This window comes from Marinobacter sp. (genome assembly GCF_052091845.1).
Classification (GTDB): Bacteria; Pseudomonadota; Gammaproteobacteria; order Pseudomonadales; family Oleiphilaceae; genus Marinobacter.
Window position 1 is genome coordinate 1 of the sequence record NZ_JBQDCO010000026.1, and the last position, 49632, is coordinate 49632.

The following is a 49632-nucleotide window of genomic DNA, read 5'->3' on the forward strand; positions in this document are numbered from 1 at the left end:
ACGTGCCCTTCCCACTCGGGTTCCAGCGGGGTGACGTTTACGATGATGCCACAGCGTGCGTAGGTGGATTTACCCAGGCAAATGGTAAGTACGCTGCGAGGTATCCGAAAGTATTCCACGGTGCGTGCAAGGGCAAAGGAGTTTGGCGGGATAATGCAGACATCGCCGGTGTAATCTACAAAGCTGTTTTCGTCGAAGTTTTTGGGATCGACGGTGGCCGAATGTACGTTGGTGAAGATTTTGAATTCGTTGCTGCAACGTACGTCGTAGCCGTAGCTGGATGTGCCGTAGGAAATTACGCGGCCTTTTTCGCTTTCTCGGACCTGTCCGCTTTCGAAGGGTTCGATCATGCCGTGCTGCTCGGACATGCGGCGAATCCACTTGTCGGATTTGATACTCATGGGTGAAGTCTCGTAGCCACTGGGGAAATTGGGGCGTAGTTTACCTGTTCGCCTGGGTTCTGTCGAAGCTGTTAATTGCCTGCCTGCAACGACATTAGCCGCTGACATTCGGGGCTGCGCCCACAGGTTCAACCGTCCAAAAACCGCTACGAGTACATCCATGTGCGCTTGTCTTCGGCCGTCCTTGGCCTTCGACATTTTTGGACGGTTGAACCTATGGCCGCGAACGAACTTAGGTGCAATCCGCTGCGGGAACCCCATGAATACCTAGTGGGACTTTACAGACATGCTTGAGATAGAACCGCTGAGATTGCGCTCCCGTGTTGAAAGCTCTGCACCCACCCGGCGGGCGATGTCGCAGTATCGGCGGGCTACTTCAGAATCGGGCTCTGTCACAACCGTTGGTTGACCGCCATCGGTCTGTTCGCGGATGGTCATGTGCAGCGGCAGTTGGCCCAACAGGGTGGTCTCGTATTCGTCGGCAATGCGCCCGCCGCCGCCTTCGCCGAACAGATGCTCTTCGTGGCCGCAGTTGCTGCAGATGTGCACGCTCATGTTTTCCACAACGCCGAGTACGGGAATGTCGACTTTACGAAACATTTCAATGCCGCGCTTGCCGTCAAGCAAGGCGATATCCTGGGGGGTGGTAACAATCACTGCGCCTGTTACCGGCACTTTCTGGGCCAGGGTCAGCTGGATATCGCCGGTACCTGGTGGCATGTCGATCACGAGGTAATCGAGTTCGTTCCACAGGGTTTGCTGCAGGAGCTGCATTACCGCGCCACTCACCATGGGGCCGCGCCATACCATGGGGGTTTTGTCGGTGGTTACGAAAGCCATGGACATGGTTTGAAGACCGTGAGCCTCCATGGGCAGAAAGTATTTTTCTTCCCGTGTGCCCGGGCGTTTGCCTTCGGGCACGCCCAGCATCATGCCGATGCTGGGCCCGTAGATATCGGCATCCAGAACGCCTACGCGGGCGCCTTCGGCCTGTAGTGCCAGGGCCAGGTTGACGGCGGTGGTGGATTTGCCAACCCCGCCTTTGCCGGAGGCAACGGCGATAATGTTTTTAATGCCGGGAACAGACGGCAGGTCTTTCTGGACTTTGTAGGAGTGAATCTTTTGGGCCACATGAACATCGGCCGTTTCAACTCCAGCAACGTTTTCCAGTGCATTGGTAACCAGCTGCCTTAAGCCTCCGGCAATGCCTTTTGAAGGGTATGGCAGTTCAACCATCAGGGTGACCTTCCCGGCCTCATCAGCAGCCAGAGACTTCACGGCGCCCAGGTCGTAAAGATCTTTTCCCAGGTACGGGTCTCGGTATTCACGCACCGCCGTCTGCAGGGCCTGCTCTGAAATCTGTGTCATCTCGCTCTCCGGACTTGGCTCACGCTGTCTTTTCAGCATGAAACAGGTGTTTCGGGTGAAAAAATTCTGTTCAAAAGGTATCATTTGGGACCGTTTCTGACCATACAACCCTTTACTGATCAAAGGTTCGGACACTCCATGACGCAAACGAGCTCCAAGCAACAGCGCGATATTCTTGTTACCAGCGCCCTGCCCTACGCCAACGGCCCCATTCATCTGGGCCACATGCTGGAATACATTCAGACAGACATCTGGGTGCGTTATCAGAATATGCGGGGCCATAACTGCTACTACGTTTGCGCAGACGATGCCCACGGAACCGCAATTATGCTCCGTGCAGAGCGCGAGGGCATTACTCCGGAACAACTGATCGATCGGATTTGCAAGGAACACCAAGAGGATTTCGGCGGTTTCCATATCCGCTTTGACAACTACTACACTACTCACTCTGAAGAAAACCAGTATTTTTCCGAGTACATTTACCGACAGTTACAGCAGAACGATAAAATTGCGACACGCAATATCACCCAGTTCTTCGATCCCGAGAAAGAAATGTTTCTCGCCGATCGCTTCATCAAAGGCACCTGCCCCAAGTGTAAAAAAGACGACCAGTATGGTGATAACTGCGAGGCCTGCGGGGCTACTTACACCCCGGCTGAACTGATTAATCCGCGCTCTGCCGTGTCCGGTGCCACTCCGATAGAAAAAGAGTCTCAGCATTACTTCTTCAAACTGCCAGAGTTTGCTGACTTTCTGAACATATGGACACGCAGTGGCGCTCTGCAGCCACAGGTGGCCAACAAACTGGCTGAGTGGCTGGACGCAGGGCTTCAGGAATGGGACATCAGCCGTGATGCGCCCTATTTCGGTTTTGAGATCCCCGATGCTCCCGGCAAGTTTTTCTATGTCTGGCTGGATGCACCTATTGGCTACCTGGCGAGTTTCAAAAACCTGTGTAACCGGGAAAACATCGATTTTGAGCATTTCTGGAAAACAGATTCCTCCGCTGAGGTTTATCACTTCATTGGCAAGGACATCATCAACTTCCATGCTCTGTTCTGGCCAGCAATGCTTCATGACGCTGGCTTTCGCACGCCAACCGCGGTCTGGGCCCATGGTTTTGTCACAGTTAACGGCAAGAAGATGTCCAAGTCCCGGGGTACGTTTATTATGGCCCGCACGTATTTGGACCACCTGAATCCGGAATACCTCCGCTACTACTTCGCCGCTAAACTGACCAGTGGCGTGGACGACATGGATCTTAACCTGGAGGACTTCGCCGCCAGAGTGAACTCGGACCTGGTCGGTAAAGTGGTCAACATTGCCAGCCGCAGCGCCGGGTTCATTACCAAGCGTTTCGAGGGGAAGCTTGGGAAAGTAACCGAGCACGACAAGCTGAGCGAATTCATCGACGCCGGTAAAGAGCTGGAAGAGCTCTATGAAGCCCGTGAATTTGGCCGTGCCATGCGTCGCATTATGGAGCTGGCCGACATCGCCAACCAGTATGTGAACGATGAACAGCCCTGGGTGATTGCCAAGCAGGAGGGCCAGGACGACAACCTGCAAGCTATCTGCACCAATGCCCTTAACATGTTCCATCTGTTAATGACGTACCTTGCTCCGGTACTGCCCGAAACCGCAAAGGCTGCCGAAGCTTTCTTGAATGCAGGGCTTGACTGGAACAACCGCAGCGAGCGGCTGGAAAACCATAATATCAGCAAGTTCAAGCCGTTGATGAAACGAGTAGAAATGACCCAGATAGAAAAACTGCTGGACGACTCGAAGAAAGAGGCGTCGGCAGACGCAGGTGGACCGGCCAAGCCCGAAAAAAGTGAAACCATTGCCGATGAAATAGAATTTGATGACTTCGCAAAAGTGGATCTTCGTGTCGTGGAGATCGTTAAAGCCGAGCATGTTGAGGGGGCTGACAAACTTCTTCGCCTTACCCTTGATGTGGGACATGGCGAACGCAATGTGTTTGCTGGTATCAAGTCTGCCTACAACCCTGAGGATCTTGAAGGACGTCTTACGGTAATGGTAGCCAACCTCAAACCCCGTAAGATGAAATTTGGTATGTCTGAAGGCATGGTTCTGGCGGCAGGCCCGGGGGGTAAGGATATCTTCCTGCTATCGCCAGATTCAGGCTCAGTGCCCGGCATGCGAGTGATGTAAACAGACGTCGAGACAGAGCATTCCGATGACAGAATATTTACTGATATTGGTCAGCACCATTTTGGTGAACAACTTTGTGCTGGTTCAGTTTCTGGGCTTGTGCCCCTTTATGGGGGTCTCTGGCAAGCTGGAAACAGCCATGGGCATGTCCTTGGCCACCACCTTTGTACTTACCCTGTCATCGGTATGTAGCTACCTCGCTTACACCTATCTGTTGGCCCCGCTGGATTTGGTCTTCCTGAAAACCATTACCTTCATTTTGGTGATCGCAGTGGTGGTTCAGTTCACCGAAATGGTGGTACGTAAAACCAGCCCTTTGCTTTACAGAGTGCTGGGTATCTTTCTGCCATTGATTACCACCAACTGCGCGGTGCTTGGCGTGGCGTTGCTCAATCTGAACAAAAACAACAACTTCATTGAATCAGTGCTTTACGGTTTTGGCGCCGCTGCCGGCTTTTCACTGGTACTGGTACTGTTTGCCGCTATGCGCGAACGCATTGCCGTGGCCGATGTACCCCCTGCTTTTCAGGGTGCAGCTATCGGCATGGTGACCGCGGGCTTGATGTCATTGGCGTTTCTGGGCTTTACCGGCCTGGTGAGCGTTTAACGGAGGCGCGCTGTTATGTGGACAGGCATTATTATTGCTGTTCTGGCTTTGCTCGGCCTCGCCTTGGTGTTTGGTGCCTTGCTGGGTTTTGCTTCCGAACGATTCCGGGTTGAAGGCAACCCACTGGTGGAACAAATTGACGCACTGCTTCCACAGACCCAGTGCGGCCAGTGCGGGTACCCAGGCTGCCGCCCCTATGCCGAATCGATAGCGAACGGCGGCCCGATTAACAAGTGCCCTCCTGGCGGCGAAGCCACCATCAAATCTCTGGCAGACCTGCTTGATGTCGAGCCCCAGCCACTGGATGCCGAGCATGGCGTGGAACAGGCCACACGCGTTGCGGTTATTCGCGAGGATGAATGCATCGGCTGCACCAAATGCATTCAGGCCTGCCCGGTGGATGCTATTTTGGGCGCAGCCAAACACATGCACACGGTTATCGAAAGTGAATGCACAGGCTGCGATTTGTGCGTGGAGCCCTGCCCTGTGGACTGTATCGACATGATTACCATTGAGCGTGATATCCGGGGCTGGACCTGGTCGCAGCCTGAGCCGGGAATTATCACCACCGACCGCCAGAGGGGTAATGCGTGATGACCAGGCTTTGGGATTTCAGTGGTGGCATTCACCCCGCCGAGCACAAGCAGATTTCTACCCGCAGGCCCATTCAGCATGCCGGCATTCCCGGGCAATTGATTTTACCGCTGCAACAACATATTGGTGAGCCAGCCGAACCCACGGCCAGGATTGGTGACCGCGTACTGAAAGGGCAAAAAATAGCCGATACAAGCCATGGTATGGGTGTTCCCCTGCATGCGCCGACATCCGGCGTGATTGAACATGTCGGCGACTATCCTGTGCCACATCCCTCTGGCATGACAGACACATGTATCGTGTTAACGCCTGACGGCAAGGATGAGTGGTGTGAGCGCCAGCCGGTCAGCGATTACCGGAAACTCGGCCGGGATCAGGTTTTGGGTATCATCAGATCGGCCGGTATCTCCGGCATGGGTGGTGCCGGCTTCCCCACTAACGTCAAACTGAAGCCGCCGCAGGACCGCAAGGTCGACACCCTGATCCTTAACGGCGCAGAGTGCGAGCCCTACATTACTGCCGACGATATGACCATGCGCGAGCGGGCCGCAGACGTGGTTGCCGGCCTCAGGGTTATGGCCTGGATTCTGCGCCCGGAGCGCTGTGTGATTGGTATTGAAGACAATAAACCTGAAGCCGCCACCGCTCTGCGAGAAGCCATTCAGGGTACTAAAATTGAAATCGCTGTCATTCCCACCAAATACCCTTCAGGGGGTGAAAAGCAGCTGATCGAAATTCTCACTGGCATGGAAGTACCCAGTGATGGCATTCCGGCTGATACAGGTGTTATGTGTCAGAACGTTGGTACTGCCCTGGCCGTTGGAAAAGCCTTGTTTAAGGGCACGCCACTGATCAGCCGCACGGTCACTGTGACCGGAGACGCCGTAACAAAGCCCGGTAATTTTGAGGTTCTGCTTGGAACGCCAGTGAGCTATCTACTCGACCAGGCGGGTTTGCAGCCGGCCCTGGCCAGCCGCCTGGTTCTTGGCGGCCCCATGATGGGCTATACGCTGTCCACCACAGCGGTTCCGGTTATCAAGACCAGCAACTGTATCATCGCTGCAACCGCTGACGAATTACCTGCACCGCCTCCGGAGCAGGCCTGTATTCGTTGTGGCCATTGTGCGGAAGTTTGCCCGATGGAACTGCTACCGCAACAATTGTTCTGGCACGCCAAAGCAACAGAATTTGAAAAAGCAGAGCACCTGAACCTGTTTGACTGTATTGAATGCGGTGCCTGCTCCTATGTGTGCCCCAGCTCAATTCCACTGGTGCAGTATTACCGATACGCCAAGGGTGAAATTCGCGTTCAGCACGCTGAACAACTCAAGGCAGACCGTGCCAGAGAGCGCTTTGAAGCGCGCCAGGAACGGCTCGATCGCGAACAGCAAGAAAAAGAGTTGCGTCGCAAAGAGCGAGCCAATGCTGCCGCCGAAGCCCAGGCGAAAAAGAAAGCGGAAGCTGAGAGCACCTCCAGCAATGCCGAGGCGCTAAATGAGCGCGCAGCAAGATCTGCACTGGTGGAGCAGGCTTTAGCCCGCAAAAAGGCCAGCGCAAACGCTATAAAAGCTCAGTCGCCTGCATCGGCCAAGCCGGCTCAGGAGAAACCAGACATTGATGCCCTGGAAAAACAACTGGCGCAAACGCACGCCAAGCTTGAATCCATGCAAACCATGCTAGAAGAGGCGAAAGCCCAGCAAGCAGATAACGTGGAAAAACTCGAACGCGCGGTTACAAAGAATCATGACCGCGTGAAACGGGCAGAAAAAGCCCTGGCAGATGCTCGTAAAACGCTTGCGACTGAATCCCAGTCGACCGAATAACCCGAATCAGGCCCCCAACTTTCATGGCGTTTGTTCAACAGTCTTCACCCCATGCCCATAAAGCACGCCCCACATCCAAAGTAATGCTTTGGGTCATACTCGCGGCACTGCCCGGTTTATTGGCTCAAACACTGTTCTTTGGCTGGGGCAACCTGATCAACGTTGTCTGGTGCATCGCTATTGCCCTGGCTTCGGAAGCGGCCGTCCTCAAGCTGCGCAGCAAGCCCGTTACCTTCTTCCTTAAAGACAATACTGCGGCGGTTACCGGGCTTTTACTGGGGCTGTCACTGCCACAGTTCGCGCCTTATTGGGTATCAGCAGTCGCGGTCGTTTCGGCCATCGTGATTGCCAAGCAGTTGTATGGCGGGCTGGGCTCCAACCCGTTCAATCCTGCTATGGTGGGCTATGCGTTGGTGCTGATTTCATTCCCGGTGGCCATGACCACCAACTGGGCGGAACCCACGGTACTCTGGAACGGTGCTCCCGGCTTTGGCGACACTCTGGCGGCTATCGTTTCAGGCCAGCAAACAGTGATTGATGGCTGGACCATGGCCACACCGCTGGATGAATACAAACACAAGATTGCCACCCACACCGCCGCTGAGGTATTGGTTCATCCCACATTCGGCAACGGCGTTGCCAAAGGATGGGAGTGGGTAAACGCTGCCTTCCTGGCAGGAGGGCTGCTATTGATTGGCCTGCGAATTATCACCTGGCATATTCCGGCAGCCGTTTTGGGCGCACTGATGATCATGAGCCTGGCTTTCGGCAGCAACGCAGATCAATACACTCCACTGACACTGCACCTTCTGGCCGGAGGTACCATGCTTGGCGCGTTCTTCATCGCGACAGACCCGGTGTCGGCCGCAACCAGCCACCAGGGCAAGCTGATTTATGGTGCGGGCATTGGCGTTCTTTTGTATCTGATCCGAAGCTGGGGCAACTACCCCGATGCCGTCGCATTCAGCGTTTTGCTCATGAACTTTGCAGCACCGTTTATCGATCACTACACGCCGCCAAGAACCTATGGTCACCACAAAGCCCGCCGCGGGTTACCCGGCCGGGGCAGGAGCTGAATCATGGCAACGATGACTCAATCCATCCGTCGCAGCACCATAGGGCTTGGTATGTTTGCGGTGATTACCGGTGGCACGATTGCTGTGACCCAAGCCCTGACGGAGGAACGAATCACAGAGCAGGCCGCCAGAGCGGAAGCCAGGGCGCTTTTTGAAATTATCCCTGAAAGCGACCACAACAATGATTTACTCAAGGATACGCTGGCCCTGCCCGCCAGTGATCTGCTAGCAACAGACGGGCCGGTGACGGCCTGGGTAGCACGCAAAGACGGACAACCTGTCGGTATGATCATGCCCGCCATGGCACCAGATGGTTATTCTGGCGCTATAAAGCTGCTTGTGGGCATTGATCTTGAAGGCACCATACTGGGCGTTCGTGTTATTAGCCACAAGGAAACTCCAGGGCTGGGTGACCGAATTGAAACCCGGAAATCCAACTGGGTTAATAATTTTAAGGGGCTTTCGCTCGGGAAGCCTGCGCCACAACAATGGAACGTAAAAAAGAACGGCGGTGTATTTGATCAGTTTACCGGTGCCACCATCACCCCCCGGGCGGTGGTGAAAGCAGTGAAGAGGTCACTGCTTTACTTCCGGAAAAACCAACATATTATTCAGGATCAGCTACGCAAAACGCCGCAGGAATCTGGCCCTGCCGTTACGCCCGGAGATCTGACAGACGAATCACTGAATGTGGAGACACCCTGATCATGGCTACCAAGACTTCCGGTGACATCATCCGTGACGGGCTATGGGACAATAACCCGGCGCTGGTTCAGGTTCTGGGGCTATGCCCTCTCCTGGCAGTGACCAGTACCGTGGTCAACGCCATCGGCCTGGGGCTGGCAACCCTGCTGGTATTGATGGGCTCTAACCTGGCGGTCTCTCTGATCCGCAACTTTGTCAGCGAATCCGTACGCCTGCCCGCGTTCGTGATGATTATTGCTTCATTTGTCACCTGCGCTGAACTGCTTATGCAGGCGTATACCTACGAGTTGTACCAGATACTCGGCATTTTTATCCCTCTGATCGTCACCAACTGCGCCATTCTTGGCCGTGCCGATGCGTTTGCTTCTCGCAACGCACCGGGCCCGGCCCTGCTGGATGGCACTATGATGGGCATCGGTTTTTTTGTGGTTCTCGTTATTCTCGGGGGGATGCGCGAGCTAATTGGCCAAGGCACACTTTTAGCAGACATGCACCTTTTACTGGGCCCAACGGCTGTGAATTGGAAGCTTGAGCCGTTTGCCAACTATCCAGACATGCTATTTATGGTTTTACCGCCAGGCGCTTTTGTCGGCCTTGGCTTGCTGATTGCTCTCAAGAACAGTATCGACAACCATCTGAAAGCGCGTCAGCAAGCAGCCCAACCAGCCGCAACACCTGGTAGCAAGCGCGTGCGTGTTACCGGAAACGTCTCATAATTCGCAAACAGAGTCGCTACAAAACACAATGAATAAAGCCAAACGTGTTGAAATTTTCACCCGACTGCGGGAAGCCAACCCTAACCCGACAACAGAGTTGAAATACAGTAATCCTTTTGAGTTGCTGGTTGCAGTAATTCTCTCAGCGCAGGCAACAGATGTTGGGGTCAACAAAGCTACAGACAAGCTCTACCCCGTCGCCAACACGCCAGAAGCCATACTGGCGCTCGGAGTGGATGGCCTGAAGGGCTACATCAAGACCATTGGATTATTCAACAGCAAGGCAGAGAATGTCATCAAAACCTGCCGCATGCTGATTGAAAAGCACAACAGCGCCGTGCCGGACAATAGAAAAGATCTGGAAGCCCTGCCCGGAGTCGGCCGCAAAACTGCAAACGTGGTTCTGAACACGGCATTTGGCCAGGTGGCCATGGCCGTCGACACGCATATTTTTCGGGTATCAAACCGTACTGGCATAGCGCCGGGCAAAAATGTGTTAGAAGTAGAAGATCGACTGATGCGGTTGGTGCCTAAAGAGTTTTTGTTAGACGCGCATCACTGGCTTATTCTGCATGGACGTTACACCTGCATAGCCCGCAAGCCCAGATGCGGTGCATGCACTATTGAAGACCTGTGCGAGTTTAAGCAGAAAAATGACTATCAGTAAGGCCTTGACGCAAACCCACCAAACAAGCCGGCTTGTTTGGTGGGTTTGCACAAACGCGTTTATCAGCTCCGGCCTAACATGTCTTTTTTCAGGCTGCTCTGCGCCGGCTCATCGGAGAGCCAAATACCAAACAAGGCTTTTTTGAACTCTAAACCACCTACGGAGCCTTTGTCTTCGTTATTCTTACGAACCTTCACGCCCTCACCCGGTACGTAAACCAGATCAAATACATCGCCCTCTTTAATTTCCTCTTTAAACACGGCCATAAACTCGTCAACTTCCGCCTGAATGGATGCCATATCACCCCCGGTAGACGCTTCGAAGCCTTCCAGGGTTGCCTCGGTCATACGGTCACTGGTGATCATGCCAGACGTAATATGCAGGGTGATAGCCTGGGGCTCGTCAGCCTCAACCACAGCATTTCCATCCTGCCGCGCCTGGGGTACGTAAAGGCTACCAATATACAAATCGATGAAGAACTTGGAGCGGGTACCGGCACCGTTTAGCTGGAGCTCGGTGCTATTTGCAGTATAGGTGTCCGGAATGTCGACACCTCCAACGGTTAACGCCATAGCAGGAGCTGAGAATGTGGCGGCCAGCATCAGGGATGCAAAGCCCAACAAAAATGCCTTCTTCATGGTCCTTTCCTTTTCAATCGTTATTATGTGAGTTCGTTCGTCACCCAGGCACAAATCCATGGCCCCGGTGTCGCTATTCTAGCAATGACCGAAAGACGCTAGACGTAACCTGGTTCTCATTTGCAGGGATACTTTCTCAAGGCGAGTAAAACACAAAACGCCAGCCATGAAACATGGCCGGCGTTTTAGGTGCTGCGTCAGAAAAGCTACTTGAACAGCAGGTTACCAGTCAGGCCCTCCTTTTCCAGAATCTCACGCAGACGCCTGAGCGCCTCCACCTGAATCTGACGAACCCGCTCCCGGGTAAGGCCAATTTCCTGTCCAACCTCCTCCAGGGTGCTCACAGGATACCCTCTGAGTCCAAACCGCCGGGAGAGCACTTCCTGCTGCTTGTCACTGAGTTGATCTATCCACTTTCCAAGGCAGGCACTCATATTATTGTCCTGCAACACATCAGCAGGGTCAGATGCGCCTTCGTCCGCCACCGTATCCAGCAAGGACTTTTCACCGCCAGCACCGATAGGCGTGTCCATTGACGCCACACGCTCGTTAAGCCCGAGCATTCGCTTTACGTCGTTGATCGGTTTATCAACCATCCGGGCAATTTCTTCTGCAGTGGGCTCATGATCAAGCTTCTGCGTCAGTTCCCGGGCCGCTCGCAAATAGAGGTTCAATTCTTTCACGACATGAATAGGCAACCGAATAGTGCGAGTCTGGTTCATGATCGCCCGCTCTATGGTCTGGCGAATCCACCAGGTGGCATAGGTGGAGAAGCGGAAACCACGCTCAGGATCAAATTTTTCGACTGCCCGGATCAGACCAAGATTGCCCTCTTCAATCAGATCCAATAGCGTAAGCCCACGGTTTACATAGCGTCGTGCGATTTTCACAACCAGCCGCAGGTTGCTCTCAATCATTCGCTTACGGCCTGACTCCTCTCCTTTGCGCGCCAGCCGTGCAAAGTACACCTCTTCTTCTGGCGTTAAGAGTGGCGAAAAACCAATTTCATTGAGATAAAGCTGGGTGGCGTCCAGCTGCTTGGAGCTGCTGTAATAACGCCCTTTGGTAGGCATACCTCCATCGACTTCAGTTGCCTCTGGTGCGACTTTATCGACTTTTTCTTCTGCGAGTAACTGATCCTCGGATTCATCAACATCTGTTAGACGATCAACAATGATTCCTTCTTGTTCTGCTGACATATCTCTTGCCCCGCCTTTCAACAATCCTGGATTTTTGCCCGATACTTCTTTTTATTGCGGGCATTGACTATTCATATTCTATTCAGGACTTCTTCAATGGCCTGCCTGTGCGATTCAGCCACCATTTTTTCTTATTTGAAACGCTACGCTTATCATTATCGCGACGGCAAATAATGGGTTGGATCAACCGGGTTACCATTTTTCCGGATTTCAAAATGTAGTTTGGGTCGTTCCGAACCACTGCTGCCGAGTTCTGCGATAACTTGTCCAGCCTTTACATTTTCTCCTTCACTAACACGAATCTTACGGTTGTGAGCATACGCGCTCAAGTACTGCTCGTTATGATTCACTATAATCAGGTTGCCATAACCAAGCAGACCATTGCCGGCATAAACCACACTTCCATCGGCAGCGGCTCTTACAGCATCTCCGGATTTTCCGGCAATATCAATACCTTTGTTGACTTTTCCGGATGCTGAGTAACGTGCAATTACAGTGCCAGAGTGTGGCCAGCGCCACGGGATGTTAGCCACTGTCTGCGACCTGGAAGCCAGCGGCGCAGAGGTATCCGGCTTACGGGTGACAGCAGGTTTTCGGGAATTAGCCGCGGTTTGCACAGGCGGCCTGGCTTGTGGTTTTCTGGTGGAAGTGTTTGCCGATGGCCTGGATGCCTTTGCCGTTGCACGGCTACCACCGGATTTTACCGTGCCACGAACATCCAGTCGCAACACCTGGCCTGCCTTGATGGTCCAGGGTGGGCCAATGCCATTGGCGCTACCCAACTCCCGGTAATCTCGCCCATAGCTCCACGCAATGCCATACAGCGTCTCGCCCTGGCGCACCACATGGCGGCCCCAATACACCGGCGGGTTGTATATATCATCCCGATGGATCGCCTGAGTGTTGCAACCACTCAGGCCACTGGAAAGAAACAAAACCAGGAAAAGAAAAAACCAGACTCTATTCGTTTTCGATAGCCACAACGAAAAACGGGCACCGAAGAGGAGCTGCGGGGAGGCCGGCAGCGCGGCTTGAGTTAACCCACATAATAGACTCACAGAAATAACACTGGCCTGGTTAAGAGAAATCAGTATAGGCTCTGAATCTGGTCAAAGAAAATTCTGAAGTTTCAAAAGTAACTCGCTAATTTATTGCATATTTCAAGAACAAATCCAAGTTACCCGCCAGCAAAGCTGTTACCCATTATGCCCATTGTTACGAGCGGAAACACGAGCATGCCTGGAAAGGTAACATCAGCTTATGGTATTTTATCTGGTATTGGCGATCTTTTTTGCGGGTGGCGCCTGCCAAACCACTCAATCAGTAAAACCAGAGTAATGCCAACGATAACCATCATTATGGACATAGCAATCTGTGGATTCTGTCCTGTAATATCTGAAAACACACTCGGACTAATACTGGCCTCACTCAGGGGCACCTGTTCCCCAGAACTGTTGATTCGCCAACTAAGCGTCTCTTTCCATGGCCAGACTTTATTCAGCGCGCCGATCATAAAGCCGGTCAGCAAAGCAAGTACAGGGTCGTGATGCTTATGGAATGCCCAGGTGATCACCCTTGCAACCGACAAAAGGCCTACGAAACAACCGGCCATAAACAGCAGCAAGAAATTGATTTCAAAGGATTTTATGGCAGCCAATACAGGCACATACATGCCGATAATCACCAGGATAAAGCTCCCGGAAATACCTGGCAGGATCATGGCACAGATTGCCAAGGCGCCGGCAGCAAAAAATGACAGTGCAGAAGGATCAAGCTGACCGACTGACAAGGTTGTGATCCACCAGGCGATTGCAATGCCTGTAACAAGGGGAACAATCAGTGTGGCGCGATAATGTTTTGCCTGGCGCCCTACATGCCAGACCGACGCCACAATCAGACCGAAGAAAAAGCTCCAGACGGGGATTGGGTGTTCAGCCAGCAAAAAGCTGATAGCAGACGCCAATGTCACGATACTGGCAATGATCCCCACCAGCAGTGTGCTGAGAAAAGAACCATCGCAGGCTTGCCAGAACGTGCCAAACCTGCCCCGAAACAGCTCCCGGAATATAGCGCCCGGGACAGCACTAATGGCCTCCAGAAGCCGGAAATAGATTCCCGTTATAAACGCGATGGTGCCGCCGGAGACACCGGGAACAATATCTGCAGCCCCCATCGCCATCCCTTTTAAAAACACAAAGACAGGATGCTGTGCCTGCTCGTAACCTTGCATGAGAGTATTCTGCTGCTTGAGACTCAACGGACAACCCCGCCCAACAAGGGCACAAACCTGACCGGCTCCAGCTCACGGCGTTCAAATTCGTCACCGTTTCGGGTCACTTCAACAAGCACCTGCTTCTGTTCACCAACAGGCGCCACCAGGACGCCCCCGTCGGCAAGCTGATCCAGCAACTCCTCTGGAACATCCATAGGCGCGGCAGTCACAATGATACCGTCAAAGGGCCCTCTTTCTGGCCACCCCATGCCTCCATCCGCATGCTTTAGCATGGCGTTGCGAATGTTAAGTTGCTTTAAACGATCTCTGGCACGATCCTGAAGAGGTTTGATGCGCTCAACGCTATAAATCTGACCAAATAGCTGTGAGAGTATAGCCGTCTGGTAACCGGACCCTGTGCCCAGCTCAAGCACCCTGGCCGGTGCGTGCTTTAAGAGCAACTCCGTCATTCGGGCAACAATATAGGGCTGAGACAGTGTCTGGCCATAGCCAATAGGAAGGGACGTGTCCTCGTAAGCCCTGTGCGATAAAGCTTCGTCCAGAAAAATGTGGCGCGGCACCTGCCCCAAGACTTCCAGTACGCGATCTGACTTAATACCCGATTCTTTAAGGCGTTGTACCAAACGCATACGGGTACGCCGGGATGTCATCCCAATACCTTGAATTTCGCCGCTCACGCACCATCCCCCATGGGTACCTGAAGCGAGTCTACCCAGGTTCGGAGAGACACAAGCGCTTCGTGACGAGTCATGTCGATGTGTACTGGCGTCAACGAAACATAGCCTTGCGAGACCGCGTGAAAGTCGGTTCCCGGGCCGGCATCACCGCCCTTGCCTGCCGCGCCTATCCAGTAACGTTCTTTGCCTCGCGGGCAGGTCATGGGTACAGCGCCTTCCGCCCGCTCCCGATCACCCAGCCGGGTTACGCGAAACCCTGCCAACTCTTCCCAGGGTATATCCGGCACGTTAACGTTCAAAACAGATCGCGGCCCTAAAGCAAGCGGGTGGTCACTTTCAAGAAGCGTGCGCACAACTTTTGCTGCCGTGTCGTAATGGTTGCGCCCCTCGCTCACCAGGGAAACGGCGATGGCTGGCAACCCGAGGTGACGCCCCTCCGTTGCCGCCGCAACCGTACCGGAATATATAATGTCGTCACCCAGGTTGGCGTGAGTGTTGATACCCGAAACCACCCGGTCAAACGGCTCATCAAACAACCCGTTCACTGCAAGGTGTACGCAGTCTGTTGGTGTTCCATCGATAGAGCGGAAACCATTAGGGTGCTGCTCTGCCGTCAGCGGGCGGTTAAGTGTTAATGCATTACTCGCCCCGCTGTGATCCCTGTCTGGTGCGACCACCTCAAGATCACCCAGGCCCTTAAGGCCTTCATAAAGGGCAACAAGTCCCGGTGAATGAACACCATCATCGTTTGATAACAGAATACGCACAGTATGCTCCACACATTGGCTAGCCGTGTTGTTTATTATGTTGGCCGAGGCTCATGTCCTCAAGCTCGAAGATATCACTCAAGACCGTAGTCGCGTATTGGCCCGGATTGAGAAAAAAGTTCAGCTCCAAGCCGCCGTCATCTAACCATGACCAGCTCAGGCCTTTTGCTATTGTTCTCAGAGGCCTACGCTCAGGCTTCATTCGAGTTGCCAGAAACAGCGAAGCCAGCTCTGGCGTTAATGCCACTATGTCACATTCCCGCCGCCCTGCTTCGCCACTGGCGCTTGTGCCACCATCACCCCACAATGGCCCGGTTGCATGTTCATCTGGCTCGCCAGGTAACGGTGTCTGCCAGCTACCATCAGCTACGCGACTCGCAAGCACTTCGTTAAAAAACCAGGACCGTGCAGCAGAAAAGTACAATACGTTTTTCTGGCCGTCTCTGCTACCGCCCGACTTGCCTCGCCCCCTGTGTTTACCTTGCCTGCCGCGACGGTTCAGTATGGAGGGGTCAAGATGAAGCGCTTTATCAAGGTTCCCACCAGCAAAACCAAAACGTTGAGGCCCGAAATAGTTGGGAGCGCCCTGTACTTTCAAGCGCTCAAGAGCGCTTTCGATAACCTTGCGCTCAGTCGTTATCTGTCGCAGCGTAATCACAAAATGATTACCTTGATGGTCACCACGACGCAGTTTTCGCACGCTGCGATGGGCCGATTTGACCGGCCAGCGTTCCGAAACCCGGTCAATCAGTGATACATCGTCTGCCATCATACCCGGGCGATAAAGGCTGAACCATTGGCTGGTCACTGCATGGCGATCCTTAAGGCCACAAAACCCCACATCAAAGGATCGGCAACCGGCAAGGTTAGCCAAGGCCCCTGCTACAAACTCCGTATTGTCGCCGGTTTTCTCGATGCACAAACACAAGTGCTCTCCGCCACCGGTCACCGTGGTGGCACTGGATGTTTCGGGTTGGCCCGGGAACGCCTCCAGCACCTCACTGACCCGGAAATCCTGAGGCGTTGTTTTCAGCTGAGCACTTGCTACCCGGGCACCACCTGATACTGGCCAGTCCAATCGCCAGTTTTTTTCATCGACCCTTGAACCATTCACGATACTGACGACTCAAGCAGGCACACCGCATGACAGGCTATGCCCTCACCCCGGCCAGTAAAACCCAGCCTCTCGCTGGTGGTTGCCTTGACACTCACACGGCCCGCAGACACACCCAAATCCTCCGCGATATTCAAGCGCATAGCCTCAATGTGCGGCGCCATCTTGGGAGCCTGGGCAATGATCGTCGTATCAACATTGAGCACCCCGAAGCCTTCCTCCGTGATACGAGCCATTACCTTACGCAACAGATCGCGACTATCTGCACCTGCCCATTCCGCGCTGGTATCTGGAAACAAGTGGCCGATATCCCCCAAGGCAACCGCGCCCAGTAACGCATCCGCCAGGGCGTGCAATAACACATCGCCATCAGAGTGGGCTTTCAAACCCTGACTGTAAGGTATGGAAACGCCTCCAATAATAACGGTATCACCGTCGCCGAAGGCATGAACATCAAAGCCCTGACCAATTCGCATAAGCTACTCCGGGAAAAACCAGAAAACTCAGAACCGACTCAGAATAAAGCCAGCAAGATCCAGATCAGCAGGTACGGTAATTTTAATATTATCGGACCGGCCCTCAACTAAAACAGGCATATTACCGGAAAACTCCATGGCAGAGGACTCATCCGTAATTGGCTGCCCCGTTTTCAATGCAGACCCCAGTGCCGAAACAAGCATGGAGTAACGAAACATCTGAGGTGTCAGCGCCCGCCATAACCGGCTACGGTCTACCGTTCCGGTAACCTCTGCGCTTTCGCCCACTTTCGCTTTTTTAAGAGTGTCTGCAACCGGAGTTGCCAGAAGGCCACCCACAGGATGCTTTGATAATGTTGCAACGAGATTGGCAAGATCGGCCTGATGAACACAGGGACGGGCAGCATCGTGAACCAACACCCAATCACTCGCCCCGGCCTGCCCTCTCAATGCGTCCAGAGCAGAAAGAACGGAATCCGCACGCTCGGCACCCCCGTTACAGGTCTGAACCCGGTTATCTTTACTGGCGTCTGTGTTTTGCCACCAACGATCCTCAGAGTGCAGAGGCACCACGCAGCCGACAAACAAGCCAGAATCCAGCATTCGCGAAAGCGTGATGTCCAGAATAAAGTGGTTATCGAGCGAGAGGTACTGCTTCGGGCATTCGGCCTGCATGCGCTGGCCAATGCCGGCAGCGGGCACGATCAACCATAGCCTGGGACAAGTCATAGAGTTTCCGCACCAAGTCTGGAGAGCGGCGGGTAAGTCTTTTCAGGGAATGTCGGTGGCCAGGGATGGCCAACGTCAAGCGCACATGGATGTGCTCGTAGCGGTTCCCGGAAAAGAGTTACCCGGCGCTCTGAGCTCCAAACCCCAAAGTCACTGCTCAACAACAAGAAAAAAGGTCTCATCATCACGAATCAACCCAAGGTTCATCCGGGCTCGCTCTTCCACGGCACTTTGCTCATTGCGAAGGTTACGCACCTCTGCATACAGGCGCTCATTACGGCTGGCCAGCTCGGCGTTCTCCCCACGCTGCTCGGCAATCGACTTTTCCAGCGTCCAGACTTGCGCAAAGCTACCTTCTCCAACCCACAGGCGCGCCTGCAAAAGGAGAATAAGAACAACCATGATAGCCCAGAGCAACTTCATCAATACCGAATCCGTTCAGGAAATAGCCAATTAAAAAATCAACCTTAAGCGTTGAGTATAGACCTTAGAGTAAATTAGCAACAAATTCACCTAACTGATTGGACAAAAAGGCCGCTGTGACCAAATTTTCATTCGAAACACAGCGGCCTGTCCGTTCAGCTTTGGCCTTTAATCTCACTCAAACCGAGATAAGGGGCTTTGCCATCCAATGCATCTTCAATACGCAATAGCTGATTGTACTTGGCCACGCGGTCAGAACGGCACAAAGACCCCGTCTTGATCTGGCCAGCGCAGGTCGCAACCGCAAGGTCGGCGATAGTTGTATCTTCTGTCTCTCCGGAGCGGTGGGATATAACCGCCGTAAACCCGGCGTCCTGCGCCATCTTGATGGCATCCAGCGTTTCGCTAAGGCTGCCAATCTGGTTGAATTTGATCAGAATGGAGTTGCCTACACCCGTGTCGATACCCCGCTTGAGAATTCTGGTGTTGGTCACAAACAGATCGTCGCCAACCAACTGTACTTTGTCACCGATCTTGTCGGTCAACACCTTCCAGCCATCCCAATCACTTTCGTCCATGCCATCTTCAATGGAGACAATTGGGTAGCGCTCAGCCAAACCGGCCAAATAATCGGCAAAGCCCGCAGAATCAAAGCTCTTGCCTTCACCGGCCAGTACATACTGACCCTCTTTGTAAAATTCAGAAGCAGCGCAATCCAAGGCCAGGGTAATGTCAGTACCAAGCTTGTAACCCGCTTTTTCAACTGCTTCCTGAATCATAGCCAAAGCCGCTTCGTTCGAAGGCAGGTTCGGTGCAAAACCGCCCTCATCGCCCACCGCTGTGTTCAAGCCCTGCGCCTTCAACACTTTTTTCAGGCTGTGGAAAATCTCGGCTCCAATGCGCAAAGCCTCCGCAAAGGTCTTGGCAGCAACCGGCTGCACCATAAACTCCTGGATATCCACGTTATTATCCGCATGCTCGCCGCCGTTCAGAATATTCATCATCGGCACCGGCATACTGAATTGGCCCGACGTACCATTCAGGTCAGCAATATGCTCATAAAGCGGCTTACCCAGAGACTCCGCCGCCGCCTTAGCCGCGGCCAGGGACACTGCCAAAATGGCGTTCGCGCCCAGGTTTGCTTTGTTTTCAGTGCCATCCAGCTCCAACATGATGTTGTCCAACCCACGCTGGTCGGCTGCATCTTTGCCTTTCAAGGCTTCAAGAATTTTGCTGTTAATGACCTCAACTGCCTTACGCACGCCCTTTCCCAAATACCGGGAGGCGTCGCCATCGCGCAGTTCCAGCGCTTCACGAGAACCCGTAGACGCTCCAGAGGGGGCGCAGGCACGGCCAAGGGTACCGTCTTCCAGAATCACATCCGCTTCGACTGTGGGGTTACCACGGGAATCCAGAACTTCACGGGCTTTAATATTGGCAATCCTGGTCATTTTTGTGAGTCTCCAAGTTTTCGATTACAAAGGTCATTATAATAGTCAGATCGAGCGTAAGCTGGTAGGGCCTTACTCGCGCCACTAAGGCTAAAACACAAACACCGCCATTCAGGCGGTGTCGATAGTTTTAAAACTTTTCACAAGATCGTCAACGGCTTTAACCCGCTGAAGGAAAGGCTCAAGCTGATTCAGCCGCAAAGCACAGGGCCCATCGCATTTGGCTTCATCGGGGTTCGGGTGCGCCTCAAGAAACAACCCCGCCAACCCCTGAGACATACCCGCCAAAGCAAGATCTGTCACCTGCGCCCTGCGGCCGCCGGCAGAATCGGCGCGGCCACCGGGCATCTGTAATGAATGGGTCACGTCGAACATAACCGGTACATCCATGGATTTCATGATGCCAAAGCCGAGCATGTCCACCACCAGGTTATTGTACCCGAAGCTACTGCCCCGCTCGCACAAAATCACCCGATCATTGCCGGCTTCTGCACACTTGTTGATGATGTGCTTCATCTCCTGCGGTGCCAGAAACTGGGCTTTCTTAATGTTGATCGCTGCGCCGGTTTCCGCCATGGCAACCACCAGATCGGTCTGGCGGCTCAAAAATGCAGGCAATTGAATGATGTCGCACACTTCAGCGGCAGGTGCAGCCTGCGCCGCCTCGTGAACATCAGAAATAATGGGAACACCGAACTTGCTTTTGATATCGGCCAAAATCTGTAAGCCTTTATCGAGCCCCGGCCCCCTGAAAGAATTCACCGAAGAGCGGTTGGCTTTGTCGAAAGACGCTTTGAATACGTAGGGAACGCCCAGCTTTCGGCACACCTCAACATAGGCTTGTGCAACGTCAAATGCCATTTCCGGAGATTCCAGAACATTCATTCCGCCAAACAGCACAAACGGTTTGTGATTAGCAATATCGATATCAGCAACACTAACGGTGTTCTGAGCCATTATCAGGATTCCTTACGATTGGCCAACGCAGCCTCTATAAAGCCTTTGAACAGCGGGTGGCCATCGCGAGGCGTAGAGGTGAATTCCGGGTGGAACTGGCACGCCACAAACCAGGGGTGATCTGCAACTTCCACCACCTCTACCAGTTTGCCATCGGTAGAACGACCAGAAACCTGCAAGCCTGCAGCTTCCAGCTGCGGCAAGAAATGATTGTTCACCTCATAGCGATGACGATGACGTTCGCGAACGGTTTTTCTGCCGTAGCAGTTTGCAATACTGGAGCCTTCTGTCAGCACACAGTCCTGAGCACCCAAACGCATGGTGCCACCAAGGTCGGAGTTGTCTGTTCGTTCTTCACGCTCACCGGTCGCGTCTAGCCACTCGGTAATCAGACCCACAACCGGCTCCGGCGTGTGCTCACGGAATTCAGTGCTATGAGCGTCGACCAGGCCAGCCTTGTTACGGGCGTATTCAATGACCGCCACCTGCATACCCAGGCAAATACCCAGGTAAGGTACTTTATTTTCACGGGCGTATTGAACTGTACGAATTTTACCTTCCACACCTCGCTCGCCAAAGCCGCCAGGTACCAGGATTGCGTCTGCACTCTCAAGCGCCTCAGTGCCATCGCGTTCAATGTCTTCGGAATCAACATAATCTATCTTGACCCTGGTGCGGGTTTTGATGCCGGCATGGAGTAAAGATTCAATCAGGGATTTGTACGCCTCGAGCAATTCCATGTACTTACCGACCATGGCAACCCTTACTTCATGCTCCGGGTTCATCAATGATTCAACAACATTGTCCCACTCACCCAGATCTGCCTCGCGAGCATCCAGATTGAAGCGCTCAACAACCAACTGATCCAGGCCGTGCTCGTGCAACATGCGTGGAATAACGTAAATGGATTTGGCATCGCGCATCGGAATAACGGCACGCTCTTCCACGTTTGTGAACAACGCGATTTTCCGGCGTGAACTCACGTCCACCTCATGCTCTGAACGGCAGAGCAAAATGTCTGGCTGCAAGCCAATGGAGCGCATTTCTTTCACAGAATGCTGAGTCGGCTTGGTTTTGATTTCGCCGGCGGTCGCTATGTATGGCACCAGAGTGAGGTGCATAAACAGTGCGCGGGTGGCACCCACCTCAACTTTCAGCTGACGACAAGCTTCCAGAAACGGCAGGGATTCAATATCGCCAACTGTTCCGCCCACTTCAACAAGCGCCACATCGGCACCGGCAGCACCTTCAACCACGCGACGTTTGATCTCGTCAGTGATGTGCGGGATAACCTGAACAGTTCCGCCAAGATAATCACCGCGGCGTTCTTTACGGATAACCTCTTCGTATACCCGACCTGTGGTGAAGTTATTACGACGGGTCATCGGCGTACGGATGAATCGTTCATAGTGGCCAAGGTCCAGGTCGGTTTCAGCACCGTCTTCGGTAACGAAGACTTCGCCGTGCTGAAACGGGCTCATGGTGCCAGGATCCACGTTGATATACGGGTCCAGCTTGAGAATAGTAACCTTAAGGCCACGTGCCTCGAGGATCGCAGCCAGAGATGCCGATGCGATTCCTTTGCCCAGTGAGGACACAACACCGCCGGTGACGAAAATATAACGCGTCATGCAGATTCCATGATTATCAGGTTCTGTGAAGGAGGGAGATTGTCATCTCAAGATGGGACGCCAGACTACCAGAAAGCCCCCGGCGACTCAATTGCAATCCCGCTCCACAATCAGCCGCCAGCCGGCTTCAGGGGCGCTTCCACAGTAGTGTTCGGAGCACCACAAATCACCAATAGCAATTAGCTCTTCCTCGCCTCTAACCCCCTTGAAAATAAGGGGCAGGCGACCTCTTTCCCAAGGTGGAACGACCTGCTCCTGAAGCCATTTCTTAAGAGGTTTAGAAGGTTTTTTCGCGTGAAACCGGACGCGTTCACCACCCTGCCTCGTACATATTCGTATTGGCGGTAACCCTGTTTCCGCTTTAGGCATCGGCACCACTTGAATAACCCACTCCCCCCAAGTTAATGGCTGACCTGGCTCAAGCATCACGGGCTCGACTGGCAAATCGGGCATATCAGGAATCAGGTAGAGCGCACCCTGAAAACGCCGCAGGCTGAACCTCTCGGCCCGCAGCTCAGGAGACCTGTCCTCTGCAGCCTGCAGCAAATCATGCAGTACCTGCGACCAATTACTGATTGAAGGTGCAGAATAGCCAGCCTGCCGGACCCACCAGCGCAGCAGGTTTTTCTGTTCTGGGCGAGAGAGAGCATTTAACCCCGCAATTGGAAGGCGCCGTTTATCACCGCCTAACGTCTGCCACTGCAACTCTGCCAGCCGCTGGTTAAGAAAATCACTGTCTGAACATGCGCCTGCACTGTGTTGAAGGCGCTTGTTCAAGCCGGGCCAGCGTTTTTTTAGCGCTGGCAAAATACTGAGGCGAAGAAAATTGCGGTCAAACCGTTGATCTGTATTACTGGGATCATCAACCCATGAAAGACCTGCCAGCTGTGCGTTGCGCTCAAGCTCTGAACGTTCAATGCCCAGCAAGGGCCGGGCAAGGGAACCCGACCCCAAACGGCGGCTCCGCGGCATGCCAGCAAGGCCCGCCACGCCGCTGCCACGGAACATACGGAAAAGCACAGTCTCAGCCTGATCATCACCGTGGTGCGCCATTAGCAGAATGTCGCCGGGTTCCAGAAGTGCTTCAAACGCCTGGTACCGTGCCTTTCGAGCGGACTCCTCAAGGCTTTCACCAGGGCCATTTCCCAACTTGACCGAAACGGACCGGGCCGTAAAAGGCACAGCCAGCTCTGCACACAGCCGCCGGCAAAAGGTTTCCGTCTCGCCGGCATTGGCTTGAAGCTGATGGTTGATATGTACTGCCCGCACACCTGGGTGGCTGCGTGCGGCAAGATGCAGGAGAAGGGTAGAATCCAGGCCGCCACTGAGAGCAACCCAGAGACGCCGGTAGCCAGAAACGGCCTTCACCGGCGCACTCAAAGCCTTCGGAAAGACGTGCCCTGGTGCGGGCTTAGCGCCCTGTGTCATAGCGGGTTAGTCGCTCGTAACGCCGCGACACCAACTCATCCACCGGCAAGCGGCTAAGCTCTGCTATGCCTTTACCAAGGGTGTCGCGCAGGGCCTCCGCCATTTCCTCAGGCTTGCGGTGGGCGCCGCCAAGCGGCTCCGAGATAACATTGTCCGCCAGCCCCAGGCTTTTCAGGCGGTCTGCAGTTACACCCATGGCCTCAGCCGCCTGCGAGGCGTACTCAGCGCTTTTCCACAAAATGGACGCGCAACCTTCGGGAGATATAACCGCATAAGTGGAATACTGCAGCATATTTAACTGATCACATACACCAATTGCCAACGCGCCGCCGGAGCCGCCCTCACCGATCACAGTAGAAATAACCGGGGTTTTTAGCCGGGACATCACTGCCAGGTTGAACGCAATCGCTTCACTCTGGCCGCGCTCTTCAGCACCTATGCCCGGATAAGCGCCAGGAGTGTCAATAAACGTAAGAATGGGCATATTGAAACGCTCTGCCATTTCCATCAAACGCAGGGCTTTGCGGTATCCCTCAGGACGCGGCATGCCGAAATTACGCTTTACTTTATCCCGCACTTCCCGGCCTTTCTGGTGGCCGATAATCATTACAGGCTTGTCGTTCAGCCTTGCAGTACCACCCACGATCGCCTGATCGTCTGCATACCGGCGGTCACCATGGAGCTCATCAAAATCATCAAAGATCATTTCGATGTAGTCCTTGGTATAAGGACGGCGTGGGTGCCGTGCAAGACGGGCTACATCCCAGGGATGCAGGTCTGAGAAAATACTTTCGGTCAGACTGACACTTTTCTTTTTCAGCCGGGTAATTTCATCAGAAATGTTAATGTCAGTGTCATTGCCTACCATGCGAAGTTCTTCAATCTTCGCTTCAAGGTCGGCAATCGGCTGTTCGAAATCCAGATAGTTAGGGTTCATGACGTTCCATCATTTTATCGCCAGGCGGGACGGCGCGCCGCCAAAACAGAATTTAGGACAAAGATAGCAGTGCCCGGGTTATGGCTAAAGCGGACATTGGTATGAGTCCGCAATCTGACAAATATTTAATTTCCCGTGCAATTCTTTGCCTTAGTTATTCAATCATAGACCAGTTCCACACATTGGTCGCCCACCAAATACTTCAGCTCCAACAACAAATTATCGTCTGGCTGCACCCGCCAAGCGTCCCCCAGTTCAATTCGAGTGCTGGCTTCGGGGCTGCTGTACTCAATCCATACCGGGCTTCCTTCACAACGAAACGGGGCTAACGTGCCATCAATTTTTTCCAGCAGGCCATTTTGCAACTGGTCAGCATGAAGATTCAGCTTCAGGCCCCGACTAAACTGCTTGCGGGCGCTGGGCACATCCATCACGGAGTTCACCCGCATTTTCATCTGGCCGGAATAATCATCGTGGTTCACCTGTCCCTCTACCACAATCACCTGATCTGACTGCAGCAGCTCTCTGTGTTCAAAAAACGCCTCGGAAAACAATGTCGCTTCAATTCGCGCGCTGCGATCATCCAGGGTAATAAAGCACATAGTAGAACCGGTGCGTGTTTTCATGGTTCGTTGCGCAATCACAAGCCCCGCCACCCTTTGCGGTGTTTTGTTGGGCTTGAGGTCGGCAATGGACGAACGCACAAAGCGCCGGACTTCCCGCTCGTACTCATCAAACGGGTGCCCCGTAAGGTAGAGGCCCAGGGTGTCTTTCTCCCCCTTCAAACGTTGTTTTTCAGGCCACTCCCTGACCTCCGCGACATCTGCATACGGATCGCCACCGTCACCGGCTTCCAGCATTTCCCCGAACATATCAGTCATGCCTACGGATTCATTACGGGATTGCTGATCCGCTTGCTGCACCGCTTTGGGCACGCTGGCTACAAGCTGCGCTCGACTGGCCCCGAGCTTATCCATGGCACCGGAGCGAATAATGGCCTCCATGGCTCGCTTGTTAATTTTTTTGAGATCGACCTTGCGGCAAAAATCGAAAATATCCCGGTAGGGTTCGCCATCAGCCCTACCCTCTACAATCGCCTGAATAGGCCCTTCGCCCAGCCCTTTGATGGCGCCAAGACCGTAAACCACCTGACCCTCATCGTTTACGGTAAAGGTGTATTCCGATCGGCTTACATCGGGCAGTACAAGGTCCAGCTTCAGGTTTCGGCACTCTTCAACCAGAGTGACCACTTTGTCCGTGTTCTGCATATCTGCGGTCAGTACTGCAGCCATAAACTCAGCTGTGTAATGCGCTTTCAGCCACAGCGTCTGGTATGACACCAGAGCGTATGCCGCCGAGTGAGATTTGTTAAAGCCGTAGCCGGCAAACTTTTCTACCAGGTCAAAAATGTTTTCCGCGAGGGTTTTGTTAATGCCGTTATCTTCGCAGCCGTCCAGAAAAAACTGCTTCTGTTTGGCCATTTCCTCGGGCTTTTTCTTACCCATGGCCCGGCGCAGCATGTCCGCGTTACCCAGGGAGTACCCAGCCATAACCTGAGCAATCTGCATAACCTGCTCTTGGTAAAGGATAACCCCATAGGTCGGCCCTAACACTGGCTTCAGGCCTTCATATTGATAATCCGGGTGCGGGAACGACACTGGCTGCTTGCCGTGCTTACGATCGATAAAGTCGTCAACCATGCCTGACTGCAACGGCCCTGGCCGAAATAGCGCCACCAGAGCGATCATGTCTTCAAGAGAGTCTGGCTGAAGCCGGCGAATCAGGTCCTTCATGCCCCGGGATTCCAGCTGGAATACAGCGGTGGTCTCGGCCTTTTTCAGCATCTCGAACGAACGGACGTCCGCGAGCGGAATTTCGTTAATATCCAGCGGCGGCAAGTCACGCTTTGCCCGCCGGGGATTAATCATCTTTAACGCCCAGTCGATGATGGTGAGGGTTCGAAGCCCGAGAAAGTCAAACTTCACCAGCCCGGCATCTTCCACATCGTTTTTATCGAACTGGGTAACCAGGCTGCCGCCTTCATCGTCACAATAAAGAGGCGAAAAATCGGTAATCTTTGTGGGCGCGATCACTACGCCGCCGGCGTGTTTCCCTGCGTTTCGACACACACCTTCAAGCTTAAGCGCCATTTCCCAGATTTCCTGGGCTTCTTCATCCTGCTCCAGAAACTCTTTCAGAGAAGGCTCCTGCTCAACAGCATTACTGAGGGTCATACCCACTTCGAAGGGAATCATTTTAGACAGTTTGTCTGCCAGGCCGTATGACTTGCCCTGAACCCGCGCAACATCCCGCACTACCGCCTTCGCCGCCATGGTTCCAAACGTAATGATCTGGGAAACAGCTTCCCGGCCATACTTTTCAGCCACGTAGGCTATAACCCGGTCCCGCCCTTCCATGCAGAAGTCAACGTCAAAGTCGGGCATGGATACCCGCTCCGGGTTCAGGAACCGCTCGAACAGCAAGTCGTATTCCAGCGGGTCCAGATCGGTGATGAGCTGGGCATAGGCAACCAGTGAGCCGGCACCGGAACCACGGCCCGGCCCTACCGGCACACCGTTGTTCTTGGCCCACTTGATAAAGTCCATTACGATCAGGAAGTAGCCGGGGAACCCCATCTGGATAATGATATCCAGCTCAAAGTTCAGCCGCTTGTAATAGGCTTCCCGCTTGCTATCGTATTCGGGATCATCCTTGGGAAGAGTCTTGGCCAAGCGATCTTCCAGCCCTTCCTCAGACACCTGACGGAAGTACTCATCCATGGTCATGCCTTCGGGCACCGGGTAGTTGGGCAGAAAGTACTCACCCATACGCACGGTTACCGAACAACGCCGGGCTATTTCCAGGGTGTTTTGAATAGCCTCGGGAATATCGCTAAACAGCTCGACCATCTCTTCTGCGCTGCGCAAATACTGCTGTTCACTAAAACGACGATCACGGCGAGGGTCGTCAAGGGTACGGCTTTCACCAATACATACCCGGGCTTCATGCGCCTCGAAATCCTCGGCCTCTACAAAGTGGACATCGTTGGTAGCAACAACCGGAAGCCCGAGATCCTGCGCCAGCCCAACACTCAGGTGCAGGCAATCTTCATCGCCCTCTCTGCCGGTGCGCTGCAGCTCAAGATAATAGGATTCCGGATACAGGCTCATCCAGTACTCAGCCCTGGCTTTTGCCAACTCCGGCTTGTTTGCCAGCAAGGCTTTGCCCACATCTCCCATTTTCCCGCCAGACAATACAATCAGACCGCTGGTTCGGCTTTCCAGCCATTCGTGCTGAACAATCGGCTTGCCATGGTGCTGGCCTTCGGTATACCCGAGGGAAATAATTTCTGTGATATTCAGATAGCCAGCATTATCACCCGCCAATAAAGTTATCCTGAAAGGATTTTCTGGCTCATCAGGATTCTCCAGCCAGAGATCCGCACCGATAACCGGTTTGACGCCGGCACCGGTCGTTTCTTTGTAAAACCGCACCAGCGAGCACATATTGGACTGCTCGGTAAGCCCCACAGCCGGCATGCCCAATTCAGCCACCCGCTTAACCAGCGGTTTAACACGAACAAGGCCATCTACCATGGAGTGCTCAGAGTGCACGCGTAGGTGTACAAAAGTTTGCGACATAACGTCAGGTTATTCCTGCATGTGTATTCTTTAGAATGTGTTAACGGAACCTGTGAAAGAACTTGCGGCTATCAGCCGCCAATCAGCGTCCGTATGTCTGCTTCTGTCTGGGGACCAAAGCGGGCTTCCAGCAGGTCGCCATCGGGATTCACAACAAAGGTAGCGGGCAAGGCGACCGGGAGCTCCCATTTAAACTCCGGCCCCGGATCCTGTTCAAGCATTGTGTATTCAATACCCATGCGCTTGCCAAGGCTTACCAGAGCTTCACCCTTTACATCGTCAAAGTTCACTCCTAAAACGGTAATGTCTGGCGCCTTGTTCAACTCGTTCAGCTCTGGAATTTCCTCCAGGCAGGGTTTGCACCACTCGGCCCAGTAGTTAACCAGCACCCATTGACCGCGAAGATCATTCCACGCCAGCTTCGGGCCTTCTGCCTGATCCAGCTCAACCTTTTGGCAACCCACCATCAAGGCCATAAAAACCAGCATGCTTACAACGGCTGCTCGCCGGGGTAGCCGGTGAATGACAGGGTTCTGCACGGGAAAACCTCCTGTTAGACTGTTTGCCGCAAATAATTGCAGCACCGTTTCGAAAAACAGGCCTGAACATGACAGAACCCGTCCGAATTTTCCACAACCCACGCTGTTCAAAATCCCGCCAGACTCTTGAATTACTCAAAGACCAGGGTATCGAACCCGAGATTATACGCTACCTTGAAACACCCCCAACAGAACAAGCGCTTCAGGATATTCTCGAGGCACTCGACTTCGAGCCCCGACAACTGATGCGAACGGGTGAGCAAGAGTATAAAGAACTTGGCCTGGACAACGCAGATTTAAGCCGAAAACAGCTGATTACTGCTATGGTAGCCACTCCAAAACTGATTGAACGGCCCATTGTGCTTGCCAAAGGCAAGGCGGCGATTGGTCGCCCACCGGAAAACGTTCTAACGATTCTCTGATTCTACGACTGCCAATAAAAGGATGCTAAAATGCCCGAGCAGCTGCCCTATGTTCTGGTTCTGTATTACAGCCGTAACGGCCAGACTGCAGAACTGGCAAATCAGATTGCCCGAGGTGTTGCGAGGGTAAGTGGTATTGAAGCAAAGCTGCGCTCTGTTCCGACGGTATCACCAGATACAGAAGCGTCACTGCCACAGGTTCCGGATGCAGGCGCACCCTACGCCAGCAAATCCGATCTGGCGAATTGCGCCGGCCTGGCCATTGGCAGCCCCACACGCTTCGGTAATATGGCCGCGCCGTTAAAGCACTTTCTCGACACCACCGGCGATCTCTGGCTTGGCGGCGCACTGGTAGGCAAACCGGCAGGGGCGTTTACCTCAACAGGAAGCCTGCACGGCGGCCAGGAGAGTACGCTTCTGACTATGATGGTGCCGTTGCTTCACCACGGCATGGTGTTATGTGGCCTGCCATACACAGACCAGAACCTGAGTGAAACGGCAACCGGGGGCACACCCTATGGCCCGACACACTGGGCAGGAACCGGTGAAAAACAGCCATTGAGCAAGCACGAAAAAGCCCTTTGCCAGTCCCTTGGTGAGCGCCTGGCAAAGCTGGCCCTCCGACTGGCAGACTGACACTTGCATCGCTGTGTAACGTAAACCTCCCTATTTACCGGAACCTGATCATGCTCCATAACCCAAAAGCCAGGCATACTGCCCGGGCAACCCAGTTTCTTTATCTGGCTGTGCTGGCCACCCTGTTGGTGACCACTTTTTACCCCGCACCGGTTGAAGGCGTTTCCATAACGCTGATGCTCTCGGTCAAGCTGATCCCACTGTTGGCGCTCATTATGCTGGTGTTCCGCGGCAACAATCGCGGTTATATCTGGCTGTCCTTTGTGGTGATCTTTTACTTCACTCAAGCCGTGATTTCGGCGTGGCTAAGCCAGGGTGCGCCAGGCCCGGTGACTCTTATGATTCTTACCTTCCTGTTGTTTACCATGGCGATGGTGCACCTGAAAGTGAACCGGCCAATTACAGACTAAAATGCTCCGATACCGGAAAGTGACGCTCCATGTCTGATTCCAATAAAACAGGGCAGCCATTGCGACCGCCCGCCCCGCCCCGGAGCACGCTGACCCTGCGCGACCTGTGCACGGCGCTGGTTAGCGATGGCGTAATTAACCAGAGCGATGCCGAGCGAGTGCTTTCAGCCAATCTGGGGGCAGCCAGCAACCAGGCCGCCAAACGTCATCCGTTAGAACTGGTGGCCATTGCGGCACTTACCAGCGAGAAAAGCGGCAAAAAGCTGGATGTCGACCGGCTAACACAGTGGCTGGCTTACTGGGCCGACCAACCCTATTACCATATCGACCCACTGAAAATAGACACGCCAGCGATTGCCCGGGTGATGTCGTACGCCTTTGCCCAGCGCCACGGCATTCTCGCGGTTGAGATAGGGCCGGAAGAGATCCTTGTAGCCAGTGCTGAACCCTTCAAGAACGATTGGGAAGGTAATCTTCGCCAAGCAGTGCGCAAAGATATCCGTCGAGTCGTGGCGAATCCCGAGCATATCCGCCGCTACACGGTCGAGTTTTATCAGTTAGCGAGTTCCGTCAGCAAAGCCAGTGGTGGCCAGACAACAGGCAACCGCACCGGCCAGCAGAATCTGGAGCAACTACTGGAGTTAGGTGCAAGCGACAGCGCCGACGCCAACGACCAACATGTGGTACGCATTGTCGACTGGCTGTTGCAGTACGCCTTTGATCAACGGGCATCAGATATTCACATCGAGCCCAGACGCACCCTCACCCACGTGCGTTTTCGGATTGATGGCGTATTGCATAACGTCTATGAATTTCCCGAGCATGTGGGCATGGCTATCACCAGCCGACTCAAGATTTTGGGACGATTGAACGTTGCAGAAAAACGCAGGCCCCAGGATGGCCGATTGAAAACCCGCAAGCCCGACAACGGCGAAGTAGAGTTGCGCCTGGCCACTATGCCCACCGCGTTTGGGGAAAAAATGGTGATGCGGATTTTTGATCCTGATGTACTGCTGAAATCCTACGAGCAGCTCGGGTTCAGCCGTGAAGACCGGGCCCGCTGGCAAGAAGCAACCTCCAGGCCCCACGGAATTGTACTGGTAACCGGCCCTACGGGCTCAGGTAAAACCACCACCCTGTATTCCACACTGAAACAGGTTGCCTCATCTGAGCTGAATGTTTGTACCATCGAAGATCCTATCGAAATGGTTGAGCCGGCGTTTAACCAAATGCAGGTTCAGACCAATATTGACCTGTCTTTTGCTGCAGGTGTACGGGCGCTGCTCAGACAAGACCCGGACATCATCATGATCGGTGAGATCCGCGACCTGGAAACCGCCGAAATGGCCGTGCAGGCCGCATTGACCGGGCATCTTGTACTCTCTACCCTACACACCAACGATGCTCCCAGCGCCCTGACCCGAATGATGGAACTGGGCATACCTCCCTACCTGATCCGCGCCACCGTGCTGGGTGTTATGGCGCAGCGCCTGGTGCGCACGCTATGCCCGCACTGCAAAGCGCCCGCGCCCGTTGACAACCAGGCCTGGCAGACGCTTACAAAGCCCTGGAAAGCCGCACCACCCAAGCAGTTTCACCGGCCTGTAGGCTGTCTGGAGTGTCGCAATACCGGCTACATGGGCCGAGCAGGGGTTTACGAGATCATGACGCTTTCCGGCGCACTGGCCAGCCAGATCACAGACCAGTGTGAGCTGGAACAACTGCGCCGGGACGCCTATAAAGAAGGCATGAAATCCCTGCGGCTAAGCGGTGCTCAAAAAGTCGCCAATGGCCTGACCACCGTTGAGGAAATTCTGAGAGTAACGCCAGAAAGCCAACGCTAGCAGACCGCAGCCCACGCCTAGACCCCGGGCCTCAATCCGCACTGCTCCAGAAGTGTTTGCCAGCTTTTGGTGTGGGTGGCTACGGCTTCATCCAGATTCGTCCAAATACTTTCGTTTCCCGTCAGTGCCAATGTTGACCTATACCATTCCTGGAAGTGCTCTGGCATAACGTCATTTTGCATGGCGGCCAGCTTGGACAATGGCTCGATCAGGTCTGTCCGGGCCCGCCGCAAGTCAGCAAGATAAGGCTGTATTTTTCCAATATAAACACTGAAAAACATGCTCTTAACAATGTCAGACTGGTTATTGGGTTTGCCGTTCAGACACAATGGGCGGCCATTTAAACGCTGACGAATAAGGCGCGTGGCATCTCCAAGACGGGTCCTGACCAGATGGGCGCTGTTGATCAGTTGGCCCGCCCGGTATTCCGCCTGCCAACGCTGATGTACCTTGCCCCAAAAACCCAGATCCACCTCTAGGTTCTGCTGCAAAAGCTCCGTTACAGCATTGTTTAACTGGCGCGCGTCCCTGGCTAAATCCGAGAGCGGGTCCACAGCCTCTACCGGGTATTCACCCTTGGCAAACGTGAATAACCGTTCCACTTCCTTCACGCCCCAGGTTGCGTTCCAGATAGCAACAGGCAGGGATTCCCGCTTGCTGGCAACGGCCTGCTCCAAGATGCTTATAAGCTCATCGTCCTCAATCGTGTTCAGACAATCGCCTGCAGTGCGAATAAAACGAACTTCATAACGCAAGCGATTGAGAGGCTGCATCACCTTGCCCATCACAGAGTTTTTCTCGCCCACCACATATTGCAGTTCGCAGCTGTAGAGCGACAGAAAATCCAGCATGCCCAGCTCCAAATCCGGCATAGGCAGCACCCGATTACGGCGCCGCGGTATCTGCTCGGAGGCTCGAATCTCGGAAAAAGTCGGCTCTGCATCCAAAACCCTGCCGACCCGCTCTACGTATTCATCCATCATCGGCTGGGCATCGGAGAAGGGGTTACAGCCTGCGATCAGCAAAGCAATCAGTGCTGAGACAAACCACCAAGTCGGTCGAATGCTTGTCATACTGAGGGGGTGGTTCGTAAATGGTGCCGAGCCTCAATCAAGTCAGCAACAATGGAAATTGCAATCTCTGCGGGCGTTTTACTGGGGATATTGATGCCTATAGGGGCTCGCAAGCGTTTCGCGCTTGTCGGCTCTACCCCCAATAGTTCCAGGCGCTCCCGCCGCGCCTCGGAAGTTTGTTTTGAGCCCATGGCACCCACATAGAAGGCCGGTGACTGCAGTGCCGCCAGCAAGCCCATATCGTCTATTCTTGGGTCATGTGCCAGTGCCAGCACGCCGCACCAGGGATCACTAAAAGATTCGACAATCAGATCATCCGGCAAGCGACGATCAAGGGGCAAGTGATCATGCCCCCAACCAGACGCAAACACGTCGCGGGGCTCGCACAGGGTTACGGTGAAGTCAGCAGCCATCGCGAATTCAGCCACATAGCGCGCCACTTCACCGGCACCAATGAGCAGTAGCCTGCACTCTGGCTGCAATGTATGCAGCAACTCTTCCCCGTTAAACCTGGCACCTGGGCGAGCATTTGTTGCGGCAGGCTCCAGAGTAGCTGCACCTTGCAAACTCACTCGACGAACCACGGGCACACGGTTCTGAAGAGCTTTCGCAAGCCGATTTACGTGCTCAATGGCAAAATTGCTATGACCGAAAGGCTCCACCAACAACCGAATGCGCCCGCCACAGGGCAGGCGAAAATCATCTCTATCGCTATCGGTAATGCCATAGTCGCTGACAACCGGGTAATCCGAGCCTTCTTCCGCCATGCGGCGCAGGAGATCCTCTTCCAGGCAACCGCCTGAGACCGAGCCACTCCACTGCCCGGTATCACTCACCGCCAGCCAAGAGCCTGCAGGCCTGGGAGACGACCCCCAGGTTTCCACGATGGTACACAACCATACCCGCCGGCCCTGCTTCAGCCACAACAGGACATCGCCAATCACCGACTCATGCCCTCCGGCACCACGCGCCGGTGCTGCGTCAGACATCGGCTTTCAGGGGCAAACTGCGCTGACGCTTGCCTGTCAGGGCGAACAGCGCGTTACCCAAGGCCGGAATAACCGGTGGCACACCTGGCTCTCCCACACCGGTTGGGGCCAGGGTACTTTCTACAATATCTACCGCTACCTCAGGCAGCTCGTACTGTCGCATCAGCTTGTAGTCATGAAAATTACTTTGCGTCACCTGACCATTTTCAAGGGTTATCTCGCCGTGCAACGCTGCCGTCAAACCAAAGATAATCCCACCTTCAATCTGGTCTTCCACAATGCGTGGGTTAACCACCTGGCCACAGTCCACAGCACACGACACTCTGTAAACCCGAATGGCGCCATTCTCCAAGCCGGCTTCGACTACCTGGGCCACAAACGTGCCGAAACTCTTGAACAGCGCGATTCCTCTGGCCCGCCCTTGCGCAGCCGGCTCATCCCAATCAGCCATTTTTACAGCGCGGTCGAGCACTTCCAGATGCCTGGGCTGACCCGCCAGTAATTTACGGCGAAATTGGTAAGCATCTTCTCCGGCTTCATGGGCCAACTCATCCATAAAGGTTTCAACGGCGAAACCATTGTGCGAGTACCCCACCGATCGCCAGAAGGTAACCGGCACGCCAGGGTCTGTATGGGTGTGGCGAATATCAATATTGTCCACGTTGTAGGGGTACCCCACAGCTCCCTCAATAGCCGACATATCTTTGGGTGTTGCAATGCCTTCCGCCAGCAAACCGACCTTACCCAAGGAGCCGTACATGAACTTGGGCGCCCAGGGATACTGGGCAGGCGCGGCGTTACGCACGTACCAGGTTAGCAGCTGCGGCCCCACAATCTGGTGGTGCCAGCTCGTCAGCTGATTATCAACAAGACCGGCTGACAGTCGGTGCAGCATGGCTGGGCGATACAAATCGTGCTGGGTGTCCTCTTCACGGGACCAGATAACTTTTACCGGTTTTTTCACCCGAAAAGCCACTGCTGCGGCTTCTTCAATATAATCCTGAGTCAGGCGGCGGCCAAACCCGCCCCCCAGAAAAGTGGTATTGACCGTCACATCATCCGGAGACAGATCGGTTACCCGCGCAGCGGCAATACGGCCGAGATCCGGCGCCTGAGTGGGCGCCCACACTTCGATACCGTCGTTTTTATACCAGGCGGTGGCATTCATGGGCTCCATAGTGGCATGGGCCAAATAAGGCTGGCTGTATTCGGCTTCGATAACCCTGCCGTTTTCAACGCTCTGAGCGTCACGAATCGCCGAGTCATAATCACCTTCACTACGTTCGGAATCACCGCGATCGTCATCTGCCGCGCGGCGATATGACGCAAATACCTCATCTGTCGAAAAAGACAAGGCATCGGTGTTGTCCCACTCAGCTTTCAATGCATCCTGAGCCTTGCGGGCACGCCAGTACTTGTCAGCAACAACGGCTACGCCTCGTTCGGTTTCAAATACATCGAGGACACCTGGCATGGCGCGAAGGTCACTTTCATTGAACGTCTTCACCCTGGCGCCGTATCTGGGCGGGCGGCTTACCACTCCGTAAACCATGCCCGGCAGTTCAACATCAATGCCATACTCTGCTTTGCCTGTGGATTTGGCGCGCGCATCGAGGCGGCCTTTTTGCTTGCCGATGTATTTCCATTCACTGGCAGGCTTCAGTGCGACATCACCAGGCAATACCTCTTTAGAAGCTAGCTCCACCAACTGGCCATAGCGCATGGAATCTATGCCATTAGGATGAACCACCCGACCCTGCCGGGCAGTACATTTGGCGGAATCAACTTGCCAGACTCTGGCCCCAGCCATCACAAGCATCTGCCGCGCCTGGGCACCGGCTGTGCGCAAAGGCTCCCAACTGGTTGCTATGCTGGTACTGCCGCCGGTCAACTGCAACTTGTACAGTGGGTTTTGATATTCCGGCGCTACTGGCGCAAACCGGGGCGTGATTGTCTCTGGATCAACTTCCAGTTCTTCCGCGATAAGCGTTGTCAGGCCAGTGTAGGTGCCCTGCCCCATCTCAACACGGGAAAGAGTGAAGTGAATCTCGTCCTTATCCGTTATTTCAAGCCAGGCGTCCGGTTTCCACTGACCGGTTTCCTCTTTATAACCCGTTGGCATGCCGGAGCAGCCTGGAAGCAACAGAGACAGCATCAGGGAGCCTGATGTGCCGGCACTTACTTTTAGAAAGTCGCGTCGGTTCATAGCCATATCAGTTGTTCTCCCCAACCGCGACCGCGTTGTATGCCAGTGACTCTCCTGTCACGGGCTTTCCTGCCACTGATTCTACCGCTGCAATGATCCGCGAGTAGGTACCACACCGGCACAGATTGCCGGTCATAGCCGCTACAATATCGTCTCGGGCCGGGGCTGGGTTCGTGTCCAACAGATGGGCAGCGCTCATGATCTGACCTGACTGGCAATAACCACACTGAGGCACCCCCTGTGCAATCCAGGCCTCCTGCAACGCATGCAACTGGCCGTTTTCAGCCAAACCTTCAATCGTCGTCACTTTGCCACCTGATACGGATTCAAGCGGCGTTGAACAGGAACGCACAGGTTGTCCATTAAGGTGCACAGTGCAAGCGCCGCAAAGACCAACACCACAACCAAACTTGGTGCCTTTAAGCCCCAGTTCATCCCGCAATACCCACAGCAAAGGGGTATCACCTTCAATGTTCAACGAACGCAGTTCGCCGTTAACTGTAAGGCTCAATGTCATTGCTGTTTTCTCCCGTCAGTGCCCGGTGCCCTGGGTTTTAAATTGAATTTATTATTGTTCACTTCACAACTTCTTCACCTTCTTTATTGACCCAGATTTCTCGATCGCCGGTTTCCATTTTTCCGTTGGAATCCCAAATTTTTCGTTCTTCGGTCGCTTCCTCAGCCTTGCCTTTGTCATCCCAGATAACCCTGTCTTTACAACCCGCCAGCGCCAGAACAGCAAACATCGTTAACGCAACTTGTTTCATGGGCAACACCTCAGTTCAGTAGACAGTTTGAATCGATGCTTCTGAGCACCCCACAAAAAAGGGTGCTATTTTAATCCAAGCCATGCAGCTCGCGATTATGTTGTTTATCCCGATCGCTTTTGCGCACCATGACATAAACGGCTCCGGTGCCACCATGGCGTTTCTGGGCTGAGTGGAACGCCAGCACGCTTGGGAGCTCTGGCAACCATTTGGCGAGATGGCTTTTTAATTGGGCAATGCCGTCCGGATTGCGCTCGCCCTTACCATGAAGGATTATGACTGACCGCAACCCGTAGCAAACACAGTCAGTGATAAATTGAAAAACCTCTCTGCGCGCCTGCTCTACCGTCATTCTGTGCAGATCCAATCTCGCTTCTATGGGATACTGCCCGAGCTTGAGTTTGCGAAAAACCCCATGCTGAATACCAGAGCGCTGCCAGCTGAGTATGTCCTGGGCAGTTAAAGGGTCGACCATCTCGGAGGTGAGCGGATTAGAGTCTTTGAATGGCTTCTCCACAGCAGCTCGCTGTCGCTCCAGATGGCCTGGCGTCAGTTCACGGGGTGTGGCTATCTCGGCGCGATCAGGTTTTCGGATGCGCCGAACGTCTTTCATTTCCTCAAGAAAGCTGAGGCGATCATTTTTGCTCGTCATGGTCGTGCTTTCAGTAATCCAGTGAATAAGAGAACTTTACCATTGGGCACGTGTTCCATAAAGAATGCACCATCATCCGGTGCATTTGTAACGATAAGTGCTGTAATCGAACAGGGCTGCGACCAAAATCGTAAAGTGGGTGCGGGCCCCTGTGATCTACACTGATTAACGCAAGAATATCGAATAGGTGAAACCTGTCATGGCAGCAAATCAGGATACTGCACGTCCCCAGAACACCCGCTCCATTATGGGTTTTTTACAGGCCCATGCCCCCTTCTCAAACATGAACGAAGACCACCTCGCACACTTTGCTGAACATGCCACTCTGCGTTTTTTTGCCGACGGCGATGTGGTTCTGTCGCCAGATGACGGCATTGTCAAAAGGTTTTACGTTGTTAAGCAGGGACGGATTCGCGGCGAACGCCTAAACCCGAAAGCTGACAAAACCGAAACCACATTTGAGATCAGCTTGGGCGAATGCTTTCCAGTGGCCGCCATTGTCGGTGAGCGCTCCACACGAACACTGCACCGCGCGGCCGGCGATACGTTCTGCCTGAGCATTGAGCAGGACGCCTTTATTACTCTGTTCTCCGAAAGTGAGTCATTCCGTGATTTTTGCCTGCGCGGTGTCAGCAGCTTGCTGGATCAGGTAAACCAGCGCATACAATCAGGCGCGATGGCATCCATGGGGTCCAGCACCTCCCTGAGCACGCCTCTTGAACGCTACGCCCTTCGAAACCCTATTGTATGCTCGCCGGACCTGCCGGTACGTGAAGCAGTTGCCCGCATGCACCAAAACAGCGTCGGCAGTATTGTTATTACAGATGGCGAGCGCCGCCCGACCGGTATTTTCACCCTTCGCGATTTGCGAACAATGGTTGCTGAAGATACGTGCACCCTGGATGCGCCCGTTTGCCAAATCATGACCAAAGAGCCCTCCTGCCTGCCAGCACAAGCAGATGCTTTTGACGCCGCGATGCTGATGGCAGAACACCACTTCGCACACCTGTGCGTAGTGGATGACGAGAAACGGCTGATTGGCGTTGTGTCAGAACGGGATTTATTTTCCCTCCAGCGGGTCGATTTGGTTCACCTTGCCCGTACCATCAGCACCGCCACGCACTTACGCACACTGGTTAGTTTACGTGCCGACGTATCCAGGTTGGTAGACGCCATGCTGGCTCATGGCGCAGATTCCGGGCAGGTAGTCAAGATTATCACTACACTTAACGACGTTACCGTGCGGCGGGTTCTTGAACTGAATATCAAAAAGAACGACCCTGGCCTCCCTTTCACCTGGCTCACATTTGGTAGCGAAGGCCGTCAGGAACAAACTCTGCTGACCGATCAGGATAACGGCATTCTTTTCCAGACACCGGAGGGCATGACCGAGGGCCAGGCGCGGGAAAAACTGCTGCCATTTGCTCAAACCGTTAACGACGAACTCGCGGAGTGCGGTTTTACGCTATGCAAGGGCAACATTATGGCCAGTAACCCCAAGCTGTGCCTGAGTGATCGGGAATGGGATGACTGGTTCACCCGTTTCATCGACGCCTCCACCCCGCAAAACCTGGTTTACTCGTCCATCTTCCTGGATATGAGATCGGTATACGGGCCGACCGACTCTTTACACAATCTTTTAAAAAAGGTGCTTACACGCATCCGCAAGAATGAACTGTTTCAAAAAATGCTTGCGGGTAATGCGTTTCAGAGAAAGCCACCACTAACCATGTTCCGCAATTTCCGTTACGTTTCTGACGGTAAAAAACGCAGCCTGGATCTGAAGCGTCAGGGCTTGGCTCCTTTTGTAGAATCCGTACGCGTATTTGCACTGGCCAACGGCGTTGAATGCGCCAACACACTTGAACGGATGGATGCACTTGTTCAAAAAGGTGTTTTTGATGACAAAGATGGCAATGCCTGGAAAGATGCCTACAGCCTCATTCAGGCCATTCGCATGCGATCACACCAGGAAATGCTCAATAAAGGTGAAGAGCTCACCAACTATATAGACCCCGACGACCTGAATCCCCTGGACAGGCGCATTCTCCGCGAATCATTTCGACAGGCTCAGCGTCTGCAGCAAAAGCTCGAAATTACTTATCAACTCTGACCCCCAGGCCGTTGCCCCATGTTGGAAAAAATCAAGCAATGGATTGAGCATCGCCGCTCAGGACTGACCAGCAACATGCCACCTGAGAATCTGCCCAGCCCCAAAAGCCCCGGGGACCAACTGCTCTCAGACTGCCGCCTAATCGTGCTGGACCTTGAGACCACGGGGTTGCACCCCAACAAGGATGAGGTAATTGCGGTGGGTGCCGTTGCCATCACCGGTGGCGCCATTGATCTGAGCGATCAGTTCGATCTGATTTTAAGGCGCCCTGAACTGGATATCACAGAGACCGTGCTGATTCACGGCATCGGCACAGATGCCCTTACCCAGGGCCATGAAACCGAAGATGCCCTGCTATTTCTTCTGGAGTGGATGAATGGCGACCCAGTGCTTGCATATCACTCGGCATTCGATCAGAAATTTCTCGAGAAAACCCTGAAAGCCCAACTGGGATATACCCGGAGCCATACCTGGATGGATGTGGCAGAACTGCTGCCGGCGCTATTTCCGAACGCCCAGACTGGTGGCAAGGGGCTTGACCACTGGGCCGACTTTTATGGCCTTGAGGTCAGCGCAAGACACAACGCCGCCTCCGACGCTCTGGCGACCGCTGAGCTGACACTGATTGCATTGAACAAAGCCCGCAAGGATGGCCTGAAAACCCTGCGAGAGTTACACGATAAGCTTCGCTATCACCGCCGGCTGAAAAACATACATCGCATGTAAGCTAACCGACTGAATTTCCAGAAAACCACGCTCTTCACAATAAAAGCCACAGAATTAGACTATTTGCCAATACCTAAAAACCGCTTGACCGCTAAAGTCAATGATAAGGGCAGGTAGGGTAAATACAAACACAAATAACACACTCTCTGGCTCGCTCAGCTCACCGAAAATTTATTAAATATCAACAACAAAAAGACAGGAGTAATCCTATGTCAGGTCATAGCTACGACGCTGAAAAGTATTGGAAGGCAAACCTTCGCCTAATACTTGGCAGTTTAATTGTTTGGGCTCTGTGCTCTTATGGTTTTGCAATCCTTTTACGCCCCGCCCTCTCGGGAATCGCTGTCGGTGGCACGGACCTGGGCTTCTGGTTCGCGCAGCAGGGATCTATTCTCACGTTCATCGCACTGATCTTTCACTACGCGTGGCGCATGAACAGACTCGATAAAAAATTCGGCGTAGACGAGGAGTAATCGGATGAGTCAATTTGCGATCAACATTATGTTTGTGGGGGCGTCGTTCCTCATCTATATCCTCATTGCCGTCTGGGCCAAGGCCGGAAGCACGAAAGACTTCTACGTTGCTGGTGGTGGTGTTCATCCCATTACTAACGGCATGGCGATTGGTGCCGACTGGATGTCAGCCGCATCCTTCATCTCAATGGCTGGCATTATTGCTGCTGGTGGCTACGCTAGCTCAGCCTATTTGATGGGTTGGACCGGCGGTTATGTGCTGCTAGCCATGCTTTTGGCACCTTACCTGCGTAAATTTGGCAAATTTACCGTGCCAGAGTTCATTGGTGACCGATTCTATAGCAAGAACGCACGCTTGGTAGCAGTTCTGTGCCTTATCATAGCTTCCCTAACCTATGTTATCGGCCAAATGGCTGGCGCAGGCGTGGCCTTCTCCAGGTTTTTGGAAGTGGATGCCACAACAGGCCTGATTATTGCCGCTGTTGTTATCTTCATCTATTCAGTACTAGGTGGCATGAAAGGCATCACCTACACACAGGTTGCTCAATACTGCGTACTGATTCTTGCCTACACCATTCCCGCTGTGTTCATTTCATTACAGCTGACGGGCAACCCAATCCCAGCCGTCGGCCTATTCTCCACTCATATTGATTCGGGCATGCCTATTCTCGACAAGCTGAACCAGATCATCACGGATGTAGGCTTCAGAGAGTATTCTGCAGATGTCGACAGTCACCTGAACATGGTGCTGTTTACTCTGACTTTAATGATAGGTACCGCTGGCCTGCCCCACGTTATCATCCGTTTTTTCACCGTTCCGAAAGTGGCTGATGCTCGCTGGTCTGCCGGCTGGGCTCTGGTGTTCATTGCGCTGCTCTACCTCACAGCCCCGGCAGTTGCGTCCATGGCGCGCCTGAACCTGATGACCACCATTTATCCAGACGGTACCGCGGCTCAGCCCATTCAGTACGATGAACGCCCAAACTGGATCAAAGAGTGGGAAGTTACTGGTTTGATCGAGTTCACCGACAAAAACGACGATGGTCGTATCCAGTTATATAACGATGATTCTTCTGAAGATGGTCAGGCGTTTCAGGCAGAAGCCGAAAGCCGCGGCTGGGAAGGCAATGAGCTAGAGGTGAACCGCGACATTCTGGTGCTTGCCAACCCCGAAATTGCCAACTTGCCCGGCTGGGTTATCGGGCTGATCGCGGCCGGTGGTCTTGCAGCAGCTCTGTCCACAGCGGCTGGTTTGCTCTTGGCTATCTCTTCAGCCATCAGTCACGACCTGATCAAAAGATCAATCAACCCAGCTATTACCGAAAAAGGTGAATTACTGGCTGCTCGTATCTCCATGGCGGTTGCGATCGTTGTGGCCACTTACTTAGGCGCTAATCCTCCCGGGTTCGCGGCACAGGTAGTGGCTCTGGCATTTGGTATTGCCGCAGCTTCCCTGTTCCCGGCTCTGATGATGGGCATATTCTCCAAGCGCATCAACAATAAGGGTGCTGTTGCAGGCATGTTGTGCGGCCTGATATTCACCTTATCGTATATTTTCGTGTATAAGGGATGGTTCTTCATTCCGGGCACGGCCAATCTTGCAGATACCGCCGAAAACTGGGTTTTGGGCATCTCGCCTCTGTCGATTGGTTCCATTGGTGCCATCGTTAACTTTGCGGTAGCCTTCGCTGTATCCAATGCAACTGAAGAGCCGCCCGTTGAGATTCAGGAACTGGTTGAAAGCGTTCGCTACCCACGTGGCGCCGGACGAGCTCAAGACCACTAAGCAACCACTCAGCCTGATACACTCATCGAATTGACAGGTTGTTACTGAACGGGCTTCCTCCATGAGGGAGCCCGTTCTTTTTTAAGGAAGTAGTTTATGTTTTGGACTTTTGTCGCCACTGTTATCTGTGGACTGGGTGCAGCGGGCATCGCTCTCGGAATCCGGGCAGTCACCCGTAACAAGGCACCTAAATGGCTTATTCCGGTATTTGCTGGGGTGGGTATGCTGGGCTACCTGATATACGGGGAGTACGCATGGTATGACCATAAACTGTCGCGCTTACCTACCGAAGCTGTGGTTGTGAACACAGAAAGCAGGGGTATCTATTGGCGCCCTTGGTCTATGGTTTTTCCTTATGTTACGGCATTCTCTGCGGTGGACACTCAGAGCATTGCACGGGACACCAACAATCCGGATATCGTGCGCTTCACTCTCTACCGTTTTGAGCAAAAAATAACAGACACGGTTTCTCACCGGGTTCATATTATTAACTGCGCAACTCGAGAACTGGTTCCAATCGGCTCTGACGGAACACCGAGGGTTGATAACCTCAAAACCCTGAATCGCACCGATGTACTCTACGCTACGGTCTGTACCGACTGAAGCACTGGGAAGCGGGGCAGTCAACCCGCCAAACCTGACGGAAATGGTTAAATATGATTAGCGTCTGGCTGCTGGTTTTAATTTCCATCACCTACATTTCAATTCTGTTTATCATCGCCTGGGCGGGCGATAAACATCCGGGATTGTATCGTAGACGCTTGGCCCGGACGCACGTCTATTCATTGTCACTGGCGGTTTACTTTACCTCCTGGACCTTCTATGGCGCTGTAGGAAGGGCCACCCAAGAGGGTCTGGGGTTTCTGCCCATCTACCTTGGCCCCCTACTGGTTTTTGTTTTCGGTGCGCCACTATTGCGGCGAATCATCTATATAAGTAAGCGAAACAACAGCACCTCTATTGCAGACTTTATTGCTTCCCGATACGGCAAATCCCAACTGCTCGCTGCCATGGTTGCCACCTTCGCGCTAATTGGCAGCGTGCCCTATATCGCACTACAGCTGAAGGCCATCGCCATGGGCTTCAGCGTACTATCCAGTGCGGGCACCGGAGATCAGGAGCTGAATACAGTAGCGTGGAACGATGCCGCCTGGTATATCACCCTGGCGCTAACCGTCTTTACTGTACTATTCGGGACCCGCCATCTGGAATCCACTGAACACCATCGCGGCATGATTCAGGCGGTCGCTTTTGAATCACTCATTAAACTCGTGGCTTTTGTTGCCGTTGGGCTATTTGTTGGATACGGATTATACAATGGCTTTGGTGACCTGCTGAATAATGTAAAGCAGGCAGACCTGAGTGGTATTCTCACCACGGAATCCATAGAAGCACCTGCTTTTATCACCCAAACCCTTGTTGCGATGTTAGCCATCATCTGCCTGCCAAGACAATTTCATGTCATGGTGGTGGAAAATGCCGATCATCGCGATTTCAAAGTTGCCCGCTGGGCCATGCCTGTTTACCTCATTGTGGCGAGCGCATTCGTGCTGCCTATTGCTGCAGCGGGCCTCTTAGCACCTGAAGCCGTGGCCAGCAACCCTGATATCCTCATCCTTCAATTGCCCATCATGGCCGGCAACGATTGGCTTGCTATTTTTGCCTTTTTAGGCGGCGGATCCGCGGCTGCTGCCATGGTTATCGTCTGCTCTGTTGCCATTGCCACCATGGTAAGTAATGAAATCATCATGCCAGCTTTGCTCAAGTTCTTCCGCCCACGAATGAATCGTCAGACTGATTTAAGCTCCTTGCTGCTTGGCATTCGCAGGGTCGCGATCTTTGTGGTTTTACTGACAGCCTACGGCTTTTACCGTATGGCAGGCGAAGATTACAGTCTGACCGCATTCGGGCTATTGTCGTTTGCTGCAGCGGCACAATTTGGACCGGCATTAGTGGGCGGTATTCTCTGGCGACGCGGCAATGCAACAGGTGCAGCCTGGGGCCTGGCACTCGGCTTTTTCCTTTGGTGCTACACCTTGCTGTTGCCTGCGCTGGCATCAACAGGCTGGTCTACCGATTCACTGATCAACGAAGGCATTTTGGGGCTTCACTGGACAAGGCCAACAGCATTGTTCGGGCTGCAACTCGATCAGACCAGCCACGGCATTATTTGGAGCTTAGGTGTTAATACGCTGGTGTACGTTTTGCTTTCCCTGGTCACACGCCAGCGGGTGCGAGAGAAAATCCAGATTGCCTCATTTTTTCAGGACCCGCACCCCAAAGGCGATACAGTTCAGCACCAAAGCTGGCAGGAGGAAATACTGACATCTGACCTGCAGGCCCTCACCGACAGGTTCATGGGCGAGGAGCGTTCGGAAACCGTATTCCGGAATTATGAGCGTCGCAATGCCATAAGACTACACCTGCATCGACCGGCCTCACCGCATTTGATGAAATATATAGAACGCCAACTGGCTTCAGTGATTGGTGCGTCTACCGCACGGGTAGTTCTTGAATCGACCCTTACGGGCCGAGACATGCAGATTGAAGACGTCGTCAGCATTGTTGATGAGGCATCACAGGCTATGACGTTCAGCCGTGAGCTGCTGCAATCGGCTATCGAGAACATTAGTCTTGGCGTGTCAGTGGTTAATCAACAACAGCAACTGGTGGTCTGGAACCATCGTTACCTGGAACTGTTTGTCTATCCGAAGGGGTTTGTGAGAGTGGGTCGGCCAGCAGAGGACCTGATGCGCTATAACCTTACTAATGCCAACCTTCCAGCCCGGCGAATTGATGACATTATTGCCAATCACTACGCCAACATGCGGGACGGCCAGCTGATTTCTTATGAGCGTCAGAGGCCCGACGGAACGGTTGTTCGAGTAGAGGGAAGCCCGATCCCTGGAGGCGGCTATGTCACCACATTCCAGGACATCACTGCGATGCGCCGCACTGAGCAGGCGCTGAAAGAAACAAACACCTACCTTGAGCAGCGGGTGAAAGAACGTACCCAAGAGTTGCAAGTGATCAACGAGCAAATGTTGAAAGCCAAATCGGTTGCGGAGCAGGCAAACCAGAGCAAAACCCGTTTTCTTGCCTCCGCAAGCCACGACCTCTTACAGCCGTTGAATGCCGCGCGCCTGTTTACCTCGGCGCTTGCAGACAAAGCCATTAGCACCGAAGCCGAAGAGCTTGTAGATCATATTGACAGCTCACTGGGTGCGGCAGAAGAAATAATCAGTACCCTTTTAGACATTTCCAAACTCGACGCGGGAGCATTAGAGCCAAATCTTGGGGTATTCCCGGTCAACGAAATTATGCGTCACCTGGCAATCGACTTTAAGGCTATTGCGGAAGACCAAGGCCTTAAGCTTCACGTGGTGCCCAGTAGTGCCTGGATCCATTCCGACGCCAAACTTCTGCGCAGGGTTGTGCAGAACTTTCTTTCAAACGCGATTCGCTACACACCCGGCGGCAAAATTCTGCTGGGTTGCCGTCGCCTCAAAGGGTACCTGCGTATAGAGGTATGGGATACAGGCCCGGGTATTCCTGATGATCAGCTGACCTTTATTTTTGAAGAATTCCGGCGTTTTCAGCACGGCCAGGACAAAAAAGGCCTTGGGCTTGGCCTGGCAATTGTCGACCGGATAAGCGGCATGCTGCACCACCCCGTAAGCGTTCAATCGGTTCAGGGTAAAGGCAGTGTGTTTGGCATAACAGTTCCCCTTGCTCAGGCTGACCAGGCGTACCAGGCAGCTGAGCCATTGGCCTCTAGCGCTCGCCGTGTCTCAACCCTGGGCGGCCTTAAGGTGCTTTGTATTGATAATGACCCTGCAATTTTGCACGGAATGGTCGCGCTTCTAAGCAACTGGAAGTGTGATGTTACAGCTGCTGCAAGCCTGAAAGACGCCCAGGAGCAATTACAGGGTAGACAGCCCGATATTATACTTGCAGATTATCAGCTTGATGATGACAAGAACGGGTTGGACGCAATGGACACAATACGCCGCACAGTAGAGTGTAAAATACCGGGCATATTAATAACCGGGTATATGGCTACTGACGTTCGCGACGATGCGATTGAGCGAGGGTATCAGGTTCTCTATAAACCGGTTAAACCTGCCGCCTTGCGAGCTATGGTGAATAAACTGTTGAAACAAAAACGCCCATGAACGCACCGAGTATGAACACCGTTCCCAGCGCAGACGCCTTCGGGAAACTTGCCTATCTTGTGATAGACGACTTTGAAAACTTCCGACTCTCGATGCGCCACATGCTTCAAAGCTGCGGTGCCAGCAATATCGAACTGGCTGCCAGCGCAAAGACCGCTGTTCAATACTGTACCTACAACCACGTTGACGTAGTTCTCTGCGACTACAACTTGGGCGAAGGCCGAAATGGCCAGCACATATTAGAAGAATTACGCCATAAAAAACTTTTAAAGCGGTCGTCACTTTTTCTGATGGTGACGTCCGAGACATCCAGGGAGATGGTGATGGGAGCTCGGGAAAACCAACCCGATGCCTATCTGACCAAACCTATTAACCGCTCCGTATTAGCGGAGCGGTTAGGAAGCCTGATTAATCAGCGCAACGCCTTGTTTCCCATCAACCGTGAAATCGACCGGGAAAACTATCCCGAAGCCATTTCACTCTGTGTAAGGGCGCTTAGCCGAATACCACGCTATAAAACCTGGCTTATGAAAACCCTCGGGGAACTCTACTTCCTATTAGGAGACCTGTCTCATGCAATCAAAGTGTACGAGGAAGTTCTTTCCCGGCGCGAGCTGTCCTGGGCCCGGCTTGGACATAGCAAGGTACTACTGGCCAACCATCGTTACGGAGAAGCCGTACAAAGCCTGCGGCAGTTAATTGTCAGCCACCCCGATTACGTCGAAGCCTATGATCTTCTTGCTGAAGGTCTTGAGCGTCAGAATCGTCCGGGGCAGGCTCAAAAAGTATTGGAACGTGCCACCGGGTATTCACCTAATGGGATGCTTCGACAAAAACACTTGGCTGAACTGGCAGAATCAAACCAGGATATGGAAACAGCTGCCCAAGCATGGCGGCAAACAGTCCGCTTGGGGGCCCTTTCCATTCACGACAACGCGAGTCACTACCTGTCCCTCAGCCAAACTCTTTGCGACCTGAGTGAAGGAAATACAGGCAAAGAAGGAAAGACGCTTGCCAGTGAAGCTTTTTCTGCTCTTGATAGCCTGAAAAAACGGTTCCCGGACAATGACATTCTTGAACTTCGTAGCCAAATTATCCAATGCCGAATACACGCTGGCCAAGAACGTTTACCAGAAGCCAATGCACTACTGGACAGCATTCGACCAAGATTAACACACAGCCGCTCGCTGGGCCTGGAGACAGGCCTGGACTATGCAAAAACACTTTACCGCCTTGGCGGTAGTAACGAAGCTACAACGTTGCTTGGAGAATTAACAGAACACTTTGGTGACAACCCTGAGGCCGTCAAAAAATTTGAAAGCCTTCTGGATGAGCCTGTTGGTTTTCGCACGAAAATCAAAGCCCGTCGTCTCAACCGGGAAGGCATCGCGGCGTTTGAATCGGGCAACCTGAAAGAGGCCGATGCTATCTTTAGCAAAGCTCTGGAAATGATCCCGAACCACCCGGCCCTGAACCTCAACAAGGTGCAGATTCTGATGAAAGAGTATAGCGCCACAGATGGCAGTACCAGTCTAATAGAACGCTGTCAGCATCACCTGGATCGCTTACTTGATCTCCCTGAACAACACGGACAATACCGGCGCTACCTCGCTCTGCGACGCAAACTGAAGGCACTGAACCCATGAAAAACCGCAATATAGACTTCTCAATGGTTCTGGCCTCGACCGTGCATGATATGAAGAACTCATTGGGGATGCTGCTCAACTCCCTGGATGAACTGAGGGTAGAAAACGAGGACAAACTGGACGATTTCTCCAGGTTTAATACTCTCCAGTATGAAGCAGAGCGTATACACAACGATTTGGTACAGCTTCTTGGAATTTACAGACTGGGTGAAAACAACCTCTCTGCGCACATGGAGGAGCATTTTGTTCCTGACTTCCTGTCAGAGCATCTCGCCAGGCATACACCGCTTCTTAAAGGATTAGATATCGAGTGTGTCATTGATGCCCAAGAGATCAATGGTTTTTTTGATGCCGACCTACTAACGGGAGCCCTCAACAACATCATTAATAATGCAATCCGCTATACGAAAACCAGAATCAGACTAACCGCCCATGAACGCAATGGGTATCTTGTTATCGGTGTTGAGGATGATGGTGGAGGGTACCCCGAACACATGCAACACAGCGGAACATTGAGTTTCAAATCATTGGACTTCAATACCGGTAGCACAAGCCTTGGCCTGTTCTTTGTTTCTGCGATTGCGGATCTTCACAGCGAGGGAAAGCGCACCGGTTGCATCAAGCTTCACAACGGTGGTTCTCTGGGTGGTGGTATTTTCGAAATCTGGTTGCCATAACAAAAGCTAACCGCCCCGGAATGATTAGACAAATAGCAGGCAAAAAAAACCCCCACCGGCGCGCCGAT

45 protein-coding genes are annotated in these 49632 nt (G+C 53.4%); 20 read left to right on the top strand and 25 right to left on the bottom strand.

Annotated elements, in window-relative coordinates; genetic code table 11:
- Both dcd and apbC read right to left on the bottom strand, forming a co-directional pair.
- On the bottom strand, positions 1 to 401 hold a 401-nt coding region (gene dcd / locus ACTHYN_RS09850; protein ID WP_441812276.1), incomplete at its 3' end, for a dCTP deaminase.
- A gap of 267 nt (positions 402 to 668) precedes the next feature.
- Positions 669 to 1769: an iron-sulfur cluster carrier protein ApbC gene (gene apbC / locus ACTHYN_RS09855; RefSeq protein WP_441812277.1), complete on the bottom strand. Its 1101-nt coding sequence runs from the start codon at positions 1767 to 1769 to the stop codon at positions 669 to 671.
- A 138-nt stretch (positions 1770 to 1907) separates the two neighbouring features.
- Here apbC and metG point away from each other — a divergent pair, with 138 nt between their 5' ends.
- The 8 genes from metG to nth are packed head-to-tail and all read left to right on the top strand — an operon-like array spanning position 1908 to position 10129.
- Positions 1908 to 3941: a methionine--tRNA ligase gene (gene metG, locus ACTHYN_RS09860; protein ID WP_441812278.1), complete on the top strand. Its 2034-nt coding sequence runs from the start codon at positions 1908 to 1910 to the stop codon at positions 3939 to 3941.
- Between the two features lie 25 nt (positions 3942 to 3966).
- Entirely contained in the window at positions 3967 to 4548 is a 582-nt protein-coding gene (gene rsxA, locus ACTHYN_RS09865) for an electron transport complex subunit RsxA (RefSeq protein WP_441812279.1), read from the top strand.
- A gap of 15 nt (positions 4549 to 4563) precedes the next feature.
- Complete coding sequence (gene rsxB / locus ACTHYN_RS09870; RefSeq protein ID WP_441812280.1) at positions 4564 to 5142, top strand: electron transport complex subunit RsxB; 579 nt, start codon at positions 4564 to 4566, stop codon at positions 5140 to 5142.
- Positions 5142 to 6965, top strand: a complete 1824-nt coding sequence (rsxC, locus tag ACTHYN_RS09875; RefSeq protein ID WP_441812319.1) for an electron transport complex subunit RsxC — start codon at positions 5142 to 5144, stop codon at positions 6963 to 6965. Before rsxB ends, rsxC begins: the two co-directional genes overlap by 1 nt.
- Before the next feature lie 23 nt (positions 6966 to 6988).
- Positions 6989 to 8041, top strand: coding sequence for an electron transport complex subunit RsxD (gene rsxD, locus ACTHYN_RS09880; RefSeq protein ID WP_441812281.1), 1053 nt, complete (start codon positions 6989 to 6991; stop codon positions 8039 to 8041).
- A 3-nt stretch (positions 8042 to 8044) separates the two neighbouring features.
- Positions 8045 to 8746 carry an electron transport complex subunit RsxG gene (gene rsxG, locus ACTHYN_RS09885; RefSeq protein ID WP_441812282.1) on the top strand — a complete coding sequence of 234 codons (702 nt, stop codon included), beginning with the start codon at positions 8045 to 8047 and terminating at the stop codon, positions 8744 to 8746.
- A 2-nt stretch (positions 8747 to 8748) separates the two neighbouring features.
- Positions 8749 to 9462, top strand: a complete 714-nt coding sequence (locus ACTHYN_RS09890) for an electron transport complex subunit E (protein WP_441812283.1) — start codon at positions 8749 to 8751, stop codon at positions 9460 to 9462.
- Positions 9463 to 9490: 28 nt separating this feature from the next.
- The gene (gene nth, locus ACTHYN_RS09895; protein WP_441812284.1) at positions 9491 to 10129 is read left to right on the top strand and encodes an endonuclease III; all 639 of its coding nucleotides are present in this window, start codon (positions 9491 to 9493) and stop codon (positions 10127 to 10129) included.
- Positions 10130 to 10191: 62 nt separating this feature from the next.
- On the opposite strand, the gene ACTHYN_RS09900 is transcribed toward nth, so the two are convergent.
- The 17 genes from ACTHYN_RS09900 to ACTHYN_RS09980 all read right to left on the bottom strand — a co-directional run bounded on the left by ACTHYN_RS09900 (position 10192) and on the right by ACTHYN_RS09980 (position 28969).
- Positions 10192 to 10767: a chalcone isomerase family protein gene (locus ACTHYN_RS09900; protein WP_441812285.1), complete on the bottom strand. Its 576-nt coding sequence runs from the start codon at positions 10765 to 10767 to the stop codon at positions 10192 to 10194.
- A gap of 206 nt (positions 10768 to 10973) precedes the next feature.
- Positions 10974 to 11966: an RNA polymerase sigma factor RpoS gene (rpoS, locus tag ACTHYN_RS09905; RefSeq protein WP_441812286.1), complete on the bottom strand. Its 993-nt coding sequence runs from the start codon at positions 11964 to 11966 to the stop codon at positions 10974 to 10976.
- Between the two features lie 155 nt (positions 11967 to 12121).
- Positions 12122 to 12907 (bottom strand): peptidoglycan DD-metalloendopeptidase family protein, encoded by a 786-nt coding sequence (locus tag ACTHYN_RS09910; RefSeq protein ID WP_441812320.1) that lies wholly within the window; start codon positions 12905 to 12907, stop codon positions 12122 to 12124.
- A 317-nt stretch (positions 12908 to 13224) separates the two neighbouring features.
- Positions 13225 to 14196, bottom strand: coding sequence for a DUF368 domain-containing protein (locus ACTHYN_RS09915; protein ID WP_441812287.1), 972 nt, complete (start codon positions 14194 to 14196; stop codon positions 13225 to 13227).
- A gap of 23 nt (positions 14197 to 14219) precedes the next feature.
- Entirely contained in the window at positions 14220 to 14849 is a 630-nt protein-coding gene (locus ACTHYN_RS09920; protein WP_441812288.1) for a protein-L-isoaspartate(D-aspartate) O-methyltransferase, read from the bottom strand.
- A 23-nt stretch (positions 14850 to 14872) separates the two neighbouring features.
- The gene (gene surE, locus ACTHYN_RS09925; RefSeq protein ID WP_441812289.1) at positions 14873 to 15643 is read right to left on the bottom strand and encodes a 5'/3'-nucleotidase SurE; all 771 of its coding nucleotides are present in this window, start codon (positions 15641 to 15643) and stop codon (positions 14873 to 14875) included.
- Positions 15644 to 15662: 19 nt separating this feature from the next.
- Positions 15663 to 16757 carry a tRNA pseudouridine(13) synthase TruD gene (truD, locus tag ACTHYN_RS09930; RefSeq protein ID WP_441812290.1) on the bottom strand — a complete coding sequence of 365 codons (1095 nt, stop codon included), beginning with the start codon at positions 16755 to 16757 and terminating at the stop codon, positions 15663 to 15665.
- Positions 16754 to 17233 carry a 2-C-methyl-D-erythritol 2,4-cyclodiphosphate synthase gene (gene ispF / locus ACTHYN_RS09935; protein ID WP_441812291.1) on the bottom strand — a complete coding sequence of 160 codons (480 nt, stop codon included), beginning with the start codon at positions 17231 to 17233 and terminating at the stop codon, positions 16754 to 16756. Before ispF ends, truD begins: the two co-directional genes overlap by 4 nt.
- Positions 17234 to 17260: 27 nt before the next feature.
- The gene (gene ispD / locus ACTHYN_RS09940; RefSeq protein WP_441812292.1) at positions 17261 to 17962 is read right to left on the bottom strand and encodes a 2-C-methyl-D-erythritol 4-phosphate cytidylyltransferase; all 702 of its coding nucleotides are present in this window, start codon (positions 17960 to 17962) and stop codon (positions 17261 to 17263) included.
- A gap of 150 nt (positions 17963 to 18112) precedes the next feature.
- Positions 18113 to 18385 carry a septum formation initiator family protein gene (locus tag ACTHYN_RS09945; protein WP_441812293.1) on the bottom strand — a complete coding sequence of 91 codons (273 nt, stop codon included), beginning with the start codon at positions 18383 to 18385 and terminating at the stop codon, positions 18113 to 18115.
- 155 nt (positions 18386 to 18540) lie between these two features.
- Complete coding sequence (gene eno, locus ACTHYN_RS09950) at positions 18541 to 19836, bottom strand: phosphopyruvate hydratase (RefSeq protein WP_441812294.1); 1296 nt, start codon at positions 19834 to 19836, stop codon at positions 18541 to 18543.
- A 111-nt stretch (positions 19837 to 19947) separates the two neighbouring features.
- The gene (gene kdsA, locus ACTHYN_RS09955) at positions 19948 to 20793 is read right to left on the bottom strand and encodes a 3-deoxy-8-phosphooctulonate synthase (RefSeq protein WP_441812295.1); all 846 of its coding nucleotides are present in this window, start codon (positions 20791 to 20793) and stop codon (positions 19948 to 19950) included.
- Between the two features lie 2 nt (positions 20794 to 20795).
- On the bottom strand, positions 20796 to 22424 hold the full coding sequence (locus ACTHYN_RS09960) for a CTP synthase (protein ID WP_441812296.1): 1629 nt from the start codon (positions 22422 to 22424) through the stop codon (positions 20796 to 20798).
- 87 nt (positions 22425 to 22511) lie between these two features.
- Positions 22512 to 23852, bottom strand: coding sequence for a tRNA lysidine(34) synthetase TilS (gene tilS, locus ACTHYN_RS09965; protein ID WP_441812297.1), 1341 nt, complete (start codon positions 23850 to 23852; stop codon positions 22512 to 22514).
- Positions 23836 to 24789 carry an acetyl-CoA carboxylase carboxyl transferase subunit alpha gene (gene accA / locus ACTHYN_RS09970; RefSeq protein WP_441812298.1) on the bottom strand — a complete coding sequence of 318 codons (954 nt, stop codon included), beginning with the start codon at positions 24787 to 24789 and terminating at the stop codon, positions 23836 to 23838. Before accA ends, tilS begins: the two co-directional genes overlap by 17 nt.
- Positions 24790 to 24947: 158 nt before the next feature.
- Positions 24948 to 28430 carry a DNA polymerase III subunit alpha gene (gene dnaE / locus ACTHYN_RS09975; RefSeq protein WP_441812299.1) on the bottom strand — a complete coding sequence of 1161 codons (3483 nt, stop codon included), beginning with the start codon at positions 28428 to 28430 and terminating at the stop codon, positions 24948 to 24950.
- A 71-nt stretch (positions 28431 to 28501) separates the two neighbouring features.
- Positions 28502 to 28969 carry a TlpA family protein disulfide reductase gene (locus tag ACTHYN_RS09980; RefSeq protein WP_441812300.1) on the bottom strand — a complete coding sequence of 156 codons (468 nt, stop codon included), beginning with the start codon at positions 28967 to 28969 and terminating at the stop codon, positions 28502 to 28504.
- A 68-nt stretch (positions 28970 to 29037) separates the two neighbouring features.
- Between ACTHYN_RS09980 and arsC the strand changes: the two genes are divergently transcribed.
- The 4 genes from arsC to ACTHYN_RS10000 are packed head-to-tail and all read left to right on the top strand — an operon-like array spanning position 29038 to position 32281.
- The gene (arsC, locus tag ACTHYN_RS09985) at positions 29038 to 29391 is read left to right on the top strand and encodes an arsenate reductase (glutaredoxin) (RefSeq protein ID WP_441812301.1); all 354 of its coding nucleotides are present in this window, start codon (positions 29038 to 29040) and stop codon (positions 29389 to 29391) included.
- Between the two features lie 30 nt (positions 29392 to 29421).
- A complete protein-coding gene (gene wrbA, locus ACTHYN_RS09990) occupies positions 29422 to 30027 on the top strand; it encodes an NAD(P)H:quinone oxidoreductase (protein WP_441812302.1) in 606 nt (201 codons plus the stop codon).
- 50 nt (positions 30028 to 30077) lie between these two features.
- Positions 30078 to 30437 (top strand): DUF2069 domain-containing protein, encoded by a 360-nt coding sequence (locus tag ACTHYN_RS09995; protein WP_441812303.1) that lies wholly within the window; start codon positions 30078 to 30080, stop codon positions 30435 to 30437.
- 29 nt (positions 30438 to 30466) lie between these two features.
- Positions 30467 to 32281 carry a GspE/PulE family protein gene (locus ACTHYN_RS10000; RefSeq protein WP_441812304.1) on the top strand — a complete coding sequence of 605 codons (1815 nt, stop codon included), beginning with the start codon at positions 30467 to 30469 and terminating at the stop codon, positions 32279 to 32281.
- A 17-nt stretch (positions 32282 to 32298) separates the two neighbouring features.
- Here ACTHYN_RS10000 and ACTHYN_RS10005 read toward each other — a convergent pair whose 3' ends face one another.
- The 6 genes from ACTHYN_RS10005 to smrA all read right to left on the bottom strand — a co-directional run bounded on the left by ACTHYN_RS10005 (position 32299) and on the right by smrA (position 37968).
- Positions 32299 to 33354, bottom strand: coding sequence for a DUF3080 domain-containing protein (locus tag ACTHYN_RS10005; RefSeq protein WP_441812305.1), 1056 nt, complete (start codon positions 33352 to 33354; stop codon positions 32299 to 32301).
- On the bottom strand, positions 33351 to 34343 hold the full coding sequence (locus ACTHYN_RS10010) for an XdhC family protein (RefSeq protein WP_441812306.1): 993 nt from the start codon (positions 34341 to 34343) through the stop codon (positions 33351 to 33353). Before ACTHYN_RS10010 ends, ACTHYN_RS10005 begins: the two co-directional genes overlap by 4 nt.
- Positions 34336 to 36555, bottom strand: a complete 2220-nt coding sequence (locus ACTHYN_RS10015) for a molybdopterin cofactor-binding domain-containing protein (protein WP_441812307.1) — start codon at positions 36553 to 36555, stop codon at positions 34336 to 34338. Before ACTHYN_RS10015 ends, ACTHYN_RS10010 begins: the two co-directional genes overlap by 8 nt.
- Before the next feature lies 1 nt (position 36556).
- Positions 36557 to 37066 (bottom strand): (2Fe-2S)-binding protein, encoded by a 510-nt coding sequence (locus ACTHYN_RS10020; RefSeq protein WP_441812308.1) that lies wholly within the window; start codon positions 37064 to 37066, stop codon positions 36557 to 36559.
- Positions 37067 to 37124: 58 nt separating this feature from the next.
- Positions 37125 to 37316, bottom strand: a complete 192-nt coding sequence (locus ACTHYN_RS10025) for a hypothetical protein (RefSeq protein ID WP_441812309.1) — start codon at positions 37314 to 37316, stop codon at positions 37125 to 37127.
- Between the two features lie 70 nt (positions 37317 to 37386).
- On the bottom strand, positions 37387 to 37968 hold the full coding sequence (gene smrA / locus ACTHYN_RS10030) for a DNA endonuclease SmrA (protein WP_441812310.1): 582 nt from the start codon (positions 37966 to 37968) through the stop codon (positions 37387 to 37389).
- Positions 37969 to 38167: 199 nt separating this feature from the next.
- Between smrA and ACTHYN_RS10035 the strand changes: the two genes are divergently transcribed.
- The 8 genes from ACTHYN_RS10035 to ACTHYN_RS10070 all read left to right on the top strand — a co-directional run bounded on the left by ACTHYN_RS10035 (position 38168) and on the right by ACTHYN_RS10070 (position 49564).
- Positions 38168 to 40081 carry a putative nucleotidyltransferase substrate binding domain-containing protein gene (locus tag ACTHYN_RS10035; RefSeq protein WP_441812311.1) on the top strand — a complete coding sequence of 638 codons (1914 nt, stop codon included), beginning with the start codon at positions 38168 to 38170 and terminating at the stop codon, positions 40079 to 40081.
- Between the two features lie 18 nt (positions 40082 to 40099).
- On the top strand, positions 40100 to 40807 hold the full coding sequence (locus ACTHYN_RS10040) for a 3'-5' exonuclease (RefSeq protein ID WP_441812312.1): 708 nt from the start codon (positions 40100 to 40102) through the stop codon (positions 40805 to 40807).
- A gap of 209 nt (positions 40808 to 41016) precedes the next feature.
- The gene (locus ACTHYN_RS10045; protein ID WP_441812313.1) at positions 41017 to 41280 is read left to right on the top strand and encodes a DUF4212 domain-containing protein; all 264 of its coding nucleotides are present in this window, start codon (positions 41017 to 41019) and stop codon (positions 41278 to 41280) included.
- Between the two features lie 4 nt (positions 41281 to 41284).
- On the top strand, positions 41285 to 43066 hold the full coding sequence (locus tag ACTHYN_RS10050) for a sodium:solute symporter family protein (protein WP_441812314.1): 1782 nt from the start codon (positions 41285 to 41287) through the stop codon (positions 43064 to 43066).
- 96 nt (positions 43067 to 43162) lie between these two features.
- Entirely contained in the window at positions 43163 to 43669 is a 507-nt protein-coding gene (locus ACTHYN_RS10055) for a hypothetical protein (RefSeq protein WP_441812315.1), read from the top strand.
- 53 nt (positions 43670 to 43722) lie between these two features.
- Positions 43723 to 47241 carry a NahK/ErcS family hybrid sensor histidine kinase/response regulator gene (locus ACTHYN_RS10060; RefSeq protein WP_441812316.1) on the top strand — a complete coding sequence of 1173 codons (3519 nt, stop codon included), beginning with the start codon at positions 43723 to 43725 and terminating at the stop codon, positions 47239 to 47241.
- 11 nt (positions 47242 to 47252) lie between these two features.
- Entirely contained in the window at positions 47253 to 48887 is a 1635-nt protein-coding gene (locus tag ACTHYN_RS10065) for a response regulator (RefSeq protein ID WP_441812317.1), read from the top strand.
- Positions 48884 to 49564: a sensor histidine kinase gene (locus tag ACTHYN_RS10070; protein WP_441812318.1), complete on the top strand. Its 681-nt coding sequence runs from the start codon at positions 48884 to 48886 to the stop codon at positions 49562 to 49564. The genes ACTHYN_RS10065 and ACTHYN_RS10070 overlap by 4 nt, the downstream gene beginning before the upstream one ends.
- Positions 49565 to 49632 lie beyond the last annotated feature (68 nt).

Excerpts from the sequence above, each read along its gene's own strand:
- ACTHYN_RS10010 (WP_441812306.1), bottom strand. The coding sequence starts at position 34,343 with ATGTCTGACGCAGCACCGGCGCGTGGTGCCGGAGGGCATGAGTCGGTG.
- rsxC (WP_441812319.1), top strand. The coding sequence starts at position 5,142 with ATGACCAGGCTTTGGGATTTCAGTGGTGGCATTCACCCCGCCGAGCAC.
- apbC (WP_441812277.1), bottom strand. The coding sequence starts at position 1,769 with ATGACACAGATTTCAGAGCAGGCCCTGCAGACGGCGGTGCGTGAATAC.
- arsC (WP_441812301.1), top strand. The coding sequence starts at position 29,038 with ATGACAGAACCCGTCCGAATTTTCCACAACCCACGCTGTTCAAAATCC.
- smrA (WP_441812310.1), bottom strand. The coding sequence starts at position 37,968 with ATGACGAGCAAAAATGATCGCCTCAGCTTTCTTGAGGAAATGAAAGAC.
- eno (WP_441812294.1), bottom strand. The coding sequence starts at position 19,836 with ATGACCAGGATTGCCAATATTAAAGCCCGTGAAGTTCTGGATTCCCGT.
- ACTHYN_RS10060 (WP_441812316.1), top strand. The coding sequence starts at position 43,723 with ATGATTAGCGTCTGGCTGCTGGTTTTAATTTCCATCACCTACATTTCA.
- ACTHYN_RS09920 (WP_441812288.1), bottom strand. The coding sequence starts at position 14,849 with ATGACATCCCGGCGTACCCGTATGCGTTTGGTACAACGCCTTAAAGAA.
- ACTHYN_RS10045 (WP_441812313.1), top strand. The coding sequence starts at position 41,017 with ATGTCAGGTCATAGCTACGACGCTGAAAAGTATTGGAAGGCAAACCTT.
- ACTHYN_RS10005 (WP_441812305.1), bottom strand. The coding sequence starts at position 33,354 with ATGACAAGCATTCGACCGACTTGGTGGTTTGTCTCAGCACTGATTGCT.
- tilS (WP_441812297.1), bottom strand. The coding sequence starts at position 23,852 with ATGACACAGGGCGCTAAGCCCGCACCAGGGCACGTCTTTCCGAAGGCT.
- ispF (WP_441812291.1), bottom strand. The coding sequence starts at position 17,233 with ATGCGAATTGGTCAGGGCTTTGATGTTCATGCCTTCGGCGACGGTGAT.
- kdsA (WP_441812295.1), bottom strand. The coding sequence starts at position 20,793 with ATGGCTCAGAACACCGTTAGTGTTGCTGATATCGATATTGCTAATCAC.
- ispD (WP_441812292.1), bottom strand. The coding sequence starts at position 17,962 with ATGACTTGTCCCAGGCTATGGTTGATCGTGCCCGCTGCCGGCATTGGC.
- ACTHYN_RS10070 (WP_441812318.1), top strand. The coding sequence starts at position 48,884 with ATGAAAAACCGCAATATAGACTTCTCAATGGTTCTGGCCTCGACCGTG.
- rsxG (WP_441812282.1), top strand. The coding sequence starts at position 8,045 with ATGGCAACGATGACTCAATCCATCCGTCGCAGCACCATAGGGCTTGGT.
- ACTHYN_RS10015 (WP_441812307.1), bottom strand. The coding sequence starts at position 36,555 with ATGGCTATGAACCGACGCGACTTTCTAAAAGTAAGTGCCGGCACATCA.
- rsxD (WP_441812281.1), top strand. The coding sequence starts at position 6,989 with ATGGCGTTTGTTCAACAGTCTTCACCCCATGCCCATAAAGCACGCCCC.
- nth (WP_441812284.1), top strand. The coding sequence starts at position 9,491 with ATGAATAAAGCCAAACGTGTTGAAATTTTCACCCGACTGCGGGAAGCC.
- metG (WP_441812278.1), top strand. The coding sequence starts at position 1,908 with ATGACGCAAACGAGCTCCAAGCAACAGCGCGATATTCTTGTTACCAGC.
- dnaE (WP_441812299.1), bottom strand. The coding sequence starts at position 28,430 with ATGTCGCAAACTTTTGTACACCTACGCGTGCACTCTGAGCACTCCATG.
- wrbA (WP_441812302.1), top strand. The coding sequence starts at position 29,422 with ATGCCCGAGCAGCTGCCCTATGTTCTGGTTCTGTATTACAGCCGTAAC.
- accA (WP_441812298.1), bottom strand. The coding sequence starts at position 24,789 with ATGAACCCTAACTATCTGGATTTCGAACAGCCGATTGCCGACCTTGAA.
- rsxB (WP_441812280.1), top strand. The coding sequence starts at position 4,564 with ATGTGGACAGGCATTATTATTGCTGTTCTGGCTTTGCTCGGCCTCGCC.
- ACTHYN_RS10000 (WP_441812304.1), top strand. The coding sequence starts at position 30,467 with ATGTCTGATTCCAATAAAACAGGGCAGCCATTGCGACCGCCCGCCCCG.
- ACTHYN_RS09995 (WP_441812303.1), top strand. The coding sequence starts at position 30,078 with ATGCTCCATAACCCAAAAGCCAGGCATACTGCCCGGGCAACCCAGTTT.
- ACTHYN_RS10020 (WP_441812308.1), bottom strand. The coding sequence starts at position 37,066 with ATGACATTGAGCCTTACAGTTAACGGCGAACTGCGTTCGTTGAACATT.
- rsxA (WP_441812279.1), top strand. The coding sequence starts at position 3,967 with ATGACAGAATATTTACTGATATTGGTCAGCACCATTTTGGTGAACAAC.
- ACTHYN_RS09960 (WP_441812296.1), bottom strand. The coding sequence starts at position 22,424 with ATGACGCGTTATATTTTCGTCACCGGCGGTGTTGTGTCCTCACTGGGC.
- ACTHYN_RS10035 (WP_441812311.1), top strand. The coding sequence starts at position 38,168 with ATGGCAGCAAATCAGGATACTGCACGTCCCCAGAACACCCGCTCCATT.
- ACTHYN_RS10065 (WP_441812317.1), top strand. The coding sequence starts at position 47,253 with ATGAACACCGTTCCCAGCGCAGACGCCTTCGGGAAACTTGCCTATCTT.
- ACTHYN_RS09890 (WP_441812283.1), top strand. The coding sequence starts at position 8,749 with ATGGCTACCAAGACTTCCGGTGACATCATCCGTGACGGGCTATGGGAC.
- ACTHYN_RS10040 (WP_441812312.1), top strand. The coding sequence starts at position 40,100 with ATGTTGGAAAAAATCAAGCAATGGATTGAGCATCGCCGCTCAGGACTG.
- ACTHYN_RS10025 (WP_441812309.1), bottom strand. The coding sequence starts at position 37,316 with ATGAAACAAGTTGCGTTAACGATGTTTGCTGTTCTGGCGCTGGCGGGT.
- ACTHYN_RS09915 (WP_441812287.1), bottom strand. The coding sequence starts at position 14,196 with ATGCAAGGTTACGAGCAGGCACAGCATCCTGTCTTTGTGTTTTTAAAA.
- ACTHYN_RS09945 (WP_441812293.1), bottom strand. The coding sequence starts at position 18,385 with ATGAAGTTGCTCTGGGCTATCATGGTTGTTCTTATTCTCCTTTTGCAG.
- ACTHYN_RS10055 (WP_441812315.1), top strand. The coding sequence starts at position 43,163 with ATGTTTTGGACTTTTGTCGCCACTGTTATCTGTGGACTGGGTGCAGCG.
- ACTHYN_RS09900 (WP_441812285.1), bottom strand. The coding sequence starts at position 10,767 with ATGAAGAAGGCATTTTTGTTGGGCTTTGCATCCCTGATGCTGGCCGCC.
- ACTHYN_RS10050 (WP_441812314.1), top strand. The coding sequence starts at position 41,285 with ATGAGTCAATTTGCGATCAACATTATGTTTGTGGGGGCGTCGTTCCTC.
- rpoS (WP_441812286.1), bottom strand. The coding sequence starts at position 11,966 with ATGTCAGCAGAACAAGAAGGAATCATTGTTGATCGTCTAACAGATGTT.